Here is a 54,045-nt window from a genome sequence, read left to right as displayed (position 1 = left end):
CCAGAGCCGATGGTACTGCGGTAACACGTGGGAGAGTAGGTCGGTGCCAAATCTTAAAGTAACCCTGTAGTTAATACTACAGGGTTTTCTTGTTTATAGCTATTCCTATGCTATTTGTTTAAAAATTTAATCACTAACACTTGATTAAGCCTTAGATTATTTCTTAATAAAGTATTTCTGTAACCATCTTTGTGCAATAATTTTGGTATATTTGATACAAATTTAAATAACATAAACGAATGAATTTATTCGCGGAAAAGAGAAGGGAAGTAATGTTACATATAGAAAGCTATATGCTTGATATGATGGAAACATACCTGAAACCGATTGATACAAATTGGCAGCCATCTGATTTTTTGCCTGATTCTACTAGTGAGACATTTTACCAGGATATAAAGTTTTTGCGTGAGAATGCGAAGGATCTTTCTTATGATCTTGTAGCTGTTCTAATAGGTGATACAATTACTGAAGAGGCATTACCGACTTATGAGTCTTGGCTTTGTATGGTTGATGGAATAACTAGAAATGAACAAGGTGGATGGATGAAATGGGTACGTCACTGGACTGCGGAAGAAAACAGACATGGTGATTTATTAAATAGATACCTATACTTATCGGGACGTGTTGATATGCGCCAGATGGAGATATCTACTCAGTATTTAATTGCTGATGGATTTGATATAGGAACAGGACACGATCCATATAGAAACTTTATATACACTAGCTTTCAGGAATTAGCTACTAATATTTCTCACAGAAGGGTAGCCTCTCTAGCTAAAAAAGATGGAGATACGTTGCTTTCTAAAATGTGTGGAGTAATTGCTTCTGATGAAGCGCGCCATGCTAAAGCCTATAAAGATTTCATGTCTAAAATATTTGAGGTAGATCCGAATGAAGCAATGATAGCTTTTGAGGACATGATGAGAAAGAAAATTGTAATGCCTGCTCATTTTTTACGTGAAATGGGTATGAAGATAGGTCAAACATTCGGCCATTTTACTGATGCTGCACAACGCCTAGGTGTTTATACTGCGATTGATTATGTTGAGATTATGCAACAGTTAATTGAAGAATGGAAGTTGGACAGTATGCGCGACTTAAATGAAGCTGGCGAAAAGGCTCGTGATTATATCATGGCTTTACCTAACAGACTAATACGTGTAGCAGAAAGAATGAGTAATCCTACAATGGAATATAAATTTAGCTGGATACATTCTTAAATAAAGAAGCTTTAATTAATACTAAAAAGGCGTGAGTTGTATAGCTCACGCCTTTTTAGTATTAAGCATTTTTGAGATTTAACCCCATACGGAATGTTTGTTACATATTCCGTCTATATTGGCCACCCACTTCATAAAGGGAATTAGAAATTTGCCCTAATGAACATATTTTACATACTTCCATAAGTTCATTGAATATATTCTCGCCTGCTATGGCAACTTTTTGTAGTTTCTTTAAGGCGAGAGTGGACTGTTCTATATTTCTATCCTGAAAGGCTTTTAGTGCTGTAATTTGAAATTGCTTTTCATCTTCTGTTGCTCGTATTACCTCTCCAGGGATAATAGTAGGTGAGCCATTCTTATTCAAAAAGGTATTTACACCAACTATAGGATACTCTCCGGTATGTTTTAACGTTTCGTAATAGAGGCTTTCTTCTTGTATCTTACCTCGCTGGTACATAGTTTCCATGGCTCCTAGTACACCTCCTCTATCATTGATGCGTTTAAACTCTAACAGTACGGCTTCTTCAACTAAATCGGTTAAATCTTCGATAATAAAGGCTCCTTGTAATGGGTTCTCATTTTTTGCTAAACCTAGTTCACGATTAATAATCAGCTGAATTGCCATCGCTCTGCGTACAGATTCTTCTGTTGGAGTAGTTATGGCTTCATCGTAGGCATTTGTATGAAGAGAATTACAGTTGTCGTAAATAGCGTATAGCGCCTGTAAGGTTGTGCGTATGTCATTAAAGTCTATTTCCTGAGCGTGTAATGAACGGCCTGAGGTTTGGATATGATATTTCAGTTTTTGTGATCTATCGTTTCCTTTGTATTTGTTTTTGATTGCTTTGGCCCATATGCGTCTTGCAACTCGGCCAATAACTGAATATTCAGGATCGATACCATTAGAGAAAAAGAAAGACAGATTAGGAGCAAAATCATCAATGTTCATTCCTCTGCTTAGGTAATACTCAACAAAAGTAAAACCGTTACTTAAGGTAAAGGCTAGCTGAGATATTGGATTTGCTCCTGCCTCTGCAATGTGATATCCGGAAATTGATACTGAATAAAAGTTACGTACTTTTTCTGTGATGAAATAGTTTTGAATATCGCCCATCATTCTTAATGCAAATTCTGTAGAGAAAATGCAGGTATTCTGTGCTTGGTCTTCCTTTAGAATATCAGCTTGAACTGTGCCGCGGACTGTACTTATTGCATAGGCCTTGATTTTCTCGTATATATCTGATGGTAATACCTGATCTCCGGTAACCCCAAGCAGCATTAAGCCTAATCCATTATTACCTTCAGGTAAAGATCCATTGTATGATGGTTTTTGCAGACCTCTGGACTGGTAGATAGAATTGATTTTATCTTCTACATCTTTTTGTAACCCATTTTCAACGATGTATTTCTCGCATTGCTGATCTATTGCGGCATTCATGAAAAAGCCTAACAACATAGGAGCAGGGCCATTTATTGTCATGGATACTGAAGTTGATGGGGCACAAAGATCAAAGCCTGAGTACAGTTTTTTAGCATCATCAAGCGTCGCAATACTTACTCCCGAGTTACCTATTTTGCCGTAAATATCAGGCCGAATGTGTGGGTCTTCTCCATAAAGGGTTACAGAGTCAAAGGCGGTTGATAGGCGGTGTGCTGGCTGACCAAGTGAAACGTAGTGAAATCTTTTATTTGTTCTTTCAGGTCCGCCTTCTCCAGCAAACATTCGGGTAGGATCTTCGCCTTCTCGTTTTAAAGGAAAAACACCGGCAGCATAAGGGAATTCACCTGGAACATTTTCTGTTAACAACCAAAAAAGAATATCTCCCCAATCTTTATAGCGGGGAAGAGATACCTTTGGAATTTGCAATTTAGAGAGAGATTCGTAAAAGAGAGGTTGTTTAATTTCCTTGTCTCTTACTTTGTATACAAAGAATTCTTGTTTGTACTTGCTTTTAGTTTCTGGCCATTGGCGGAGTAGTTTTTTACATTCTCCGTCCAGTTGTTCTTCTAAATGTTGATAAATCTCTTTTAACTGATTTTTTAACGTTTCTTCGGTTGAAAGATCAATAACACCTTGTAATTGATACAACTTTCTGGCTATTGTAGTTTGTTTATCTACCCATTCGTTGTAAGTCTGACTAGATTCAGCTATCTCTGCAAGGTATCGTATTCTATCCGGTCGAATTATATAGATCTTTTCAGATTCGCCTCCTATGAGCTCCATTTGGGCTTTAAAATCGATTCCTGTCTTCTCTCTTATCTTATTCATAAGAGCAGTAAACAGATTGTTCATGCCTGGGTCATTGAACTGCGATGCCATTGTGCCATACACAGGAATACTCTCGTCATCGGCATTGAAAAGATTATGATTACGTTTAAATTGTTTTCGCACATCACGTAAGGCATCTAAGGCGCCACGTTTATCGAATTTATTGATGGCAACAAGATCTGCAAAGTCGAGCATATCTATTTTTTCCAGCTGCGTAGCGGCACCAAATTCTGGGGTCATCACATATAATGAAACATCACAGTGCTCAGTTATTTCTGTATCTGATTGTCCAATACCGGATGTTTCAACTATGATTAAATCATAGCCTGCCGCTTTACATATATCTATGCTTTCCTGAACGTTTTTTGATAAGGCTAAATTGGCTTGTCGGGTGGCCAAAGAGCGCATGTATACCCTGGGATTATTGATCGCATTCATTCTGATCCTATCTCCGAGTAAAGCCCCTCCAGTTTTGCGTTTGGATGGGTCGACAGAGATAATTGCCAATGTTTTGTCTTTTACCTCTATTAAGAAGCGTCTTACCAATTCATCCACTAAGGATGATTTTCCAGAACCACCTGTTCCTGTAATACCAAGAACCGGAGCATTGTTACTGCTGGTAAGTTTTTTTAGTTCATTTACAAAGGACTGAGCCGCCTCAGGATCATTTTCTGCAACTGTTATTGCAGCCGCAATACTTTTGATATCTTTTTTAGGGATAGCTTTTAACTCACCATTTAATGAGGTTGTGGTGATGAAATCTGTTTGTTCAAGCATATTGTTAATCATGCCTTGCAAGCCCATTTTTCGGCCATCATCTGGCGAGTATATTCTTGTTATACCATAAGCCTGAAGTTCTGCAATTTCAGAAGGTAAGATTACACCTCCACCTCCTCCGAATATCTTGACATGAGTTGCACCACGTTCCTGCAGCAAATCATACATGTACTTAAAATATTCAATATGCCCACCCTGGTAAGAGGTCATTGCAATTCCCTGAACATCTTCTTGTATGGCACAGTTTACAACTTCTTCTACCGAACGGTTATGGCCTAAATGTATTACCTCTGCGCCGGAAGATTGAAGGATTCTTCTCATAATGTTGATTGTAGCATCATGTCCATCAAATAATGCAGCAGCAGTTACAAAACGAATTTTATGTTTGGGCTTATAGATTTCAATTTGTTCCATACCTTGTTTTATAATTGGTAAACAAAGGTAACAAAAACTGAGCGTGAGGAGGTTATATTAAAAGCAAGAAGGCCACTCAAATACATTAATGAGTGGCCTTCTTGCTTCTACGGAGAATTTTATTGATGCGTTAGTTCTGTTATAGGTTCACCTATGCAGCCACTAGGCATTTGAATATGGAGCATTGCAGCTAAGGTAGCAGCTATGTCTGTCATATAATGAGTTTTATTGGTTTTTCCCGGTTTTACATTCCAGCCCATAAATACACATGGAATATGTGAATCATAGGGGAACCATGCACCGTGGGTTGTTCCTGTTTTACCACCTTCAAAGTAGTTTGATTTAAGTATGTAATAAACATCTCCACTTCTGCGTGCATTGTATCCGTTGGTAATGGCTTTCTTTATTGGTTCTGGTAGGGTTGAACTAGCCAATTTGCTAAGGTCTACAGCATCCATAATACCATCTTGCTCTTTTAACGTTTCAATAGTCAGTGATTTTATTGCATCAAAGTCAGCATTAGCATCTTTAATTGCCTGATGATTGAAATAGAACTGGCTATTGGTAGAAGTGATAATTGCTTTTTTAACTTTGAATTTTTCTTCAATAGTAGTGTTTAAGCTTTTAATTACCGGAGAGTCATTGAATAATCCGCCCGGTAGTTTATTCTCAGCCATAAAGCCCGGAACATGCGCCGCGCCATGATCAGCCGACAAAAAGATAAGGTAATTTCCTTTACCAATTTTAGTATCCAGGTAGTTAAAGAACTGCTCAAGATCTTGGTCTAATCTAAGGTAAGTATCTTCAGCCTCTATTGAATTTGGCCCATATTGATGTCCAACATAGTCTGTTGCAGAACAACTAACTGCAAGAAAGTCAGTTGAGCCACTCTGACCTAACTTCTCTGCGTTAATAGCAAGTTTAGCCAATTCTAAAGTCATTGTATTTCCGTAAGGAGAACTTTTGATCATATCGTAGTTCTTGCCCGCGTACAACTTGAATGGATGAGGGAAAGTAGGAGTTTGCTCTCCTCTTGATTTCCCTTCATATTCTTTGTCGTCAGCAGTACTTTGGTTATAAGTTTCGATTGGATACAATGTATTCCAGTTCTTATCAAAGTACTTGTCAGCCATTTTCAACTTGTTATAATCTGTTAGCCATGTAGGTAGTTGAGTCATATAATGTGTACTGGTAATCCAGTCACCGGTACCACCATCATACCAATATGCTGCATTTGCAGAATGACCAGCAGGTAAAATTGACCCACGATCTTTTAATGAGATACCGATTACTTTACTTTTAAAATTTGTTGCCAGGCGAAGCTCATCAGTAATTGTTGTGGTAAGCATATTTTTTGGAGACATTAAGCCTGCTCTTGTATCGCTACCTACAGTTTTAACCGTAGTATCTTCAGCACAATAAACACCACGTTTTAATTGCGGGTCATACCAATCGTTTCCAATTATACCATTAATGGCGGGAACTGATCCGGTATATATACTTGAGTGGCCACATGCGGTATAGGTAGGAGTGTAGGGAATAAAAGTATTTTCAGCAGAGAACCCTTCGTTTACCATTCGCTTAAATCCACCTTCTGAATATCTGTTATAGTAACGGTATAGGTAATCCCATCTCATTTGATCTACAACTAATCCTATTACTAATTTTGGTCTGTTTAACGTAGTTGAAGATGTTTTCTTTGCAGGTGCTGGCTTTTTTTGAGCCATAGAACCTGTAGAGAACAGGGCGAGAACGGTAAATAAAAGGATAAATCTTTTCATCATTATATACTTCATTAAGTTTTGTTAGGAAATTTTAAAGTTAGTTACTTCACAATAAGTATTCTTTAATATTATGTAAAGTTTTTATGGTACTTCTGCTACCACAAAAGTGCTTCCTCCTATAAAGATCAGATCTTGTGGCTTGGCATCTTTTTTGGCTGCATTTATGGCCAGTTCAACAGTTGAAAATGTGCTTCCTTTCAGGTCATATTTCGCCGCTTCATCGGCAAGTTCTTGCGCTGGTAAAGCTCTTTCGAGTTGAGGCTGACAAAAGTAATAGCGCGCATTTACTGGAAGGAGATTTAATACTCCACTGATGTCTTTATCCTTAACCATCCCTATCACTATATGTAGATTATCATGAGGAGTATTGTTGATGTTTTGCATTACTTCTGTTATGCCGGCAATATTATGGCCGGTATCACAAACTACCAGAGGGTGTTCGCCTAGTATTTGCCAACGACCCATTAAACCAGTTAAACCTTTTACATTTTTTAGAGCAGAGTACAGCGCATCATTATCTATTTTAAAACCTAATGCTCTTAATTTCTCGACTGCTTGAATAACGGTTAGAATATTTTTTAACTGATAGGTTCCCGTAAGATCCAATAAGAGATCCTCGATAATTGACTTTCCATTCTCCAATATGGATATGCTTAAATACTCATTGCTTTTTGTCGACTTTGTAAGTTGAATTTGCTGATCAGCAAAAGTTATTGGACTATTTGTTTCTTTTGCCTTTTGAATAAAAACCTGATCAGTTTCTGGATGGCTTTCACCAACTACAACTGGAATGCCGGGTTTTATAATTCCTGCCTTTTCTCCTGCAATTTCCTTTAAAGTATTACCCAGGATATTGGTATGATCCAGACTTATGTTAGTGATAACCGAAAGTTCAGGAGTTATGATGTTAGTTGAATCTAACCGGCCACCTAAACCAACTTCTATTATGGCTATATCAACATTTTGTTTAGCAAAATATGAAAATGCCATGGCTACAGTTACTTCAAAAAAAGAAGGGCTGATTTCTTCAATAATATCCTGTTGCTCACCAACAAAGTCTATTACGAATTCTTTAGAAACCATTTCGCCGTTGATTCTGATGCGCTCTCTGAAATCTTTTAAGTGAGGGGAGGTATATAGTCCGGTTTTGTATCCGGCCTGTTGAAAAATAGCGGCGAGCATATGGGAAGTTGAACCCTTCCCATTTGTGCCGCCGATATGTATCGTCTTAAATTTATTTTGTGGATTATCTAGCCTTTCGCACATAGCGATGGTATTGTGTAAGTCCTTTTTAAAGGCCACAGCACCAACCCTTGTGAACATAGGTAGTTTGCGGTATAAATAATCAATGGTTTGCTCGTAATTCATTTCTGATGCCTATTAACATCACAAAAGTATTAAAGCTACCGGATTATTTAACTTTAAAGTTGAAAACAACTACACCGATTTGAACATCGGGAGCAGTTTCTGATGGTGCTAAACGAGCACCAAGCAATGCCTCTTTACATTTTTGCCATAACTCTCTGTCATTTAGGGTTGTTCCTTTAACTCCAGGAGTAGCATCTATAACAAGGCCGGCTTTATTTATTTTTATACGTACAGCAATTTTACCTGTTTTCTGGCCATCATCCTGAGGCGTAACCAGGTTAGTAAACTTTCTTAAGGCAATAGGGGTTTCTCCAAAACCAGAGCCACCTTCGCCATAGTTATTGGCAAGTGGATCTCCATTTACGCTTCCTTGATTCCCCGGTGTATCACCTGTTCCATCACCTGCACCAGTTCCTTTGCTCGATTTTCCTTTATACAAGGCATTTACATTTACAGCCGGTTTTGAAGGCTTGGTCTCTGCATTAGTTGCAGTAGGGGTAGCTTCTTTTTTAGTTGCTTTGCTTTTTACAACTACAGCATCCTCAGAGTTTTGGGTAACAATCTCCTTTTCGCTTGTTTGCGGAGTAGGAGTTTCTTTAGTTACTTCTTGTGGTGTTACTTTATCTGGTTTACGGTTATTTGCATTCGGATCGGCAGATGGCTCTTCTATGCTGGTGTAATCTGAACCCATACCTGTAGGAGAAGTTCCATAGTTAACAACCATACCGCCCATACCTGCCTCTTCAGGCTCAAAACTTCCAATAACTATAAAGAAGCTTAAAGCAAGCAATGCAGCCATGATACCGGTAGATATTGCCAGTGCCTTGGGATAATTGTTTTCTTCTTTAGGATAAGTCATTATTTCTTAGGTTCTACAGCGAGTACAACTTTTAGTTTTAATTTGTTACCTACATCATAGATAGACATTACATTTTCGATGGAAACTTTTCTTTCAGCATAAACAACTATGGTTAAATCCGGCGATGTCTTTTGCATGGTTTCAACTACAGCTAGAATATTTTCAGGCTTAGTAGGTTGCTTGTCTACAAAATAATTTAATTTATCATCTATAGATATAGTAACGGTTTTTTGAGAATTAGATTGTTGTCCTGCTTCTGAACGTGGTAATAATAGCTTAACTACCTGTGGATTAACTACGGCTGACGCCAATAGGAAAAACAAAAGCAGGAAGAACATAATATCGTTCAGCGCAGAGGTGTGTACCTCTACTGTTCCTTTATTTCTTTTGCGTAAATTCATTATTTTCCTGGCTCCTCTAATAGATCAATAAATTCAATAGCATCAGTTTCCATTCTTAAGATGATGCGTTCAACCATCATATTTAAGATATGATATAGTACATAAGCAATGATACCGATAATTAGTCCTGTAGCAGAAGTGATCATTTTAGTATAAAGACCTCCAGAGATTGTTCCAATTTCAATAGCTCCTTTAATGGAAACATCATGGAAAATAGTAATAACCCCAATAATTGTTCCTACGAAACCTAACATGGGAGCAATACCAGCTATAATTCCTAATATGCCAATATTCTTTTCTAGTTTAGAAACTTCCAGCTTTCCATTGTTTTCAATAGCAGCTTCAATATCTTTAATTGGGCGACCAATACGTTTTAGTCCTTTCTCTAACATTCTTGCTAAAGGAGAGTTATTATTGCGACATAAAGTTATTGCATTTTCTAATCTTCCATCATGGATGTATTGTTTAATCTGAAGCATTAAGTTTGATTCAGTTTTGGAAGCTTTTCTTATTGTCAGGTATCTTTCAACAAAGATTACTAATCCAAGAAATGCCAAAAAAGCCAGAGGCAACATTACCCATCCGCCTTTAAATAAAAGGTCGATAAAGTGAAGTTCAGGTGGGGCAGTGGTAAGAGCTTGGTTTAAATTATTAGCAGAATCAATAATCTTGTTAGCGGTATCAGTTGCACCTTGTAGTAAAACGATCATATTTATTGTGGTTTGTGTGTGTTTTTATTTTGATATATATATATTCCCGGGTCTTTTAATTTTGTAACGAGCAATTTGCGTCCTTCTTTTGCACTTTCCTCATCTTTAAATGTTGCAATGCTAATTTTTAATCTTCTTTTACCCGGCATAGTTGGGATAACTTTAGCCGTTATACCTATAGCCTTCATTTGGGCAATAAATCTGTCGGCCTCTTTTTCATTGATTACAGATGCGCCAACAACTTCCCAGGTAACTGGCCCTTCAATAGGGGCAACGCTAGTTGCAGTAGTAGCGGGTGCTACTGAAGGTTTAGCCGTAGCCACAGCCAGACTATCTTTTTTTAATGAATCGGCAGTTTGAATTGCTTTTTCATTACTTATTCTTAAGCTATCAGCAAGTGCGATCGAGTCGGTCCTAAGTTTATCATTATTTTTGATCAGATCAGAATTGTCATGAAGAACATTATCCTGAAGAGTATCTGTTTGAATAGTCTCAGACTTATTAAGCACAGAATTAAACAACTCTGGTTTTATTAAATATGTAGCCACCCCAGCCGCAAGGAGTATAGCAAAAGCAATAGTGATTTTTACATAAAGAGGAAGGCCTTGGTTTTGCTCTTCAACCCCAATTGATTCAATTATTTGCTTATCTAATGGACTTGGAGTGTTAAAGAAAGGCGGAGTTACAACCTTTGGTGTTATGGGTTCTTCAACCGCATCCAAATTATCACTAATACCCTCCGGGGTTTCAATGGCAATTGGTTCAACAGGTTTTTGAGTTACTTTAACTTCAGATATTTCTTCGTAAACAGGTTGATCATCATGTGCAGGCTTTTCTTTGTGATGAACAATTTCTAGCTCTTCAGATCCATCACCCAAGTCAGCATTATTGTCTTCAAGACTTAGTTGCTCCTCGGTAATTATAGGCTCTTGTTCAAACGAAGGTATTTGCTCCTCCGCTTGTTCTTCTGCCTCAACATCACTAACTATTTCGGCTTCCTGAATACTATCATTGGTAGTGGCAACTGGTTCTTCTTTTATAAGAGGTAATCCGTAAAAATCAAAACCAAAGTTCAATTGATCTTTAGGATTGAAAATTAAACTTCCAGGGATACCGGTTATAGTCCCCATTTCTCCAAAATCAGCATGTTGTTTTTCGGAAAGCTGTTTTAAAGTTTCTGACGCAAACTGATCAGTATAATAGGTTGCTGCCTCTGTTGATATGTTCCTTTTTTTACTGATATAGTTAACAAGAGATTGTGTTTCTCTAACCTCATCGGTAAAGTCTAGTATATAGCTTGGAGGCAGAAATGAGTGTGTTTCAGTATCATACCTTCCTGGCGATTTCTTTTTATAAAATGTACCCAGTCCAGAAATTCCCACTTCTTTCCGGGTTTTTATAAGTTCAGTAAGGTATGATAAGATATCCATTCTGGTAAAAATAAATTTTAATTCCGTATCAACCAATTATTAATTAAAAACCTATTAGAATGAGTAGCTTATACCACCGAAAACATTAAGCCCAATCACTTCATAATGTAGGTATCTGCTATACGATGAGTTTAGTAAATTATTTGCTCTTGCAAAGGCAGAAAACTTATTGTTTATCTTGTAAGATACTCCGGCTCCTAAATCAACAAATCCTTTTACAGTAACTACTCTTTCATTAGCAGGGTCTGGAGTATAATATGGATTAGCAGGTGCGGCAGTATAAATTTTCGCTTTGCTATCATCTTGTATAGCTACAGAAGCGTTAAGGGTTACTTTCTTATTAATCACATATGAAAGATCTGAACTTAAACGCATCTGAGGTTTAAACCAACTTTGTGTTTCAGCAGCTGGTTTATAATCTTCAAAATTTAATTTACCAGTCCATTTTAATGCGTCACTTACCTGTACAGAAAGTTCTCCTTCTAATCCAATAAGTTTCATTGTTCCGAAATCGTAGATGACATCAAATTTATTGAAACTTGAAAAATTGTTTACGAACAATGGCATATCTTCAATGCTTTTGTGGTAAACTCTGGCTTTGTATCCAAATCCAGGACCACCTGTTCCCTTAATACCTCCACTAATGCTCAGTTTTTCAATAGAGTTTCTGATGGTAATATTGTTGTTCAGGAATGGGTTGTCGTCTGTAAATTGTTTTAATGAGTTACGATTTACATCACCTTTTACTTCACCGAATATTTGTAGATAATCAGGTATTAATGTAAAATCTGCAGTTACAGCAGGGAAGATTCTGGTAGATGAAAATGCTCCAAATTCCTGTACAAAGTTAATTCCGGCAGTTATTTTTACTCCACTGGCTTGTAATCTTATATAAGGATTCAGTTTTAGGAGGTTATTGCCTACACTTACTAATTCATCTTTAGTACTTCCAAATTCAGTTGAAGCCGCAAGGCCTAAATTAAACTTGCTAATCCTTTTATTTACATATCCATTTAAAACAACTGAGTTTTCTTTGGCATTAAATTTATCACTCCAGATATATCCGTTAAGTTTTAAAGCATAGCTAAGTGCATCAGGATCTTCAGTGTATTTATTAACAAGCTCACCTTCTGCTTCAAAGAAATTAAGTGTTTGCTTCTCAGGGTTAGGATTTAGGGTAGGGTTGTCCTTATCAATTCCATAGAAATATAATCCATTTCTTTGGAAGTTAACACGACCACTTAGCGTAACAACATCGCCTATACTGCGACCAAAAACGCTTAGCTTTTGTTGACTAGATTGCTGCTTATTTAGTTTTCCCGATTGGCTAAAGTGTTGGAAATATCCACCAGCTTGCATTGCCTCGTCACGACCGATATTGATATAAGCCTCACCAAAAATAGTCTTTGCAGATCCAAATCCGCCTTTAACATAGTTATTTATTAGTTCATCTTGTTTTGCAGCAACAACTTCCTGAGCCTGTAATTTATTAATGTCAGAGTTTAATTCTAACTTTCTATCCGTAAGGCTATAGTTAAATTTGGCTTTGTATGTTTTTATGTCGTTTAAGTCTGGACTTCTTCTCAACTTTACAGCTTCTGCTAAGATGGGTTTGTAAGGTCTTACAACTTCAATTTCTTCGGTAACAGCTTTTTCATCCGTTTTCTTTTCAGTGGTTTTTGTATCCTGAGCCTTTAACCCTAAGGATGCAGCTGTGATAAAGAAAAGGGTACTATATATTAATTTGGTTAATCTCATGTTGCTTAATCTTATTTAATTTTTTGTAATTTCTCTTTAGCAGTTGGAACGATATCATCCTTGCCATCATAGTTGTCTATAATACTTAAGAGAGTGCTTTTAGCTTGTAACTTATCTTTAAGAGCTACATAATTATCTGACAATAAAAGGAACGATTTAGCTACCCAATAGTCATAAGAAGCCATGTTATTAATCAGATCAAAGCATGTTTTAGTTGAAGTTTTGTAATCACCCTTTGTGTATTGAATGGCTGCGATATTGTATTTAGATTCGGCAGCCGCCAGAGTTTTAGTTTTACTAACCACATTATTAAAGGCTTTTACTGCACTGGTAGTATCTGCTTTTAGCAAATATGCTTTACCGGCATATAGATCAGCACTGTTTTTTTCTTCTTCAGAACCCTTTTCAGACTCTTTAATCAGCTTAACATACTTAATCATATCATCCGGCATATTTAAAGCGCTGTAAGCTTTTAGTAGATTGTTTAAGGCGTAATTGTAATGCACCTTGTAATCAGCCGTTGTTTCTAATCTTTTTAGGTAAACGATTGCTTCGTTGTATTTTTTCTGATCTAAAAACAACTGAGAGATACTCACTAATGATCGTTCAGTATAATCACTTGTCCAGTCATTAAGGATGTATTCATAATCAGCAACAGCTTCTAAAGGACGACCAAGTTTAACTAAAGACTCAGCTCTTACAAACTTAGCCTCTTTGTCATGTATCGCTTTTGGATACTTGTCGAAATATGCATTAACCGCTTCAAAAGCACCTTTAAAATCACCTTTTAAATAAAGGTTGTTAGCGCCTTGGAAAACAATATTGTCTTGTTCAGATTCAGAGAAGTTTCCTAGCGGTGTTGAGTTAGCATAGGCAATGAAACCTTGAGAATCGCCACGATCAACGTAGATATTCTTAATAGATTCAAGTGCTTGTTTAGCCTCTTCGCTACTAGCGTAATCTCTGATTACTTTTTTGAACGATTCTAATGCCTCATTATCTTTATCCTGATTGTATTGTACAAGACCAATAGTAACCAATGCTCTTGGAACATAACTACTATTTGGGTATTGGCTTACCAAGCTAATAAGGTCAGTGCTTGATTTATCGAAGTTTCCGATATTGAAATAAGTATATGCAGTTTCAAAACCTGCATCATCAGCATAATTAGAATTAGGGAACTGTTTAAGTAGATCCTGCATGGTTCCAATTTTAGCTTCATTTTGGTTTTCCAAGCCTTGGATCATACCACGTTGAAACAGTGCGTAATCCTCGCCTGTAGACCTTGCGTTAATGATCTTGTTGTAATTTACAAGCGCATTACCGTAGCTTTTATTAACAAAATAGGAGTCAGCTAGTCTTATAATTGCATCATTAACTGTTTTTTGATCTTTATCATTACCTCCTAAAAAGCGTTCAAAATAGGTAGCAGCTTTTCCGTAGCTTTCGTTCTCAAATGCAGCATATGCAAGTGCATAATTTGCAAAATTATAAACGCCCGTTTTATCAGCACCCGGCATTCCAAGGAATGTTTCGAAGTGTTTAACTGCCTCGCCAAATTTTCTTAATTCATAAGAAGCTTCAGCTTTCCAGTAAGTGCTTAATGCATGGATTTCCTTATCTTCAGGGAACTTCTCAGAACGTAAAAACATAGATAATGCATTAGGAAATGCACGTTCATTATAAAACTCTAGTCCTCTAAAATAGGTTACCTTTTGATAAGCTTCCTGAGCTTCTGGAGATTTATTTTGTATTGGCTCAAGTATATCGATAGCTGCCTGATAGTTTTTACTGGTCAATAGAATTTCGCCCAATAAGGTTTTGGCTTCGTTTATTTTACGTGAGGTTGGGAACTGCTTTAAAAAGTTCTGAGTTGCCTCAAGTGCTTGCTGATTAAAGTCAAGTTCATAGCTTAATCTCGCATAATTAATCCATGACTCTTCCTGAATTACTTTATCAAAATCAAGTCTTGATGCTCTGAAGAAAGCACTTCTTGCTTTTTCCTTGTTTTTTAGGACAATGAAAGAGCGACCCAAAGTGTACATCCCGCTTTGAAGATAGATGTCGTCTGTATCAAGTTTCTCCAATATAGTAACAGACTCAGGATATCTCTTCAATTGAAATAATGAGTAACCATACTGATAAATGAACAGGTTGTTTTTAACGTTCGATTTATCTTTTGCATAAAACTCTTTAAAATACTTTTCAGCATTTACAAAATCGGATTTTGCAAAATATGAAGCAGCAATAAGACTTAACATTTCAGCCTCATACTGTTGCTTAGAAGATTTAAGGATAGGTAAAGCATATTCCAATACATCATCATATCTTTCATCAAGATAGTACATTGAGGTAATGTAATATGGGTAACTAGACTCATATGTTGGAGAGCCTTTTAGCTTTTCAAAATTACTCAACGCAGTTTTGTATTCCTTGTTCAGGTAGTTGATGTATGCAAAATAGTAAGTAGCACTTTCCTGAAATGGAGATTTCTCTTTTTTAACAAGCTCAAATAATGGCTCTGCTTTTTCAATATCGTTTTGTACAAAATAAGCGTAACCCTGTTTAAACTGATATTCTAAACGCTGTTTACCAGAAAGGGTAGAAGGATCTGTTTTTTCAAACCATTCTAATGCTTTCTTATAGTTTTTCTGATCAAAATAAGATTTACCTACATGGAAATAGGCAAGTTTTGTATTAGAGTTAAGTGGATAATCTTTTATGAAATTTTGGAACAAACTTTCAGCATCACTATTACCTAATTCTAATGCACAAACGGCAGCGTAGAATTTTGCATTTTCTTTTAGTAAAGAAAGTTCAGAATTACTCTCTTGTTGTGTACCTGGTTTTTGTCTAAGTTGTTCAACTAGTTTGAATTGCTGAGCTGCAGCAACGTATTTTTCATTGTCAAGCAGTTCAAGGCCTGTTTGGTAGTTTTTATTGAGGTTAACTAGTAGGCTCGACTGCCCATAACTTGCAGTAAAACCGCCTGCTAGTAACAGCGGAATAAAAAAGTATTTTTTTTGCATCTGATTTCAAATATGGTTGGTACTAATATAGATATAGTATTGTGTCTTCTTTACATAAGAAATTAACATGTGTTGATAACACAGGTTTAACGAACAGAAAAAGGAAATGGTATAAAAAAGCTGTTAAAGAAAGTTAATCTCTTTGAGAAGCAAGTAGATAAAGTACTGCCATCCTAACTGCAACCCCATTTTCAACCTGTTCTAAAATGATTGATTGTTTGCTGTCAGCAACATCACTGGTAATCTCCACACCACGGTTAATTGGGCCTGGATGCATCACAATGATTTCTTTATCTAGATTATCCAGAATCTGCTTATTTAAGCCATACATCATAGCGTATTCTCTTAAAGAAGGGAAGTACTTAATGTCTTGTCTTTCCAATTGAATGCGCAGCATGTTTGCTACGTCACACCAATTAAGGGCTTTAATTAGATCATGTTCAACTTTTACACCAAGGCTATGGATATGCTTAGGAATTAGAGTGGTTGGTCCACAAACCATTACCTCAGCACCTAGTTTTTGCAGGCATAAGATATTAGAAATAGCAACTCTTGAATGAAGAATATCTCCAACGATTACCACTTTTTTACCAGCTACATCACCTAGTTTCTGACGAATAGAAAAAGCATCAAGTAAAGCCTGGGTTGGATGCTCATGTGCACCATCTCCGGCATTCACGATTTGTGCTTTGATATGTTTACTTAGAAATTGTCCTGCGCCTGCATATGGATGTCTCATCACTACCATATCCACTTTCATAGCCAGGATATTGTTAACAGTATCTATTAAAGTTTCACCTTTACTTACAGAGGAAGAAGAGGCTGCAAAATTAACAACATCTGCAGAAAGTCTCTTTTCTGCTAGTTCAAATGAAAGTTTGGTTCTTGTTGAGTTTTCGAAGAAAATATTGGCAATAGTGATATCTCTTAAAGATGGGACCTTTTTAATCGGTCTATTAATTACATCTTTAAAATTATCTGCAGTTTCAAAAATCAATTCAATATCATTCCGGTTAATATCTTTGATACCTAAAAGATGTCGGGTTGATAATTTCTCTACTGCCATATTATTTATTGCTTTCTGATAATAAGATAACTTTGTCTTCTCCTTCGGTTTCTTTCCAACTTACCTTAACTCTTTGAGAATTTAGGCTGTCAACCTGTTGACCAATATAATCTGGTTCGATAGGTAGTTGTCTGGAAAAACGCCTGTCAATTAACACCATTAGCTCAACCTTTTCAGGTCTGCCATAAGCCAACAATGCATCCATAGCAGCCCTAATAGTCCTGCCTGTCCACAATACGTCATCTATAAGGATAACATTTTGGCCTTCAATTATAAAATCTATGGTATTGCTGTTCGCTGAAACTATTCCGTCCTTTCTCCTAAAGTCATCTCTAAAAAAAGTAATGTCTAAATTGCCTTTTTTAATATTGGTTTTCTTAAGGATTTGGGAAAGCTCTTGTTGTACCCTGTCGGCAAAGTAACTACCTCTTGGTTGTATACCTATTAAAACAGTATTAGAAAAATCGATGTGATTCTCAATTAATTGGTGACAAAGTCGCTTAATTGTGATCTGGAATTTTTGTCCGTCTAGCAGGGTTCTCTTTTGCATTGACTAATGATTAAGCAAATATAAAAAAATGGAATTGAATTCAATGGTTGTTTTTGATAAAATTATAGAAAGAAGTCTGAATTACTTATTGATCAGCTAAGTATTTTTTACTGTAATTTATCTTTAATAGGTTGTAACGCTTAAACTGAGTATTTAGCCTTTTCTTAAAATCGACATAATTACGTTTATTTTTCGGGCTCCATAAAACTTCACTAAGCGCATCTAATCTAGGGAAAAGCATGTATTCAGCTTTCGCTGGGTTAGCAATATATTCCGACCACAGGTTTCCCTGTGCACCCCAAATGTATTGAGCTTCTTTGGCAGTAAGTTCTGCGGGTACAGGTTCATAATCATATACAGTTTTCAGTGGTAAAAACTTCGCAGCCGTTAGTGAGTCATCTTTCATAAACTGGGCATGATTAAAGTACATAGAATTTTCAGGAGTCATAATTACTTTGTGCTGTTGCTTTGCTGCAGCAATCCCACCTTTCTCTCCACGCCAGCTCATTACAATGGCATTAGGGGCAAGGCCACCATCTAGAATTTCATCCCATCCGATAATAGTTTTTCCCTTGCTGTTTACAAACTTTTCCATTCTATGTATAAAATAGCTTTGCAAACCATTTTCATTTTTCAATCCTTTTTCTTTAATCAGTTTTTGAGCAAATGCAGATTGTTTCCACCAGATTTTTGAACATTCATCGCCTCCAATATGTATGTATGGAGAAGGAAATAGGTCCATTACCTCAGTCAGTACTTCTTCCAGAAAGGCAAATGTTTTTTCTGTTGGTTGCAATACATTATTAAATTTATTGAAGATTCCCCATGTTTGAGCAACTTGAGTTGGGATGCGTGGCGTAGTTCCAAATTCAGGATAAGCCGCCAAAACTGCCATACTATGTCCGGGCATTTCAATTTCAGGAATAATGGTAATGTATCTGTCCGCTGCATATTTTATTACCTCCTTAACTTCCTCTTGTGTATAATATCCCCCGTATCTTATATTATCATTGCCTGTCCCCGGATAAAGACCGATAATAGTTCCATTACGCCATGCACTAATTTCTGTAAGTTTAGGATGTTTTTTTATCTCTATCCGCCAGCCATGATCATCAGTAAGGTGCCAATGGAAGTAGTTTAATTTATGGAGTGCCAGATAGTCAATGTATTTCTTAATAAAGTTGACATCAAAAAAATGTCTGCTAACATCAAGATGCATTCCTCTGTAGGCGAAACGAGGATAATCAATAATCTCGACGGTGGAAATATCTAGTTTTTCAGTATTAACAGGTGATAATGGCCAGAGCTGTATAATAGTTTGTACAGCGTAGAAAATGCCCTGAGGGGAAGGAGAGCCTGCGTTTATTGTAGTTGAAAGGACAGAAACAATGTACTTGTCTGGATTGGGATATAGTTCACGGTCTATAACTAAATTTATCGATCGCCGGGGACCAATTTTCATTAGTTCGGTAACTATGGGAAGTCTTAAGTTGTAATATTTATAGATGTAATCTGATAAGAACTGCGCAGAAGGCTTTGCTTCAATGGTATTAATAAAGATGACTATATTCTTATTGATACTGAATTTCTCATTAGGGGATGACCCCGGATTCATCTCAACAGGAGCGGGTATTATGCCCTGAGCATTTAGTTTAAAGGTGAGAATTATAAGTAAAAATAAGCATAGAATTATTCTCATAGTAGGGGGTGTAATGTGTGTTGCTCAAAAGTAACAAATAAGTGCCCAAATATTAATGCAAAAAAAGCCCCTCAAAATTTGAGGGGCTCTTAAATTATATAAAGTTAAATGGAACTAGCCTTTTTTAGCTTTGTTCTCTTCACCTTCCATTTGTTGTTTTAATTGTGCAAGCACGCCTAAATCACCTAATGTAGATTTTTCAACTGAATCTTTAACTTTTTTCACTGCACTGCTAGATGCTTTAGCTTCTTTTTTCTTAGTAGCTCTTTCTTCAGCAACAGCTTCAGCTTTAGCCTCTTCCCAGATACGGGCGTGAGAAACAACGATACGTTTAGCATCTTTGTTAAACTCGATGATTTTGAAATCATTAGTTTCTTCAGCTTTGATAGTAGTACCATCTTCTTTAGCCATGTGCTTAGTAGGTACGAAACCTTCAACACCATATGGTAAAGCAATAACAGCACCTTTATCAGTTACTTTAACAACAGTTCCTTGGTGGATTGAATCTACAGTAAAGATAGTTTCGAAAGTATCCCAAGGGTTTTCTTCTAATTGTTTGTGACCTAAGCTTAATTTGCGGCTTTCAACATCTAATTCAAGAACAACTACGTCTAATGTATCACCTACTTTAGTGAATTCGTTAGGGTGGTTAACTTTTTTAGACCAAGAAAGATCAGAGATGTGGATTAAACCATCAATACCTTCTTCGATTTCAACAAATACACCGAAGTTAGTCATGTTTTTAACTACAGCAGTATGTTTGCTTCCGATAGGATATCTTTCAGCAACATTTTGCCAAGGATCTTGAGTTAATTGTTTAATACCTAAGCTCATTTTACGCTCGTCTCTATCTAAAGTTAAAACTTCAGCTTCGATTTCGTCGCTAACTTTCAGGAATTCCTGAGGGCTGCGTAAGTTTTGAGACCAAGACATTTCTGATACGTGAATTAAACCTTCAACACCAGGAATGATTTCAAGGAAAGCACCGTAATCAGCAACAGTAACAATTTTACCTTTAACTTTAGAACCAACAGCTAAGTTAGCATCTAAAGATTCCCAAGGGTGAGGTGTTAATTGTTTTAATCCTAATGCGATACGTTTTTTCTCGTCATCAAAGTCAAGAACTACAACATTGATTTTTTCGTCTAAGCTCAATACTTCTTTTGGATGCTCTATGCGGCCCCAAGAAATATCAGTGATGTGAAGTAAACCATCAACGCCACCTAAATCGATGAATACACCGAAGTCAGTGATGTTTTTAACTGTTCCTTCAAGAACCTGACCTTTTTCAAGTTTAGATACAATCTCAACTTTTTGGCTTTCTAAGTCGTCTTCAATTAAGATTTTATGAGATACAACTACGTTTTTAAACTCGTGGTTGATCTTAACAACTTTGAATTCCATTGTTTTACCCACGTATACATCGTAATCGCGGATAGGTTTGATGTCAATTTGAGAACCTGGTAAGAAAGCCTCAACACCCATAATGTCAACGATAAGACCACCTTTAGTACGGCTTTTAACAAATCCGTTGATGATTCTGTCATTGTCAAGGGCTTCATTGATAGTTTCCCATGATCTCTGAGTTTTAGCTCTTTTACGAGACAAGATTAATTGGCCGTTAGCATCTTCAGGGGCTTCCACGAAAACGTCAACTTTATCGCCAACTTTCAAATCAGGTGTATCACGGAATTCAGAAGTAGATACTAAACCGTCTGATTTAAATCCAACGTTCAATACCACGTCTTTGTTGTTAATCGAAACAACAGTACCGCTAATGATTTCACCTTGAGTGATTTGATTGAAAGTATCGGTATACATGTCTTCAAACTTTTTACGGTCTTCATCAGAGTATTTTCCGAAAACTTTATCATCAGCATCCCAGTCAAAATCTTGATCAGGTGTTGCTAACGATGATTTGATCTGTTCGATCGACACTGAATCAGCTTCTGATTCAATGGTTTCTTTTTCAGCAAGACGAGCGTCTGCGCCTTGAAGTTCAGCTGTTTTAGCCTCTAGTTCTTTTTCTGCTACTTGTTTTTTAGCCATTAAAATTAAATCTCCTTTTCCCGTTAGGGACGGCAAAGATAATAATTAATATTTTTAAAGAAAAGATTTTTTTGATAAATGTTGTTGATTTAGAACAGATTGTGATGGTATTATCACGGTATTTAAATTTAACGATATATATATAAGGGTCGGTCCTAGTAGTAATTTAGTTACAAATAAGTATTTAGAAGTAGTCTAAATAATTGTAAATTTATTTTACTTTTGCAGAAAATACCATCAATTCTTACAGTAAATGAAACAAGGGAAAACTAAAACAGCCTGGCAAAAAACACGTAAATTCTTTAACGACATTCACCTTTGGCTAGGTTTAGCCAGTGGTATCATTGTAATCCTTATTTGTCTAAGTGGTACTATATATGTATTCAATACTGAACTTAAAGAAATGGCTTCACCTGAATTATATAAGGTAGATGCCAAAGGAGCTAAACCAATCCAAATAGAGGCATTGATGGCAAGAGTTAAAGCGAGTACCGGTGGTAAGGTTACCTCAGTTAAAATACCGGCTGATCCTAACAAGACGTATCAGTTCATGGTTAAGATGAAAGATAAAGATGGAGAAGGAAAAAAAGAAGGAGGAGATAGGAAAAAAGGAGCAGCAGAATTATCAGGAGCTCCTTCAAAAGATAAAAATAAAGGTGGTAAAGGAAAAGAAGGACCAGGAGAAGGAAAGCGCCCATCAGCCTTTGCGGTAAATCAATATACAGGAGAAGTGCTTGGTAATGTTTCTGAAACAAAAACTGCAACAGGAGAATTCATGAAAACTATGTTTAGTTTGCACAGATGGCTACTATTAGATAAAATAGAGAAACCATTGTTCGGTGAGTTAGAAAACCGCAAACTAGGTAGCTATATTTCAGGTACGGCTACAATCCTTTTCACATTAGGAGTAATAACAGGAATTGTAATCTGGTTTCCTCAAAAGATGAAAGCCTGGAGACAGGGTTTAAAAGTGAAATGGAGTGGGAGTTGGAAAAGAACCAATCACGATTTGCATAATAGTTTGGGTTTTTACGCCTGTATATTTTTATTCTTGATGGGTATTACCGGACCTCAATGGTCGTTTCCTTGGTATAGAGAAGCGTTAAGAAAAACATTGGGTACTTATCAGCCTGAAGGATTTGAGCCTCCTGCAGATCCGGTCTCAAAAATCAACGCTGAGAATGCTAAGTCATTAAGTATAGCTAAATATATAGATAAAGCTCAAGAAGTACTTCCTTATGCTGGTGATTATTTGGTTTCGTTGCCAAAAGATTCTCTTTCTGCAATTGCCATTACCAAGAATCGTACAGGCTTTTTTGCTCCTTCAGCAGGGGATAAGTTATTGCTTGATCAATATACTGCCGGAGTTTTAAAAGTAGATGTGTTTAAGGATAAGCCTTTTAATGAGAGGGTTTCAGGATCAATTAAAGCATTGCACCTAGGTGATGTTTATGGTATGTTTACCAAAATAATCTATTTCTTTGCATGCTTAGTTGCTACCACATTGCCGGTTACCGGTACATTAATATGGCTTAATAAACTGAAAAAGAAACGCAAGCCTAAAAAGGTAAATCCTGTTCAAGCTATGCAACCCGCACTTTAAATTTATCACGATAATCTTTAGGTGGCATTCCTGAATTCTTTTTGAATAGCTGCCTAAAGGTTTTAAGATCATTATATCCCGAGTTTAGCATAACTTCCATAATACTTTGGTTTGTTTGCTCAAGCAGTTTTTTTGCTGCCTCTATCCTGGTTTTCTGCAGGTATTCAATTAATGTATTTCCCGTTGCATGTTTAAACCTACGTATAATGTTGCGTCTGCTTGATGGGATTTGTTTCAATATATCTTCAATGGTTATTGGCTCGCTGTAGGTATTTTCCATACTGAGTTGTATTTTCGACACCAATTCATCTCCATGATCACGTATAGGTGTAAATGAACCGAAATGGCTTTGCTGATCGCGATTCATATCAATTGAAAATATTTTAGCCACACGTACAGCTACATCCCTGTTACAATAGTTATGAATTAAACGCAGTAACAGATGGAAACTACTTGTTGCTCCTCCGCTTGTATAAATTCTTGTATCGTGGGTAACTACCGCATCAGGTTTAAATGTTACATCAGGAAAATAAGAAGCAAATGCTGTACTGGCATTAATGTGTGTAGTAGCTTGTTTGCCATTTAGTAAGCCGCTTGCAGCAAGTAGGAAGGCTCCTGTACAAAAACTAGCAATCTCAGCACCCTTTTTGTATTGTTGCTGCAACCAAGGCAAAAATTCTACATTCTCATTTAAGAATAAGCTCATTTCGCCTGTATCAAAAGCGGGTATTAGCACAATGTCTTGCTTATCGGTTGCAGTTAAAAGTTTGGGAATATACTTCTCAAATGTGGCTACTTCATTGGTGTAATCTCCTATATAGAACAGATTGAGATCAAAAATAGCATCCTTGCCATTAGATTTATAGTAACTATTTACAGTATCGAAAACATCTAAAATAGCAGCTATACTAAGTAGTCGATATTTTTTAGTTAACAGCAGTGCAACTTGTACCATGATCTTGCATTTAGATATGCAAATTAGGAAAAAATGTACAAAGAGTTTAAAGTTAAAGATTTGTTCATGTATTGCTAGTTCAGACCAAAACTGGTAAACATATGTTTACCAGTTTTGGTCTGAACTAGCCGCTACTATGTGATTGATTTTTTACTTTTCTTTTTACGTCCACGCCAAATAAGGAAGCCGGTTATAGGTAAACTCGCGCCAACAAGGCTAGCTGCAAAAGCCATTATCTTTCCTGGTAATCCGGCTATTGCACCAATATGAATATCATAATTCATTCTCATCATCTTATCTGCAAAGCTGGCATTAGCGAGTTTTCCGTATACATGATTAACCTCTATTTCTTTTAGTGTATATTGGTCGTAGTACAAGAAATCTGCCTGCCAGTAAGTATCTGTATCCGGATTTATTGCAATTTCGATTGCCGATTTTTTGTTTTCAGGAACATGTACCTCCAAACCCCCAGTATATCCGGGCATTTTGTTTAATGTTCTAGCCCATAAAATATCAATAGCAGGCTTACGCCCAATGGCGGAATTAACTAATGTACTATCGGAGAAGCTTTCCTCAAATTGGTTCAGCGTTTTACCTCCGGAGGCTATCCAGAAGCTTGATTTAGCAAACCATTGAAAGCCCATAACCAAGCCTGTAAAAGCGATAAAAATAAGAATCCATGTCATGTAAAAGCCGAACACGTTGTGCAGATCGTAGTTTACCCTTTTCCATTTGGCATTCCATTTAATAGTAAATCTTTTGGCGCTGGCGGCTTTGTTTTTTGGCCACCATAAAATCAATCCGGAAATTAATAAAAAGAAGAACATTAAAGTAGCACTGGCTAGAAGTGGCTGACCAATGTTTGGGGGAAGCCATAGATAGTAGTGACCCATGATCATTATTCTGAAGAAATCATCGTCCATGTTTTTAACCTTTAGCACCTCTCCGGTGTAAGGATTAAGAAAAACAATCCAATAATATTCAGGGTTTTCGGCAAAATACACTACTCGTGTGGAAGCACCTTTTTCATAACTAACACTATGTGCATGTTTGCCTGGAACAGTCTTGTCAGCAATCAGTTTTAATTTAGAGGGCTCAATAAAAGGGTTGTTTTGGATCTCTACGAAACGATAAGGTTGGGTAACGTTTTCTATTTCACGTTCAAAGGCCAATATGCAACCGGTTATGCCTAAAAAACATACAAATAGCCCTGACGTTAATCCGAGCCATAAGTGTATTTGTCCTATCCAGTATTTAAACCGGTATTTCTTAGTCGTACTCATTTAAAATTTGTAGGCAATACTTAATCGATAATTTCTCGGAGATTCTGCCTGCCAGGAGAAGACTGCTTGGTCATAAGTTGGCGCATTCCAGTAATTGGTATAATAGGCTCCTGAATACAAATATTTATCTAGAAGATTAAAAACGTTTCCGGTAATTCTTATGCTTCTATTTTCCCAGAAAAGGCCTGCATCCAATTTAAAATAATCAGGTAGATTCTGTTTTGAATTGTCACCACTGTAAGTACCCATAGCTCTGCCCGCCAGATAGGTAAAACCGGAAGAAATACCTGTGCCCTTAAGTGCTCCTCTTTGTAGCGTATAACTTAACCAAGCATTTGAGATATGTTTAGAAAATCCTGGAACTACCTGGCCAACAGCCATACTTGTTACACCATCAGCTACTTTGGTTACTTTACCATCTGTATATGCATAATTTGCTATCAATTTCAGCCCAGCGAAGATTTCACCTTTTAAATCAAATTCTATACCCTGAGCTCTTTTCTCACCAACTACGACACTAAAGTTTTCGCCGGCTTTATTGAAGGGATCTGCTGTAAGTTCATTCTGTTTTAGAATTCGGTACACTGATAAAGTGGTATTCCATTTTCCATTAAACCAATCCTTCTTTATACCAACTTCATAATTTGTGCCAGTGATAGGATCAATGCTTCCTCCGTTGCGTAAAAAGCCACTTTGAGGTGTAAATGCTTCATCATATACAGCATATACCGAAGTGTTTTTGTCTACAGAAATACTTAAACCCACACGTGGAGTGAAATGTTTCGCTTTGTCTGGACTTCCGCCCCAGACTGATTGACTTACATAGGTATACCTGCCGGCAAGTGTTAAGCGAATTTTGTTATCCATAAAACCAAGTTCGTCCTGTAAATAACCGCTAAGATATTTTTGATCCATTAAACCTCCTGCAGCAATAGCCCTATCTTGCAAACTGGTTTGTCTGTCGAAGTTTGGGTAGCCATTAGATGGAAAGCCATAGTTAGGATTCTTTAAATCAAAAGGGGAAGAGGGGAGGTCTAAATTATGCGATTGACCCCAATCTGCCATGTAGTTTTTTTTACCTCCATCAAAGCCAGCTAAAATATTATGATTTATCCCACCTGTTTTTACTTTTCCGTTTATAAAGAATTGGGCTAGTTTCATACTACTTTCGGCATCCCAAATACCTACATTTCTAATTATGGTACTGTTGGCATAAACTGCTGATGGCCAAGAACTATATCCGTTTTGCAGGTATTTAGAATAAGCTACCTGTGCCGTTGCTTTCCAGTTATCACTGAAGTTATGTTGTAAATTAATGAAAGCGCTATGATCGTTAATTCTGGTAGGGGGTATTCCTGGTTGCGTAAGTGTGAAATCCCGTGGTAAACTAGCATAACCTTCTGGAGAGAAAATATAAAAAGAACCTACTTCAGTCATCTTGGCATTTTGTAATGCATATTCTGCTGTTAGTTTTGTTTTATCAGATATCTGGTAGCTTAATGAGGGGGCAAAAGTATAGCGATCATTTTTCTCAAATGGTCTGAATGAACCCTTAGTTTGTGCAGCAGCATTCAATCGGAAAAGCAACTTTCCGTCATCAGTTAATTTTCTGTCAAAATCTACACTAGTTCTGTACAGGTCGAAGCTCCCTGCTGTAAAAGAAACTTCACCACGATTGTTGCCTGTTGGTTTTTTAGTAACAACATTATACATGCCACTTGGATCACCATTGCCGATCATAAAACCAGCCGGACCTTTAACAAATTCAATATGATCTACCATGCTCATATCCTCTGTAAGCGGTCCCCAATACGATGAAACAAAGTTAAAGCCATTTCGCATTGCTTGAATTTGGGAGCCTCTCATTGTGATATTAGTATACATATCCCCCCAATGTTCTAGTCTCGCAGCACCACTAACGTTTCTAAGTACACCATCACTCATACTAATTATCTGTTGATCAGCCAATGCTAATCCGCTAACAATTTGAATATTTTGAGGAATTTCTAATAAAGGTTGGTTTAATCTTAAAGAAGATGAAGGCTGATCTACTTTGTATTTTTTAGCATTTGTAGATATGTTTACTTCTTCTAGTGTACTAAGGTCTTCTCTCAACACAAAATCAACTTTAGTATTTCCAGATTCTGTAACGTCTACCGTTTTTTCTTGAGGACTTAAGCCAACAGCGGATACTCTTATCGTGTATTTTCCAATATTTACTTTTTTGATTTCATAGTCGCCGTTCTCATTTGTGGTGGCCCCAAAAGGTTTTCCAATTAGTTTAACGGATACAAATGCTGCATTGTGCCCATCTGATGTGATGATCTTTCCACTAATATCACCGACTTGTTGGGCAATAGTATTAACGGAGAGAAATAGAAGCGTTATAAGTAAGTTAACTACTTTAAAATTATTCATTTATTCTTTTGTTTGTTTATTTGGATTAATTCTAATTAATAGCAAAGTAAGCGTCTAATATTTTATAATCAAAATTTATTTAGAATTATTCTAATCTGTATGGTTTCGATAATTTGATAGTTTTGATGAAAAGTCTGTTAAAAGCGGGTTCTTTATAAGTAAAACAGGGAAAAATTATTGTCGGTTCTGCATTTATTGGGGAACAGATAAACAATGTTATTGAGTATACTGCATGTTTATACATAGCTTTAATCAAAGAATAGGAAATAACCGCTGAATTACTATATTGCAGGATTAATAGGGAATTAAACTAATGGAAAAAAAGGTTTCAATTAAAGATATCGCCAAATTATTAGGCATCTCAATCAGTACAGTTTCTTTTGTTGTAAATGGTAAAGCTAAGGAGAAGAGGATTAGCGAACCTTTAACTAAGAAGGTTTTAGAACTTGTTGAGGAATTGGGCTATAAACCTGATGCCTTGGCTAAAAGCTTTCGCACAGGAAAAACCAATATTATTGGCTTTTTAGTTGACGATATTTCAGAACCATTTTTCTCTGGTATTGCAAGGTTTATTGATGAAAAAGCTTCGCAAAATGGTTATAAAATCATTTATAGTAGCACAAGAAATAACAAGACAAAGGCGCAGGAATTATTGCAAATTTTTCAGGATAGGCATGTTGATGGATATATTATTGCCCTTCCGAATGGTTTGGAAGACGAAGTTAAGTCTTTGACCATGAGTAGAAAACCCGTGGTTTTGTTTGATAGATATTTTCCCGATATTAAAGCTGACTATGTAATTATCAATAACCATGAAGGTACATTTAATGCTGTTAAACATTTAAAAGATAAAGGATATAGAAACATAGGATTTATAACAATCGATACAATTGAACAGCAAATGCTAGATAGATTGAGCGGTTATGAAGATGCCATTAAATCTGAGGGTTTAAAATCGCATGTTAAAAAATTAACTTATGGCCCTTCATCAGAATTAATTCAAGACGTTTCTGCATTCTTAAAAGAGGAAAAGGGTCTTGATGCTATTATATGTGCTACCAATTATATTACAATGGCTGGGTTAAGGGCTATTCAACAGCTTGGTTTGAAAATTCCCGATGATATTGCGCTATTGTCATTTGATGATTTTGAATTGCTAGAGTTTTCTGCACCTCCAATTACCGCTGTAGCTCAGCCCCTTGAAGAGATTGCAGAAAATATAATGAATCTTTTATTAAAAAGACTAAATAGCTCCAAGAGCGATGAAGAGCAGTTTGAGGTTGTATTACCTACTGTTTTAAATGTGAGAAGCTCTACTGTCGTGAAACTTTAAACACAAATTTTATTTTCATCCAAGAATTATATTTGGCTAATACTATAATTAGGTTGGTATAGCCAATAAGATTTGGTTTATCTTCTTAATATATGAGAGTTTACTGAACTTTATTCTGAGCCCTTTTTTCAAAAAACTGCTTCCGACTTTTGCGGTACCAATATAAACCGCAATGGCTAATAAAAAGTATAATTTTGGGGCAGGCCCATGTATTTTACTAGATATTGTTTTAAATGGGGCTTCTGATGCTGTTAAAGATTATAATAGAACTGGGATAAGTATTCTGGAGATTTCACATCGGTCATCAGAATTTGAAAATGTAATACATGAATGCCAGAGTCTTGTTCGAGAACTTTTAGGTGTACCAGACAATTATAGTATCTTATTTTTGCAAGGAGGGGCAAGTACTCAGTTCTCTATGGTACCCATGTGCCTAATGCAGCAGCTTAAAAGAGCCTCTTACCTAGATACAGGATGTTTTTCTTTAAAAGCTATAGCTGAAGCTAAATTATTTGGACCTGTCCATATTGTTGCTAGTTCTAAGGATAGCGATTACGACCATATTTCTTATGATTATTATATTCCTGGTGACTCGGTCTATTTTCATTGTACTTCAAATAACACTATTGAAGGAACAGAAATTTTTACATTTCCTGAAACAAATGTGCCAGTGGTGTGTGATATGTCTTCTGATATTTTTAGTAGACAAATTAATGTTGCTGATTTTGACCTGATTTATGCAGGTGCTCAAAAAAATATGGGCCCAGCTGGACTAACACTCGTTATTGTTAAAAAAAACGCTTCTGCAGCGCATGGAGAATTTAATTCCTTCAATGTCCGATTACCGCATTTATGAAGCGCATAATTCAATGTTTAATACTCCTCCTGTATTTTCTATTTATGTAGCGATGCTGAATTTACGCTGGTTAAAGGGAATTGGTGGAGTAAAACAAGCAGAGCAAAATAATATAGCCAAAGCAAACCTACTTTATGATGCAATTGATAACAGTGACTATTTCTATGGATTGGCAGATAAACCTGATAGATCCAGAATGAACATGACTTTTAAAATGTACAATAGAGAACGGGAGACTGAGTTTTTGAATTTCACCGAAAGCAGGGGGGTACTAGGGATTCATTGTTATCGTTCCATCGGTGGCTTTAGGGCTTCCCTATACAATGCCATGGAAATTTCAGGTGTGGAGGTTTTGGTGGAATGTATGACCGACTTTATGAGTAAGGATCAGTTTAAGAGCTTTAAATTTAAATCAAATACAATATGAGACGACTAATGATCACCCAGTCTATTTTAAACAGGGATTCAGGAGAGCTATCGTTATATCTGAATGATATAAATAAAATTCCTTTGATTGGCCTGGATGAGGAAGGGGAGCTTGCGAAAAAAATTAGAGAAAATACTGAAGGAGCCAGAGATAAATTGATTAGGGCAAATCTTCGTTTTGTGGTTTCCATAGCAAAGACGTTTCAAGGCAAAGGACTTCCACTAACCGATTTAATTAGTGCTGGAAATATAGGACTTGTATATGCTGCTGAAAGATTTGATGAAACCAGAGGCTTTAGATTTATTTCCTATGCCGTTTGGTGGATTCGCCAAAATATCTGGAAATATTTACAGGAAAGTAACCGCATAGTAAGACTGCCCGGGAATAAAATATTAAACCTGTTGAATATTAATAAGGCCAGTAATGCCATTGAGCAAAAGAATGAAAGATTACCAACTTATCAGGAACTTAGTGAAGAAACAGGACTTTCGGCAGAGAAAATAGCCGATTGTATTTTAAGTTCTCAGAAGACCTATTCTTTAGATATGGTGACGAATGATGAAACAGGTTACACTTTAATTGACACTATAGCTGATGAGAATTCGCCCACTGCTGATGCCTCTTTAATGCTTGAATCTTTTAATATTGATTTAGATAAAACCCTTAAGATATTACCTTTTAGACAAGAGATGATATTAAAAATGTTTTTTGGAATAGGGCAAACTGCGCGAACTTTGGATGATATATCAGTACTTTTTAATCGCAGTAAGGAGCGAGTGCGACAATTAAAGGATGAGGCATTGATAATTTTACGAGTTTATCTAAAGGGCAATCCTGATCTTAGGTTTTAAATAGAAAAAAACCGCCTGTTAATAAAACAGACGGTTAGACAAAACTATTGAACCTAATTATTTGCCTTATTTTTTATTTTCAGCTGGTTTTGGAGCAACAACTGTAGTGGTTTTTTTAACTGTAGCTTTTTTATGTGAAACTGTTTTGTGAGCTACTGGTTTTTGGGCAGCTGCAGTTGTTGGAGTAGCTGGTTTTTGAGCAGCAGGAGTTTGTGCAAATGCGCCAAAAGTTGTTGCAACTAATGCTAACGCTAAGATTGTTCTTTTCATGTCTAAAATTATTTTGTGTTAATTGTTAGATCAAAGTTGCAAAGTAAACATGAAGATTTAATGAAGATGGAAGGTCGCTAAAAAGGGAAGGTAATCTCAACAGTAGTACCCTTGTCTTTTTCTGATTTGATGCCCACAACAATCTGATGAAAAGCCGCAATACTTTTGGCTATAGCCAGACCGAGTCCATAGCTATCCTCCTTTTTAGACTGAAATTTTTCGAAACGGATAAAAGCATTTTCAACTTCCTCAGAACTCATTCCCTGGCCAGTATCGGCAATGTAAAGATGAAAGCCATCGGGTTTATTACTACCGTAGATGTTTATCCGACCAGACTGAACATTATATTTAATGGCATTGCTAACTAAATTACTTATCAAAGTATGGAGTAATGAACGGTTACCCGTAAAAGTATAATCTTCAGGAAGATTAATGCTTAGTACCAACTTCTTCATAAGTAATCGATGCTCTAATTCTTCATACACTTCGGTTACTGTTTCTTTTATTGAAATCTTATCCGGTTTGTTAAACTGATTGTTTTCAACCTTAGAGATTAAAAGCAAACTATTTATGATAGATTTTAAACGACTTAATGTTTTTAAACATGCAAATAATTTATTCTCACCTTCCTGAGTTAATTTCTCATCATTGAGCAAATTCTCTAATCGGGTGCTTAAAATAGAGATGGGTGTAAGTAATTCATGAGATACATTGGCTATAAATTCCTTTTCCGTGAGAAAAAGAGTAGCAATCTTATTCATTAAAATACTGATGCTTTTATCCAATATTTTGAAATCCTCAGTTGAGGTTTTTACAGGTTTATAGTTGAAGTTGATCGGATCATTTACACGGTTTAATTTTTGATCAATTATCTGATAAAAAGGTGCTAATAAAAATTGTGTGAAAGCAAGGTCGGTTATTAAAGTTAGGATAACAGCTGCCAGTAATATGACAAATGTAAAGACCGAAATAGTATGCTCCAATTGAGATACTGCAGCCATAGTTTCACCTAATTCAAGTTGGTATCTCTTCCCTTCAAACATCAGATCAGTAGTTAATATCTGATACTCCTGCTCAATATCTTCAATACTGCGAACTTCTTGACTAAAATGGTTTTTAAGAGGTTTGTTATTTTTTTTAACCTCTTTTAGAATAATGTATTCTTCCTTAAGTAAGTTGTAATCAGTAAAGGTTCTTTGCTGGGTAAGTAAATCATTAATCTCAACAGTGGAAAGGTTTGAAATAAATTTGGCTTTCTTTTGAACTAACCGTTGCTGAAGGTGCTTTATCGAAATGTGATTTATGGATACCAGGATCAATAGACCTAGAAAGGTGATAATTGCTACCTTGGTTAGTGTGTTATATAAAGCAAGTTTAAATTGTAATTTCATAATTGAATTGCTTGAATGAAATTACAAGTTGATTCTGTAGCCAATACTTCTCACGGTTTCAAACCATTCTATTTGAGCAAATGCAGATAGTTTTTTACGTAGGTTTTTAACATGTACGTCAACAAAGTTTGAGTCTGAATTGATTTCAAGAATATCTCCCCAAACATGTTCTGTCAAGTTTACTCTAGAAATTACCCTGTTTTTGTTTAATACCAGATAGTTGAAAATTTCAAATTCCTTATTTGTCAAATTAACTTTTTCTCCATTGAAACAAACTTTATGATTTTTGATGTCTAAAGTAAACTTGTGGACATTTATCTCGTTCATTTCAAGTTTATGCTTGCGTCTGATAATGGCATGCATTCTCGCTAATAGCTCTGTTAAAGAGAAGGGTTTTGCCAAATAGTCATCGGCGCCAGCCTCTAAACCTTTAATTCGGTCATCAACATCACCTCGGGCAGTTAATATGATCACAGCATCGTCACGGCCACCAATTTGTTTTAATTGATGTAATAGTTCAAAACCATCGCCACCTGGTAAGCCTAAATCGAGTAGAATAAAATCGTAAGAGTTTACAAAAATCTTTTCTTCAGCCGTGGACTTTTTCCAGGCGTGTTCAATTGTGTATCCTTCCTTACCCAGAAATTCAGCCATTTCCAGTGCTAGTGTCTTTTCGTCTTCAACAATCAGTATTTTCATCAGAATCTAAACGCTAAAAACCTGCATGAGTATATTATTCTAAAATAATAAACCCATGCAGGTTTCTGTAATATTAATCAATTTGATTGCTATTTCCAACCGCCACCTAGGGCCCTGTATAAATTAACAATTGATTGAAGTTTTTGAAGTCTGTCATTTGTACTATTTAACTGTGCTGCCAATAAACTCTGTTCAGAAGTTAGAACATCGGTATAGTTAGTTGCAGAGCTATAACGGAGTAATTCTTTTGTGTAATCTACAGCTTTAGTAAGCGATGCAATTTGCTTTGCTCTTGTTGTTTCTTTTTCAGATGCTGTTTGGTATGCAAATAAAGCATTCGAAACTTCTTGTCCACTAGTTAACAACGTTTGCTGAAAGCCGTAAAACGCTTGTTGTTGTTGAGCCTGGGCAGTTTTTAACCTTGCTTTATTTTGCCCTTTATTAAAAATTGGCTGTGTAATACCTCCAATTAAGTTGTAAAATATAGACTGATCAAAGAAGTTTTTAAGATCAAGAGTTGATAATCCTCCGTTGGCAGTTAAAGTTAGAGCAGGGTAGAAGTATGTTTTTGCCGTGTTTGTATTTTCAAATGCAGCTCTGAATGCAAATTCTGCGGACTGCACATCTGGTCTGTTTTGCAACAGTTGTGAAGATACACCGGCTTGCAAATTATTAAACGGTTGTTGCTCATCTAAAGTAGTACGGGTAATGCTGCCAGGTCCTTTTCCTAAAAGAATACTAAGTGCATTTTCTGTTTCTTTTATCCCTTTTTTAAGATCCGGAATGGTTACTTGCGCTGCATATAAGTTTGCCTCACTTTGTACAACAGCAGCACCATTAACTATTGCCCCTTCTTTTAAAGATTTCATAGTCTCAACATCTGTTTCCCTTATTTTTACAGTTTGCTCAGTAATAGCTAGTTGCTTATCCAATGCAAGTAAGTTGTAATAAGTATTGGCAATGTTGGCTATAAGTTGCGTTTGCACGGCCCTTTTTGCAGCATCTGTTTGTAGTAGCGAAGCATATGCCGATCTTTTAGCACTGCTAAGTTTACCCCAGATATCCGCTTCCCAACTTGTACTCAATTGAGCCTTGTATGTTTGAGTCTCGGTATTGATATTTATTCCGGGAGGGAAGTTTAAAGCAGCTCTTGATTGTTTAGTATCTGTTACAGATAGATCAGTACTTAAGCTTGGTAAAAAAGCTGCTTTACTTAGTCTTAGTGCAGCTTCAGCAATTTTAATACGCTCTATCGCCTGCTTTAAATCAAGGTTTTCATCCAGGCCTTGTTGAATTAAAGTTTGTAAAGTAGCATCAGCGAATAAAGTTTTCCAAGGTAAATTGGCAATAGTAGCTGTATCGGTACCAGTGTTGTCACGGTAAAGATCATTACTGTTTAACGCCGGGCGTTCGTATTTTTTAGTTACGCAGGCAGTTAAACAGAGTGTAGCAAAACCGATGATTATATAAGATTTATATCTAAAGTTCATGTGATTAATTTTAGTGTTCACGGGTATCTATTGCCGGGAAATCAAGTTCTCCTTGTTCTTTAACAATACCCTCCTCAAAAGGAGATTTGTTGCTTACCTTTTCTTGTAGAGTCTGGAAAATGATAAATAATGCAGGGATAACAAATATTCCAAATATCGTTCCTATAAGCATACCACCGACAGCACCTGTACCAATAGATTTATTACCTGCAGCACCAACTCCTGTTGATAGCATTAAAGGTAATAACCCAAGGATAAAGGCAAACGAAGTCATTAAAATAGGTCGTAGACGTGCAGTTGCTCCGTTAATAGCGGAATTTACAATGCTCATCCCTTTTCTTCTCCTGTCTACTGCAAACTCGACAATCAAAATTGCATTTTTTGCGAGTAGCCCCACAAGCATGATTAGGGTAATTTGAGTATAAATATTGTTGTCGATTCCGAAGATCTTATCAAAAATAAATACACCTGCCAATCCAATAGGAAGAGAGATTAGAACTGCTAGTGGTAATATGTAACTCTCGTATTGAGCACAAAGCAAGAAGTAAACAAACACAACGCAAAGCAGGAATATAAAAATGGTTTGACTACCGCTCGACATCTCCTCGCGAGATAAACCTGAGAATTCGTAACCATAACCAACCGGCAAGTGTATTGCAGCTTCTTCTTGTACTGCTTTCAATGCATCACCAGAGCTGTATCCATTATTTGGATTTCCGGTTACTGCAATAGAGGTAAACAAGTTAAAACGGGAAATTGCCTGAGGGCCGTAAACCTTTGTTAAGGTTATGAACTCACTTACAGGTGCCATTTTTCCACTCGCATTTCTTACATATATGTTATTTAAACTAGCCTGGTTTGCTCTGTATTGAGCATCAGCCTGGAACATTACGCGGTATTGCTTTCCGTATTTATTAAAGTTTGATGCATAAACACCACCATAATAACCTTGTAAAACACTTAAAACATCAGTAACAGTTAGCCCCGCTTGTTTTACAGTGGCAACATTCACATCAATTTGGTATTGTGGGAAGTTTGGATTAAAAGATGTAGACGCATATTGAATTTCAGGTCGTTTACTAAGCGCAGCTAAAAACTCGTTCCCTACAGCATTAAACTTATTAATATCTCCACCTGTTTTATCTTGTAATTGGAACTCAAAACCACCACTTGTACCAAAACCCTGTATTGTCGGTGGAGCAAAGAAAATAACTTTGGCACCTTTGATACCTGCAGTTTTACCAAATAATTCACCGATAATCTGTTTCACATCACGGGTTCTTTCATTCCATGGTTTAAGTCGTGAAATTACCATGCCATAAGAACTACCTGATCCACTGATCATACTTCTACCAACTACTCTAATTGAGTTTTTAACCTCTGGAATAGAATGTACAATACTATCAATTTGTGCAATAACCTCATTAGTGCGCTCTTGCGATGTAGAAGCTGGCAACGAAATATCAGACATAATGGTGCCCAAATCCTCATTAGGAACAAATCCTTTTGGAGTGGTATTCATTGTCCAAACTAAAACAACGGTGAAAACAGCTATTCCTAAACCAGCAATCCATTTCCTCCTTGCAAGAAATTTAACAGATCTCTTGTATCTGTTGGTCATCATGTCAAATGATGTATTAAATCCTACATAGAATTTTTGCAGGAAGCTTTTCTTCTTATCATGATCTTCTTCATGCGGTTTTAAGAACAGCGCACAAAGAGCTGGACTTAATGTTAATGCATTAATTGCTGATAGTATGATGGCAATAGCTAGTGTTAAACCAAATTGCTTATAGAATACACCCGAAGAGCCCTGAATAAAACTTACAGGAATAAATACAGCAGCCATAACCAAGGTAATGGATATAATTGCACCTGTAATATCTTCCATGGCATCGATGGTAGCTTTCTTTGCTGATTTATAGCCATGGTCGAGCTTGGCGTGCACGGCTTCAACTACCACAATCGCATCATCAACAACAATACCAATGGCTAGTACGAGAGCAAATAGCGTTAACAAGTTTATAGTAAAACCAAAAAGGTTTAAGAAAAAGAATGTACCAATAATAGCTACCGGAACACTAATTGCAGGAATTAAAGTTGAACGGAAATCCTGAAGGAATATAAATACAACTAAAAATACAAGTATAAATGCTTCAACCAGCGTATGTATTACTTTTTCAATTGATGCATCAAGGAAATCATTAACGTTTACAAGTGGTGCATAATGAACACCTTTAGGGAAATTAACTGATGCGTCATCCAAAACCTTTATTGCACCTTCAATAACATCTTTTGCATTAGATCCAGCGGTTTGATTTATGGCGATACCTAATGCAGGTTTACCATCAAAACGTACAGAACTGGCATAACTTTGAGCTCCCAATTCAATTCGGGCAATATCTTTAAGTCGTAGAACCTGGCCATTAGCCGCAGTTCTGATAATGATATTACTAAACTCGCTTTCATTTTTTAAGCGTCCTGAATATTTTAGAGTGTATTGGAAAGATTGGTTACCCTGCTCTCCAAACTGGCCTGGCGCTGCCTCAACGTTTTGTTCTGCAAGGGCTACGTTAATGTCATTTGGTACTAAACCATAAGTTGCCATTATCTCTGGTTTGAGCCAGATACGCATGGTATAATCCATTAAACCAAAAGCAGTGGCATCACCAACTCCATTGATACGCTTAATTTGAGGGATCAAATTGATATTGGAGTAGTTTTGAAGGAAAGTTTGGTCATAGGATGGATTATCACTATAAATACCAAATATCAAAACGTTACTTGCTTGCTTCTTTGCTGTAATTACTCCGGAGCGTGTAACTTCTGCTGGTAACAAACTAGTTGCCCTTGATACACGATTCTGAACGTTTACTGCTGCAAGATCCGGATTTGTACCCAGTTTAAAGTTTACAGTAATTGTAGCAGTACCATCATTACTAGCTGTTGAGGTCATGTAAGTCATATCCTCAACACCGTTAATTTGTTCTTCTAGTGGAACAACAACACTGTTCATTACAACGTCAGCATTAGCGCCCTGATAGGAAGCAGATACCTGGACAGTTGGTGGGGCAATTTCTGGATATTGAGATACAGGTAAAGTAATTAAACCCAGTACCCCTAATATTACAATTATAATTGATATAACTGTTGATAGAACAGGTCTCTCTATAAATTTCTTAAACATATATTCTGTTTCAACCGACTATTGTCGGATTGGATAAACTGTTATTTATTTTTTAAGATCAGCGAATACTGAATCTGCACTTTTCTCTTCCGGTTTAATCTCCCCACCATCTTTTAATGATTGGAAACCTTCGAGGACAATCTTATCTCCGGCGTTAAGACCTTTGGTTACTACATAGAAATTACCTTTTGCAATTTCCATGATCTCGATTTCAGTGTTTTTGATGATTCCTTTTGCATCAACAACAAATACAAACTTTTTACCTTGCAAATCTGTAGTAGATTTTTGAGGGATAAGAATTACATTCTCCAGATGTTGAGGGATTCGTACTGATGCGCTAGCACCGCTTCTCAGAAGTTTACTCGGGTTTGAAAATGTAGCTCTCAAGCTTGCTGATCCTGTGTTAGTGTTTATTAAGCCATTAATTGACTCAATTTTTCCATTCTCAGCATATGCGCTTCCATCTGCTAATACTAATGATACAGCCGGAATATTTTTCATCTGAGCTTCAAGAGTTGCACCTTTAAAGTTTCTTGAAAAATCTAAAAGCTGCTTCTCATTTAAAGAGAAATAGGCATAAACCTTTGAAATGTTTGATACTGTAGTTAGTGGTTGAGCACTAGTGCCGCTTACCAAACTACCAGTTTTAAAAGGAATACTGCCAATTACACCATCAACAGGGCTAGTAATTGTAGTGTAACCAAGGTTTACTTTCGCATTAACCAGTTCTGCTTTAGCTTGTGCCAATGCCGCTTTTCTACTTTGAAGAGTAAGTTGCGCTGCGTCGAGGTCATACTTGCTAATGATGTCCTTTTCTACTAGCGGTTTTGTTTTGTTTACTTGCAATTCGGCAGCATTTACATCCGCTTCAGCACTGCTGATTGCTGCGGCTGCAGTTCTAACCAATTGTTCATATTGTGGAGCATTAATACTAAAAAGCTGTTGGCCTTTCTTTACTACTGCACCTTCATCAACGTAAATTTTTTCAATAAAGCCATCAACTTTTGGTCTGATGTCTACATTTTGGATGCCTTCAATTGTAGCAGGATAATCTGTTTCAAGAGTGGTAGATTGAGCTGCTAATGCAACAACAGGGTAGGCCTGTACCTGATTTGCAGCTCCGGCATCCTTTTTCTTATCATTACTTCCACAAGAACTAATGATAAATAAAATTGGTAATAAAAAGTAAATAGATTGGATCTTTGTTTTCATTGTTGTAGCAGTTTTTTAGGATATTAACTATCGGGTTGCGAAATTATTGATACTTTAAAATAGATAAAACATCAAAATGTAATGTTTAAGCTACCTGAGCTTTTGTAACTAAAGCTTTGCAGAAAAGTAATGAAGTGATTAATTATTTGGCTAGGGTCAAAAAAATCAGACGGGTAAATGCTGATGGGCCTGCTCAAGGGCAAAATTTAGTTGCTCTTCCTGCGTCAATTCAGTATTATCCAGAATAATGGCATCCTCAGCCCGGGTTAGTGGGCTCTCAGCACGAGTAGTATCAGCATAGTCCCTGTGTGCAAGATTTTCAAAAACATCTTCAAGTGAAGTTGTAGTGTCGCCCTTACTTTGTAATTCTTTGAAACGGCGTTCGGCCCTGATTTTAGGGTCAGCAGTCATAAAGAACTTTACCTGTGCATCAGCAAATACTGTGGTGCCTATATCTCGGCCATCCATTACAATATTCTTAGATTTTCCCATGCGTTGTTGCTGTTTTACCATTTCTTTACGCACAAGCTTATTCGCAGAAACCTCACTCACTCTTTCAGAAACAGGCATTTGTCTAACTTCCTCAGAAACTTCTTCTCCATTTAAAGTGATGTGAGATTCGTAATCCCTAGAGTGGAAGTTTAATTCGATGTGCTGAAGAGCATCTTGTACTGCTTCAGGGTTACTAATGTCAACTTGATTGCGAATAAAGAATAATGTAACAGCTCGGTACATAGAACCACTGTCAATATAGATAAAACCTAGTTTTTTTGCCAAAGCCTTTGCAAGAGTACTTTTTCCACAAGAAGAATAGCCGTCAATTGCTATAACCAGGTTTTTTCTCATATGCAACAAAGGTAATATTTTGAAGAATGATTTTCTATCAAAATTTCCAATAAATTAAAATGGTGGTAGCAGAAATATTTACTTTTGCCATATGATACCCAATAAAGAAGATATTGTTAAGGTTGTACTATTTAAAACTTCCCGAAGTGGAGGTAAGGGTGGGCAAAACGTAAACAAGGTTTCAAGTAAGGTCGAATTAATTTTAAATATCAATTCGGTTCCTTTCTTAAATGATGACGAAAAAGCGCTTTTAAATGAGAGATTGGCACATAGATTAGATCAGGAAGGTAACCTCCATATTGTTTCGCAAGAAGATCGTAGTCAGTTGATGAATAAAGAGCGAACTATTATTAAGTTAATTGCATTGCTGAAATCAGCACTTCATATTCAGAAAGATAGAAAACCCACTAAGATCCCTAAATCAGTAATCAGAAAAAGATTAGCCGATAAACAAATAAAGGCGACTAAAAAAGAAAACAGAAGGCGTCCGCAGTTTGACTAATTTCTAATTAAACCGGTAAAACATGCTAATCGATCCGAATTGGTGTGCTTTAGCTGAACTTTTGATTTCTTTTGTTTTAAATAGCATTCCAAAATCAAATGTAAAACGTTGAGAACTGTAATTGAATCCTACCTGTTGAGCAAAAACAATGGGTTTTACGCCAAATGTAACCGGACTATCGTTGTTAAACATGCTTCCTTGAACTGTGGCATCATATGCAACAAAGTTTAATTGTGGCTTGGCATAAAAGAAAATCTCTCTTTTTACTAATGCCTTTGTTTTTGCATTATTCCCAATTACAGCATTTGTATAGGCTGAATTGAACAACTGGTTAATACCTCCTGCCCTAAATAGAATTCCAGCACCGGCACCACTAAATGTAGTACCTACGTTTGCATAACCATCAAATGAAAAATCTATTGCATTACTTGATGCACGGTGTAATAGCTTAGTATATTGAGCGGATAGATTTACCGCCATTTCGTTCTTAATTTGATATTGCCAACCATCAAGTTCATAAAAGCCCACTGTATTATGTAATAGTTCCTGACCATCTTCAGCTAATGAATTAGGGCCTGTGGTACCTATTTCTACACTTGTTTTCAACACGCTCTCATTACTGTGAAACCAACTTAAGGCCCCACCAACATATAAATATCCTGCAAATGGTCTGTCTTGTTTTGCAGGGTCTGGTGCATAGCCTGAAATAGGGTTGTACATTTTTTGTCCGACAGATATCTCATAGATTTTCTTTTCTAATCCGGTTTTTAGTTTACTCTGATCCATCGCTCTGCGATAATCAATAAATAAACCATTAGTGTAATAACGATCTGAGCCTTGAGCAAGGTAAGAGTCATTGTCACTTTTAAAGCCAAACTCATTTTTATAGGTTTGAGCAGAAGCACCGAATGTTAATATAGAAAGGATTGAAAATAGGAGAATGGATTTGCTGTTCATTTGTTGGTTGTATAAAAAAAAACTCCGGTATAAATTACCGGAGTCTAATATAGTACTTAATGACTAAAATGTATATCCTAAACTAAGTCCGCCATAATATGGTAGAAAAAAGTCTTTACTAAAGACAGGACTCAAGCCTGCTCTAAATGAAAAGCCACCATCCGCGGGTTGTACCCTATAAAAGAAACTTAGTGTTCCAATTACATTACTTTCATTTTTATTGAACAAAACTTCACTATTACCGCTTGTTGAGATAAAAGTTGCACCTAAGCCCATTTCAAAAAACTTATTCCCTTTTCCCATCAAATAATTTAGGGAAAGTGGTACCGTTGTTATTTTATCTCCATCCTGAGAGTAGTAACCTATACCAGCTCTTCCACCTAGTCCGTCTCTATTGTTGGTGAAACGAGAATCATAATTTGCGGTAAATGTTAGGCCTTGTCCGCCTAATTCAATAAAAATGTTTTGTGCTCGCTTTACTGCAGGATCACTTTCCTGTGCAAAAACACTACCGAATCCTATTGTTAAAAACAGGATGGTCAGTAGTAGGGTATTTCTCTTCATCTTAAATAGTTTGTTTGACCGCAATATTAAACAAAAAATGATTAGTTGGCAATTGGGCTTGGTTTAACACTAAGATTTTGAGGGTTTTTAACCTTTTCCTTAGTTAATGCAATATCAATTACTTCTTTCATTTCAGATACATAATGAAAGTTAAGGTCTTTAATATAGCTCTCTTTAATCTCCAGTATATCTTTCTTGTTTGATTTGCACAGAATAACATCTTTAATGTTTGCTCTTTTTGCCGCAAGTATCTTTTCCTTTATTCCTCCAACAGGTAAAACTTTGCCACGTAATGTAATCTCCCCGGTCATAGCCAGATTAGGTTTTACTTTACGTTGAGTAAATGCAGAGGTTAACGCTGTTAACATCGTTATACCAGCTGATGGCCCATCTTTAGGAGTTGCTCCTGCAGGAACGTGAACATGGATATCCCACTGGTCAAACAATAAATGATCGATGTCGAATAACTCAGCATGGGCTCTTAAGTAAGCTAATGCTATAATGGCAGACTCTTTCATTACTTCACCAAGATTACCGGTTAGCGTTAGTTTTCCTTTTCCAGGACTTAAACTTGCCTCTATAAACAAAATATCGCCACCAACCTGAGTCCAAGCTAATCCTGTCACTACACCTGCAACTTCATTGCCTTCGTATAAGTCCTTATCGTAAATTGGAGCACCAAGTATGCGCTCAACATCTTCAGTACTTAAATTAGGTTCATAAGCTTCATCCATGGCAATTTTTGTTGCCACACCACGTACAAGGGAACCGATTTTTTTCTCTAAACCACGAACTCCTGACTCACGGGTATAATCTTCAATTACCTTTTCAATTAAATTACTCTTTAAAGTAATATCTTTTGATTTAATGCCATGTTGTTCTTTCTGTTTTGGAAGTAAATACTTCTTGGCAATTTCTATTTTTTCTTCAATAGTATAACCATTCACCTCAATGATCTCCATACGATCCAATAAGGCTGGCTGTATAGAACTTAAAGAGTTAGCAGTTGCAATAAAAAGTACGTTCGACAGGTCATAGTCTGCCTCAACGTAATGATCATTAAATGCATTGTTTTGCTCAGGATCCAATACTTCTAAAAGTGCAGATGAAGGATCCCCTCTAAAGTCAGATCCTACTTTATCAATCTCATCTAAAACAAATACGGGATTAGCTGCACCTGCTTTTTTAATAGATTGTATTATTCTGCCGGGCATTGCACCGATATAGGTTTTTCTATGTCCGCGAATTTCTGCTTCATCACGTATGCCACCTAGAGCCATACGAACATATTTCCTGTTTAAAGCCTTTGCAATTGATTTTCCTAACGATGTTTTACCAACTCCCGGAGGGCCAACTAAGCAAATGATAGGAGCTTTCATATCACGTTTAAGCTTTAGTACAGCTAAATACTCAATGATTCTCTGTTTTACTTTTTCCAGGCCAAAATGATCTTTGTCTAAAATGCGTTGTGCACGTTTTAGGTCAAAATTATCCTTGGTGAAATCATTCCAAGGTAAATCCAGAAGCAGTTCAAGATAGTTAATCTGAACAGAATAATCTGGCGCAGCAGGGTTCATTCTACCTAATTTCTCAAGCTCTTTATTGAAATGACTTTCAATTTGCGAAGCCCATTTTTTCTTTTTAGCACGTACTTGCAGCGCTTCATACTCCAGATCTGAAGAATTACCACCCAGTTCTTCCTGTATGGTTTTTAATTGCTGATTCAGGAAATAATCTCTTTGCTGTTTATCAAGGTCTGTTCTTACCTTAGATTGGATCTGGTTTTTAAGCTCCAACATTTGAAGCTCTAGTGTTAACAGTTCCATTACCATCATCGCACGTTCACGCAGGTTGGTCATTTCAAGCATTTTTTGCTTGTCAGCCACATCTGCATTCATGTTAGATGATATGAAGTTAATCAGGAAAGAAGTACTCTCAATGTTTTTTAATGCAATTCCGGCCTCGCTTGGGATGTTCGGAGACAGTTGTATAATCTGGCTCGACATCTCTTTAATAGAAGCAACAAGGGCTTTAAACTCTTTATCACTTTTATGCTTAGCCTCTGTAAACTTATTGATAGTTACCTTAATATAAGGTTCAGATTGAACCTCTTCAATTAATCTAAAGCGTTGTTTACCCTGGATAATTACAGTCGTATTCCCATCAGGCATTTGAAGCATTTTAATAATGTGGGCAACTGTACCTACACTATTTAATTGTTCAAAGGTCGGGTCTTCTATTGAAACATCTCGTTGCGAAACAACTCCAATAATCCGATCTCCTTTATAAGCTTCTTTTATTAATTTAATTGATTTATCTCTTCCTACAGTAATAGGGATAACCACACCTGGAAATAAAACTGTGTTTCTAAGTGGGAGTATTGGCAGGATCTCTGGTGTTTCTTCATTGTTCATCTCATCTTCGTCTTGTTGAGACATCAATGGAAAGAACTCCGTATCCTCATTTATGATAGGTAGTGCATTGCTAAAATCAAACTGATCTTGTTTACTCATTAAATAGTCCTTCTTAAAATTTAAAAAAACGACAATCTGACAGCATGTCGCTTGCGGAATTATTAATTATATTGAATAGCCATAATTTCAACTCCTGTGCCAAAACTTAGATAAGTTGTTTTCTATGTTAAAAAGTCAGGTAAAAAATAATAATTTGGTGAGTTATCATAATTTTACTTATTTAACGTTAACTATAACATATTTGTAAATGGTATGATAGTTGCCTATTGTAAATTCTGAGGTCCCTGGGGAAAAAATGTTTTAAAATTTGTTAGGGTATTGAATAAAACTAAATATATTTATTTTTTAATAAAATTTAATGAACTATTTCAAGCAAACAATTCTGGTATTACTCGTTATTTCAGCCAACAGCAGTATTGCGCAAAACAATAACTACGACAAGTTAGGTATGCAAGCATGGCTTAAAGGCGATTATAAGGGAGCCGTAGCTCAGTTAGAAAAAGCCGATACAAAAGACCCTAATAATTCTAATGTTCTAAAAATGTTGGGTTACTCGTACTATCAGTGTGGTGATTTTGAAAATGCAATAAATACATATAGTCGTTTTATAACTTTAAAACCTTCAGACTATTCTGCATACTATTATAGAGGTAAAGCGAGATTAAATGTTGCAAATGACCCTAAGGAATCATTAAATCAGATGAGAGAGAGCTTTTATCTTGCTGCGATCAAAGATTTCTCAAAAGCTATAGAGATAAATGGGGAAGAAGATCCTCAGTTGTTACAGAATAGAGGACTTGCCTTTAAAGATTATGGGATTTATAAATCTTATAAGATCAAAAAATCAGTAGAGAAAAAGGCTTGTGTTGCTTTGTTTAATAATTCAGTTGCAGATTTTCAAAAGATATTATTGGTGCAACCACAACGTAAAGACATTATATCTCTGATAGATTATGTAAAAGCTCAGGTAACTAGTTTGAAATAATAGCAGTATAACTTAATAAAAAAGAGGGTGTATCATAAGTAATGATCACCCTCTTTTTTATTAAGCTCGTCATTGCTTTTTAACGTTTTGCCGGGATGTTCGTCATTCTGAATTTATTTCAGAATCCCTCAAGAGAAAAAAAGTTTTGCTTGTGCGAGATTCTGAAATAAATTCAGAATGACGACAGCTTATGATAAGTGCTCTTTTTTATTATTTGAAAGTCCCTGTAACTGTATAAGTCTTTTCAGATAGCAACTTAATATTCTGCATCTTCTTTATCTGGTACAAGCTATCGGGGTAGTAGGTTAAAGTGTCAACGGAGGCGTATAAGGAATTTGTATTCTTTATTAGAAATTTAAATCCAGACACCTTGTCTTTTTTATAGAAAACCAATAGCTCCTTTACAGGTACTTTTTCATTATTTGAGGTATAACGTTCAAGGTCTTCTGATTTTTTCAGTTGAAATAAACCTTTCCATGAAGCTCTGTTAATATCAGCGTCAGAAAAAAGCATTAATTCCTTTTTCCAGTCTGCGATTTTCATGGATTTGCTTTCTCCCTCGCCGTTTACATTTACAGCTTTGTTGATTAAAGGATTTGTTTTTGTAAGCCTTGCAGCTTCTTTTTCAAAATAACCTTTAACATCAAAATAAGTAAGATCATTCTTTTGTTTTTTATCAGCTGAATCACTACAACTGATAAAAAACAAAAGAATGCAAAATAATAAGATTGTGTTTCTCATTATACTAAACTGTTTCCAGTCATGATTTCTGGTTTTTGGATACCTAAAATTTGTAAAATAGTAGGGGCGATGTCACCTAGTTTACCATCTGCAACAGATTTAAAATCTTTATCGATTAAAATACAAGGAACAAGGTTGGTTGTATGAGCAGTGTTAACGGATCCATCACCATTTACCATATACTCAGAGTTACCATGATCGGCTAGTATAATAAACGAATATCCATTTTCAATTCCTTTATTCACTACAATTTCGGCACAACTATCGGCTGTTTCAACAGCCTTAACAACGGCATCAAATACGCCGGTGTGGCCTACCATATCAGGATTAGCAAAGTTTAAGCAAACAAAATCAGGCCAGCCAGTCTCCAATTCTTTACAAATTGCTTCTGTAATACCTGCAGCACTCATTTCAGGCTGTAAATCATAAGTTGCTACTTTTGGAGATGGAATAAGGATTCGTTTTTCATTTTCGAACTCTTGTTCTCTACCGCCTGAAAAGAAGAAAGTTACGTGAGGATACTTTTCTGTCTCAGCAATTCTGATTTGGTTTTTATGATTTTTTTCTAATACTTCGCCAAGAGTTTGAGAAAGATCATCTTTAGTAAACATAACTTTTACATTGTTGAAGCTTTCATCATAAGTTGTCATCGTTACATAGTACAATGGTAATTTATGCATTCCAAAATCTGGGTAATCAGCCTGACTTAAAACAGAAGTAATTTCTCTTCCTCGGTCTGTTCTGTAATTGAAACAGATTACCACATCATCAGGTTGTATAGTTGCAACCGGCGAACCATCAGTATTTGTAACTACTACAGGTTTAATAAATTCATCTGTTATACCATCTTTATATGATTGCTCTATCGCTAAAGCCGGGTCACTTGCAGATTCACCTATTCCTTTTGTCATCAGGTCATATGCAAGCTTAACTCTTTCCCATCTAGAATCCCTGTCCATTGCGTAATAGCGACCAATTAAGCTGGCTATTTTCGCCGAAGAAGTTTCTAAGTGGTGGTTAAGGTCTTTTATAAAGTTTAGTCCTGAATTAGGATCTGTATCTCTACCATCTAAAAAAGCATGTACAAACACATCTTTCAGCCCTTGCTCGGTAGCAGCATCACATAATGCCTTTAAATGATTAATATGAGCGTGAACACCACCATCTGAAACAAGACCTATAAAATGAACTTTCTTATTGTTGTTTTTAGCATAATTAAAAGCATCTAGTAAAATCTCATTCTGATGTAATGTTCTGTCGCTTATTGCTTTGTTGATTCTTCCCAGTTCCTGATACACTACGCGTCCGGCACCTAAGTTCATGTGTCCAACTTCCGAGTTTCCCATTTGTCCGGCTGGTAAACCAACAGCTTCTCCCGAAGCCTCAAGCTTTGAGTTTGGGTAATTTTCTAATAGAGAATCAAAGAATGGGGTATTAGCGGCATAAGCAGCATCAGATTCGTCTTTTTTTCCATAACCCCAGCCATCAAGGATAAGTAATACTAGTTTCTTATTATTCATTATTGTCTACTTTTCGTTTATTAACAAAGATAAGTCTATTGTATCTTTTTTTAGAACCTAATTAAAATTCATATTAATATTTGTCTGTTTTTACAAGAACATGTCAATGTATTTTACTCGTATGTATAAAGTGGCGTTTGTATTATAAGTCATTTTTGTACTATAAATGGCATAGTTTATGTGCATTAATAAGTATTAGCTATTTAGAGATTATGAAGCCCCTACTTTCATTACTTATATTTTTTGTGCACTTTTCCTCTTTTGCTGCTAAACAAGGCGATATTATTGACGGCCTATCGGCCCATTTTAAAGCCGGTAATTCAAAAGAAATAGCCGCAAATTTTTCTCCATCTGTCGATTTAATTATAATTGATGATGAAGATGTATATTCAAAAGCACAAGCCGAACAGATATTAAGAAGTTTTTTTACAAAATATATACCACTAAAATCAGCTGTAATTCATAGGTTAAATACCAATCCTAATTACAGATACGGAGCGCTTTCTCTTGTAACAAAGAACGGAACTTTCAGGGTTTCCATAACAATGAAAAAGGCTGGCAATGCTTTTTTTATTACTGAATTGAGAATTGAGACTGAGAAATAGTTGTAAAATGCTATTTTTGGGTTTAAATTTAAGTTTTGGATAAGCAAATCATAGATCAATTTATAAAGAACGCAATTGCTGAAGATTTAGGAGATGGAGATCATACCTCATTATCTACCATACCGGCAAATGCTCAGGGGAAAGCAAAACTGCTAATTAAAGAAGATGGGATAGTTGCCGGAGTAGAGTTGGCATTGCAAATCTTCAGTCATATTGACCCTAGATTAGAAATAGAAGTATTTATCAATGACGGTGCTGCGGTAAAGTACGGAGATATTGTTTTAACGGTATCAGGTAGTACACATTCTATCTTACTTGCTGAACGTTTGGTTTTAAACTGTATGCAGCGCATGAGTGGTATTGCAACAAAAACCAATCAAGTAGTAGCTCTTTTAGGTAATTATAAAACAAAGCTTTTAGATACAAGGAAAACTACCCCCGGATTAAGATATTTAGAGAAATGGGCAGTTAGAATTGGTGGCGGAGTAAATCATCGTATCGGTTTATATGATATGATTTTAATAAAAGACAATCATGTTGACTATGCTGGAGGTATTACAAATGCCATTAATTCTGCAAATCAATATCTAAAAGACAAAAATAAAGATCTTGATATAGAGATTGAGGTTAGGAATCTATCAGAGTTGAACGAGGTACTTCAAAGTGGCAATGTAAATAGAATTATGCTGGATAATTTTACTTTTGATAACCTTAAACAGGCTGTTAAATTAATTGACGGTAAGTATATTACAGAAGCCTCTGGCGGAATTACTGAAGAAAATGTTGCTGAATATGCTGCCTGTGGAGTAGATTTTATTTCTATGGGAGCATTAACCCATTCTGTTAAGAGTTTAGACATGAGTTTAAAAGCCTTTTAGGTTATGATTTCCATCTATTCTATTTCGGCAGTTCTTTTAGCCTACCTGTTTGGTTCTATACCAACAGCAGTTTGGCTTGGTCAGGCATTTTACGGCGTAGACGTAAGGGAATATGGAAGTGGTAATGCAGGTGCAACCAACACATTCAGGGTACTGGGTAAAAAAGCAGGTATCGCTGTAATGACAATTGATATTGCAAAAGGTTACACTGCAACTAAGCTTGCATACTTTATAGGTCTGTCCGTTACCGGCCCTCAAAATTCTTCTCAATTTATTAATTATGAACTCGCCTTGGGTGTTACGGCGGTTATGGGGCATTTGTTTCCAATATTCGCCGGATTCAGGGGAGGTAAAGGTGTAGCAACTCTTTTTGGAATGATTTTGGCAGTTAACTTTACGGCAGCAATGTTTTGTGTTCTTGTATTTGTAGTAGTATTACTGGCAACTAAATATGTTTCTTTAAGTTCTATCTGTGCAGGGTTTACCTTTCCTTTGAGTATCGTATTTATCATACATTCATCGGTAAAGTCAGAGGTTTTGTATGGTATGTGCGTTTGTATACTTATTCTGGTTACTCACCAAAAGAACCTGGAACGACTACTCAAAGGCAAAGAATCCAAAGTATATCTGTTTAAAAAAAGACAAATTAACTAACCTTAACCTAATGAAAAAGATATTAATAATAGGGGTAACCGCAATTGGGCTGGCCTTTTCCTCATGCTCTACCGTTCCGTTAACAGGTAGGAGCAGGTTAAATTTAGTGAGCGACGATCAGGTATTACCAATGGCTTTTCAGGCATATAATGAATTCCTTACTGAAAATAAAACAGCCGTTTTACCAACAACCAATGCCCAGGCCCAGCGCGTTAAGCGTATTGGAAATAGCCTTATACTATCCGTAAAAAGCTATATGAATAATAATGGCTATGCAGATTTAATTAAGGACTATAAATGGGAAGTAAATGTTGTAGAAAATAAAGAAATGAATGCCTGGTGTATGCCTGGAGGTAAAATTGTAGTTTATACAGGATTATTGCCGGTTACACAAGATGATGCAGGTTTAGCAACAGTAATGGGGCACGAGATTGCTCACGCTATTGCAGGCCACTCAGCGGAACGCATGTCGCAGCAAATGGTTACTCAGGGAATAGGAGCTGCCGGAAATGTAGCGTTATCAAAAAATTCAAAAACGCAGTCGATATTCAATACTTTGTATGGAGTGGGTACACCTTTAGTGATGCTTAACTATTCTCGTAATCAAGAGCTTGAAGCCGATAGGATGGGGCTTATATTTATGGCAATGGCAGGATACAATCCTCAAAGTGCAATTGCTTTCTGGCAAAGAATGGCTGCGGCCGCTCAAGGTAGCCAGAAACCACCTGAATTTTTAAGTACTCACCCTAGTGACGCAACCAGGATAGCTCAGATACAAAGAATCATTCCTGAAGCTCAGAAATATTTTAAATCTACAACAGGGAAACCAATAAAATAAATTTGATTATGCTCCTCTTTTGAGCGTGTAGCATTAAAAAAATAATCAGAAGTGGTAGTGATAAATTTCACTATCACTTTTTTTATGGAATTTTTTTGGGTTCGAAAGCTGCGTCGTACTTTCTACCTATGTTGTTCGGCATTTGTTCGGCCCTGGTCGAACGAGGTCCGAACAAGGTGCGTTTAAAGGTGGTGTTAGAGACGACTATATTTTAGGTCGATGACTGCGCCTTTTTACGACGCATAACTCATATAATAAGAATTTAAATAGGTTGCATTTCCAATTTAATTACAATCTCAATTCGTTCTTATTGATTTCAAGAATTAAATATATGAAAAATATAAGTGCGTAGCAAATGTACTCGTTTAGTTTTCAAGCGTTTGCATTATCGCTGATGCTTTAAGCATGCACTCTTCATATTCACTTGCAGCGTTTGATGCATATGTTATCGCTCCACCAACCTGAAAAGAAAGGTATCTTGAAGATGATTGATATAATATACTTCTGATGATCACATTAAAATCGAAATCTCCCTCAGGAGTGATATACCCAAATGTTCCTGAATAGGCACCACGACTACTAAATTCATACGCCTCAATTAATTCCATAGCTTTAATTTTAGGCGCTCCGGTCATTGAGCCCATTGGGAAAGCATTTCTTATTGCATCTATAAAATGTACCTCATGATCTAACTGACAAGTAACAGTTGATATCATTTGATAGACCTGAGGGAAACCATATATGCCAAAAAGTTCTTCGACAAGGACGCTACCTTTTACAGCACTTTTGGTTAAGTCGTTTCTCACAAGGTCAACAATCATTACGTTTTCAGCTTGTTCTTTAGCATCATTTTGTAAATGGAGCCTTATAAGCTCATCTTCTTTAGCGTTGTTGCTTCTTTTCGCTGTTCCTTTAATTGGTTGTGTAATTAGTTTATTTCCTCTTTTACAAAGAAATCTCTCAGGACTTGCCGATAATATGTACTGATCATTTATCTTAAAAAAACCAGAGAATGGAGTGGGGGATACCTTTTTTAATTTGTTATAAATATTTAGCGGATCTATGTGAGCATGTTCAGCAAAAAACTCCTGACAGAAATTTACCTCATATATATCGCCCCTTACAATATGTTCCTGTAGTTGTTCAACAGTTTTGATGTAAAGTTCTCTTGATATTTTACTTTCAATTTTAATAGCAGAGTGGCGGGCTGTATTTTTGATGCTGAGTGCTTCAATGTGATTTAATACGGTTTCTTCTCCAAGAATTATTTGAATCTCTCCATCAACCACTGCAATTAAATACTGAGGGACAAAGAAAAACAGATCTGGAAAATTAAGGCCGTCAGCATTATTAGAACTTAGTTTTTCAACTTCGTTTTTGAGGTCATAACTCAATAGTCCGAACATCCAGTTTTTCTGGATATTATAGAAGATTTTTAGCGCATCAAAAGCGGAACCGTACTTAAGATTGATTGAGTCTTTAACACCAACTGCCAATAGAAAATCAAATTTTCCATAAGCATCGGGATAACTATTTGATTCATAACAACAGCAAACATCAAATGTGTTAGCCCATTGTAGTGCTTTTTGTTTAAACGAACCTAAATCCTGTACTTTCATTTTATTAGTGCAAATGTATAGATTCTGGATCAGAATAGCACAAATGAAAAAAGCGACTATTAGTCGCTTTTTTCATTTGTATTTCAGAGAAATTAGTTTAAAATAAGTGTTTGAACTCTATCTGGTCCAACAGAAAGATATTTCACTGGAACTTCAAGTTCTTTTTCTAAGAAAGCGATGTAGTCACTAAGTTGCGAAGGAATTTCTTCAACTTTACTTACTTTAGTTACATCAGTTTTCCAACCTTCAATAGCTTTTAAAACTGGAGTAGGTTTTACTGTGATAATATCATACGGCATATAATCAATGGTTTCTCCGTTGTGCTCATAATGTGTGCAAGCATAAATGGTATCAAAACCATCTAATACGTCAGCTTTCATCATAATTAACTCAGTAACACCATTAAGCATAATTGCATATTTAAGTGCCGGAAGATCTATCCATCCACAACGACGGGCACGACCAGTTGTTGCACCAAATTCGTGACCAACCTGACGTAAAGTTTCTCCAACCTCATCATCAAGTTCAGTAGGGAACGGGCCACCACCAACTCTTGTGCAATAAGCTTTAAAAATACCGTAAACGCTTCCAACTTTATTAGGAGCAATACCTAAACCAGTACAAGCACCAGCGGTAGTAGTGTTAGAAGAAGTTACAAAAGGATAAGATCCAAAGTCAACATCTAACAAAGTACCTTGTGCACCTTCAGCAAGAACAGTTTTTCCTTCTTTTAAATATCCGTTAACAAAATGCTCACTGTCAACATGAGGAATGTTTTTAATGAATTCAATTGCTTCAAAGAAAGCGGCTTCTTTTTCAGTAAGGTCGTATTCGAAATTATAATGAGAAAGCATCTCTTTATGTTTCTCAACCAATTTATTGTAACGCTCTTTAAAGTCAGGAAGAGTAGTATCACCAACTCTCAAGCCATTACGGCCTGTTTTATCCATATAAGTTGGGCCAATTCCTTTTAAAGTTGAACCAATTTTATCCTTACCCATTTTTTGCTCATTTGCTGCATCCAACAATTGGTGAGTAGGTAAAATTAAGTGTGCCTTACGCGCAATAACAAGTTTGCCTTTTGCTACCGGATCATGACCGGCTTTTTGTAAGTTATCTAATTCTCTTTTTAAAATGATAGGGTCTATAACCACACCATTTCCGATTAGATTCATTGTTTTTTCGTTAAAAATACCTGATGGTATGGTATTTAAAACAAATTTTTTACCATCAAACTCTAAAGTATGTCCAGCGTTCGGACCGCCTTGGAAACGAGCTATCAAATCATATTGTGGACTTAATACATCAACAATTTTACCCTTGCCTTCGTCGCCCCATTGCAGGCCAAGAAGCACGTCTACTTGCGTCATTATTTAAATTTAAAAATGGAAATATAATAATTGAATTTTAACTTGCATGTTTAATACTGGCATTCTGAGTTTCCATTGATGCCTTAGCAGAGCAATCGAAGCAAACGCCATAAAGGTTTAAAGAGTGGTGT

The 54,045-nt window shown here is 36.3% G+C and carries 43 protein-coding genes (1 of these 43 cut by a window edge); 12 read left to right on the top strand and 31 right to left on the bottom strand.

Annotated features, from left to right (window positions below; translation table 11 throughout):
* Positions 1-239 precede the first annotated feature (239 nt).
* Positions 240-1,220: an acyl-ACP desaturase gene (locus HQN83_RS21945; protein WP_173093376.1), complete on the top strand. Its 981-nt coding sequence runs from the start codon at positions 240-242 to the stop codon at positions 1,218-1,220.
* 100 nt (positions 1,221-1,320) lie between these two features.
* Here HQN83_RS21945 and HQN83_RS21940 read toward each other — a convergent pair whose 3' ends face one another.
* The 13 genes from HQN83_RS21940 to rpsA form a co-directional block, all read right to left on the bottom strand.
* Positions 1,321-4,683, bottom strand: coding sequence for a methylmalonyl-CoA mutase family protein (locus tag HQN83_RS21940; protein ID WP_173093374.1), 3,363 nt, complete (start codon positions 4,681-4,683; stop codon positions 1,321-1,323).
* Positions 4,684-4,802: 119 nt separating this feature from the next.
* Positions 4,803-6,464: an alkaline phosphatase PafA gene (gene pafA, locus HQN83_RS21935; protein WP_173093380.1), complete on the bottom strand. Its 1,662-nt coding sequence runs from the start codon at positions 6,462-6,464 to the stop codon at positions 4,803-4,805.
* An 84-nt stretch (positions 6,465-6,548) separates the two neighbouring features.
* Positions 6,549-7,835 (bottom strand): bifunctional folylpolyglutamate synthase/dihydrofolate synthase, encoded by a 1,287-nt coding sequence (locus HQN83_RS21930; protein ID WP_173093372.1) that lies wholly within the window; start codon positions 7,833-7,835, stop codon positions 6,549-6,551.
* Positions 7,836-7,878: 43 nt separating this feature from the next.
* Entirely contained in the window at positions 7,879-8,694 is an 816-nt protein-coding gene (locus HQN83_RS21925; protein ID WP_173093370.1) for an energy transducer TonB, read from the bottom strand.
* The gene (locus HQN83_RS21920; protein WP_173093368.1) at positions 8,694-9,095 is read right to left on the bottom strand and encodes an ExbD/TolR family protein; all 402 of its coding nucleotides are present in this window, start codon (positions 9,093-9,095) and stop codon (positions 8,694-8,696) included. Before HQN83_RS21920 ends, HQN83_RS21925 begins: the two co-directional genes overlap by 1 nt.
* Complete coding sequence (locus tag HQN83_RS21915) at positions 9,095-9,805, bottom strand: MotA/TolQ/ExbB proton channel family protein (RefSeq protein WP_108206839.1); 711 nt, start codon at positions 9,803-9,805, stop codon at positions 9,095-9,097. The genes HQN83_RS21920 and HQN83_RS21915 overlap by 1 nt, the downstream gene beginning before the upstream one ends.
* A gap of 2 nt (positions 9,806-9,807) precedes the next feature.
* Entirely contained in the window at positions 9,808-11,235 is a 1,428-nt protein-coding gene (locus HQN83_RS21910; protein WP_173093366.1) for a hypothetical protein, read from the bottom strand.
* Between the two features lie 54 nt (positions 11,236-11,289).
* Positions 11,290-12,993: a TonB-dependent receptor gene (locus tag HQN83_RS21905; RefSeq protein ID WP_173093364.1), complete on the bottom strand. Its 1,704-nt coding sequence runs from the start codon at positions 12,991-12,993 to the stop codon at positions 11,290-11,292.
* A gap of 11 nt (positions 12,994-13,004) precedes the next feature.
* Positions 13,005-16,022 carry a tetratricopeptide repeat protein gene (locus HQN83_RS21900; RefSeq protein WP_173093362.1) on the bottom strand — a complete coding sequence of 1,006 codons (3,018 nt, stop codon included), beginning with the start codon at positions 16,020-16,022 and terminating at the stop codon, positions 13,005-13,007.
* Positions 16,023-16,155: 133 nt separating this feature from the next.
* Positions 16,156-17,088, bottom strand: coding sequence for an aspartate carbamoyltransferase catalytic subunit (locus tag HQN83_RS21895; RefSeq protein WP_108206835.1), 933 nt, complete (start codon positions 17,086-17,088; stop codon positions 16,156-16,158).
* Position 17,089: 1 nt separating this feature from the next.
* Positions 17,090-17,638 (bottom strand): bifunctional pyr operon transcriptional regulator/uracil phosphoribosyltransferase PyrR, encoded by a 549-nt coding sequence (pyrR, locus tag HQN83_RS21890; RefSeq protein ID WP_068891580.1) that lies wholly within the window; start codon positions 17,636-17,638, stop codon positions 17,090-17,092.
* An 85-nt stretch (positions 17,639-17,723) separates the two neighbouring features.
* Positions 17,724-19,337: a beta-N-acetylhexosaminidase gene (locus HQN83_RS21885; RefSeq protein WP_173093360.1), complete on the bottom strand. Its 1,614-nt coding sequence runs from the start codon at positions 19,335-19,337 to the stop codon at positions 17,724-17,726.
* A gap of 114 nt (positions 19,338-19,451) precedes the next feature.
* The gene (gene rpsA / locus HQN83_RS21880; protein ID WP_108206833.1) at positions 19,452-21,386 is read right to left on the bottom strand and encodes a 30S ribosomal protein S1; all 1,935 of its coding nucleotides are present in this window, start codon (positions 21,384-21,386) and stop codon (positions 19,452-19,454) included.
* A 253-nt stretch (positions 21,387-21,639) separates the two neighbouring features.
* Here rpsA and HQN83_RS21875 point away from each other — a divergent pair, with 253 nt between their 5' ends.
* Positions 21,640-22,989: a PepSY-associated TM helix domain-containing protein gene (locus HQN83_RS21875; RefSeq protein WP_173093358.1), complete on the top strand. Its 1,350-nt coding sequence runs from the start codon at positions 21,640-21,642 to the stop codon at positions 22,987-22,989.
* Here HQN83_RS21875 and HQN83_RS21870 read toward each other — a convergent pair.
* From HQN83_RS21870 to HQN83_RS21860, 3 genes are all read right to left on the bottom strand, one after another.
* Positions 22,970-23,944 carry a GlxA family transcriptional regulator gene (locus HQN83_RS21870; protein WP_173093356.1) on the bottom strand — a complete coding sequence of 325 codons (975 nt, stop codon included), beginning with the start codon at positions 23,942-23,944 and terminating at the stop codon, positions 22,970-22,972. The genes HQN83_RS21875 and HQN83_RS21870 overlap by 20 nt on opposite strands.
* A gap of 134 nt (positions 23,945-24,078) precedes the next feature.
* Positions 24,079-25,227 carry a PepSY-associated TM helix domain-containing protein gene (locus HQN83_RS21865; protein ID WP_173093354.1) on the bottom strand — a complete coding sequence of 383 codons (1,149 nt, stop codon included), beginning with the start codon at positions 25,225-25,227 and terminating at the stop codon, positions 24,079-24,081.
* Positions 25,228-27,645: a TonB-dependent receptor gene (locus tag HQN83_RS21860; RefSeq protein WP_173093352.1), complete on the bottom strand. Its 2,418-nt coding sequence runs from the start codon at positions 27,643-27,645 to the stop codon at positions 25,228-25,230. It abuts the gene before it with no gap.
* Between the two features lie 313 nt (positions 27,646-27,958).
* Between HQN83_RS21860 and HQN83_RS21855 the strand changes: the two genes are divergently transcribed.
* The 4 genes from HQN83_RS21855 to HQN83_RS21845 all read left to right on the top strand — a co-directional run bounded on the left by HQN83_RS21855 (position 27,959) and on the right by HQN83_RS21845 (position 31,112).
* Positions 27,959-28,978, top strand: coding sequence for a LacI family DNA-binding transcriptional regulator (locus HQN83_RS21855; RefSeq protein ID WP_173093351.1), 1,020 nt, complete (start codon positions 27,959-27,961; stop codon positions 28,976-28,978).
* Positions 28,979-29,150: 172 nt separating this feature from the next.
* Positions 29,151-29,834 carry a 3-phosphoserine/phosphohydroxythreonine transaminase gene (gene serC, locus HQN83_RS25470; protein WP_317172531.1) on the top strand — a complete coding sequence of 228 codons (684 nt, stop codon included), beginning with the start codon at positions 29,151-29,153 and terminating at the stop codon, positions 29,832-29,834.
* Positions 29,791-30,261 carry an aminotransferase class V-fold PLP-dependent enzyme gene (locus tag HQN83_RS25465; RefSeq protein WP_317172530.1) on the top strand — a complete coding sequence of 157 codons (471 nt, stop codon included), beginning with the start codon at positions 29,791-29,793 and terminating at the stop codon, positions 30,259-30,261. The genes serC and HQN83_RS25465 overlap by 44 nt, the downstream gene beginning before the upstream one ends.
* On the top strand, positions 30,258-31,112 hold the full coding sequence (locus HQN83_RS21845; RefSeq protein ID WP_173093349.1) for a sigma-70 family RNA polymerase sigma factor: 855 nt from the start codon (positions 30,258-30,260) through the stop codon (positions 31,110-31,112). Before HQN83_RS25465 ends, HQN83_RS21845 begins: the two co-directional genes overlap by 4 nt.
* Before the next feature lie 66 nt (positions 31,113-31,178).
* On the opposite strand, the gene HQN83_RS21840 is transcribed toward HQN83_RS21845, so the two are convergent.
* From HQN83_RS21840 to cmk, 7 genes are all read right to left on the bottom strand, one after another.
* Positions 31,179-31,382, bottom strand: coding sequence for a hypothetical protein (locus HQN83_RS21840; protein WP_173093348.1), 204 nt, complete (start codon positions 31,380-31,382; stop codon positions 31,179-31,181).
* A 77-nt stretch (positions 31,383-31,459) separates the two neighbouring features.
* The gene (locus HQN83_RS21835; RefSeq protein ID WP_173093347.1) at positions 31,460-32,773 is read right to left on the bottom strand and encodes a sensor histidine kinase; all 1,314 of its coding nucleotides are present in this window, start codon (positions 32,771-32,773) and stop codon (positions 31,460-31,462) included.
* A 21-nt stretch (positions 32,774-32,794) separates the two neighbouring features.
* Positions 32,795-33,472, bottom strand: coding sequence for a response regulator transcription factor (locus HQN83_RS21830; RefSeq protein WP_173093346.1), 678 nt, complete (start codon positions 33,470-33,472; stop codon positions 32,795-32,797).
* A gap of 89 nt (positions 33,473-33,561) precedes the next feature.
* On the bottom strand, positions 33,562-34,962 hold the full coding sequence (locus tag HQN83_RS21825) for an efflux transporter outer membrane subunit (RefSeq protein ID WP_173093345.1): 1,401 nt from the start codon (positions 34,960-34,962) through the stop codon (positions 33,562-33,564).
* A 10-nt stretch (positions 34,963-34,972) separates the two neighbouring features.
* Positions 34,973-38,149 (bottom strand): efflux RND transporter permease subunit, encoded by a 3,177-nt coding sequence (locus HQN83_RS21820; protein ID WP_173093344.1) that lies wholly within the window; start codon positions 38,147-38,149, stop codon positions 34,973-34,975.
* A gap of 45 nt (positions 38,150-38,194) precedes the next feature.
* A complete protein-coding gene (locus HQN83_RS21815) occupies positions 38,195-39,361 on the bottom strand; it encodes an efflux RND transporter periplasmic adaptor subunit (protein WP_173093343.1) in 1,167 nt (388 codons plus the stop codon).
* Between the two features lie 165 nt (positions 39,362-39,526).
* Positions 39,527-40,207, bottom strand: a complete 681-nt coding sequence (gene cmk / locus HQN83_RS21810) for a (d)CMP kinase (protein WP_173093341.1) — start codon at positions 40,205-40,207, stop codon at positions 39,527-39,529.
* Between the two features lie 91 nt (positions 40,208-40,298).
* Here cmk and arfB point away from each other — a divergent pair, with 91 nt between their 5' ends.
* Positions 40,299-40,709 (top strand): alternative ribosome rescue aminoacyl-tRNA hydrolase ArfB, encoded by a 411-nt coding sequence (arfB, locus tag HQN83_RS21805; RefSeq protein ID WP_173093339.1) that lies wholly within the window; start codon positions 40,299-40,301, stop codon positions 40,707-40,709.
* A gap of 3 nt (positions 40,710-40,712) precedes the next feature.
* On the opposite strand, the gene HQN83_RS21800 is transcribed toward arfB, so the two are convergent.
* The 3 genes from HQN83_RS21800 to lon all read right to left on the bottom strand — a co-directional run bounded on the left by HQN83_RS21800 (position 40,713) and on the right by lon (position 44,743).
* Positions 40,713-41,666: a lipid A deacylase LpxR family protein gene (locus HQN83_RS21800; protein ID WP_173093337.1), complete on the bottom strand. Its 954-nt coding sequence runs from the start codon at positions 41,664-41,666 to the stop codon at positions 40,713-40,715.
* Positions 41,667-41,729: 63 nt separating this feature from the next.
* On the bottom strand, positions 41,730-42,230 hold the full coding sequence (locus tag HQN83_RS21795; protein WP_173093335.1) for a hypothetical protein: 501 nt from the start codon (positions 42,228-42,230) through the stop codon (positions 41,730-41,732).
* A gap of 41 nt (positions 42,231-42,271) precedes the next feature.
* Complete coding sequence (gene lon, locus HQN83_RS21790) at positions 42,272-44,743, bottom strand: endopeptidase La (protein WP_173093333.1); 2,472 nt, start codon at positions 44,741-44,743, stop codon at positions 42,272-42,274.
* Between the two features lie 319 nt (positions 44,744-45,062).
* On the opposite strand from lon, the gene HQN83_RS21785 reads away from it, so the two are divergent.
* On the top strand, positions 45,063-45,689 hold the full coding sequence (locus tag HQN83_RS21785; protein ID WP_173093331.1) for a tetratricopeptide repeat protein: 627 nt from the start codon (positions 45,063-45,065) through the stop codon (positions 45,687-45,689).
* 210 nt (positions 45,690-45,899) lie between these two features.
* Here the strand turns inward: HQN83_RS21785 and HQN83_RS21780 are convergent, their stop codons facing one another.
* Positions 45,900-46,430, bottom strand: a complete 531-nt coding sequence (locus HQN83_RS21780; RefSeq protein ID WP_173093329.1) for a hypothetical protein — start codon at positions 46,428-46,430, stop codon at positions 45,900-45,902.
* Positions 46,430-47,950 (bottom strand): 2,3-bisphosphoglycerate-independent phosphoglycerate mutase, encoded by a 1,521-nt coding sequence (gpmI, locus tag HQN83_RS21775; protein ID WP_173093327.1) that lies wholly within the window; start codon positions 47,948-47,950, stop codon positions 46,430-46,432. Before gpmI ends, HQN83_RS21780 begins: the two co-directional genes overlap by 1 nt.
* Before the next feature lie 212 nt (positions 47,951-48,162).
* Here gpmI and HQN83_RS21770 point away from each other — a divergent pair, with 212 nt between their 5' ends.
* From HQN83_RS21770 to HQN83_RS21755, 4 genes are read left to right on the top strand one after another with little or no spacing between them, the layout of a single operon-like run.
* Positions 48,163-48,555 (top strand): DUF4783 domain-containing protein, encoded by a 393-nt coding sequence (locus HQN83_RS21770; RefSeq protein ID WP_173093325.1) that lies wholly within the window; start codon positions 48,163-48,165, stop codon positions 48,553-48,555.
* A 35-nt stretch (positions 48,556-48,590) separates the two neighbouring features.
* Complete coding sequence (nadC, locus tag HQN83_RS21765) at positions 48,591-49,433, top strand: carboxylating nicotinate-nucleotide diphosphorylase (protein WP_173093323.1); 843 nt, start codon at positions 48,591-48,593, stop codon at positions 49,431-49,433.
* 3 nt (positions 49,434-49,436) lie between these two features.
* Positions 49,437-50,087, top strand: a complete 651-nt coding sequence (gene plsY / locus HQN83_RS21760; protein WP_173093321.1) for a glycerol-3-phosphate 1-O-acyltransferase PlsY — start codon at positions 49,437-49,439, stop codon at positions 50,085-50,087.
* Between the two features lie 10 nt (positions 50,088-50,097).
* Positions 50,098-50,925 carry a M48 family metallopeptidase gene (locus HQN83_RS21755; RefSeq protein WP_173093319.1) on the top strand — a complete coding sequence of 276 codons (828 nt, stop codon included), beginning with the start codon at positions 50,098-50,100 and terminating at the stop codon, positions 50,923-50,925.
* Positions 50,926-51,290: 365 nt separating this feature from the next.
* Here HQN83_RS21755 and HQN83_RS21750 read toward each other — a convergent pair whose 3' ends face one another.
* The 3 genes from HQN83_RS21750 to HQN83_RS21740 all read right to left on the bottom strand — a co-directional run.
* Entirely contained in the window at positions 51,291-52,544 is a 1,254-nt protein-coding gene (locus tag HQN83_RS21750) for an anthranilate synthase component I family protein (RefSeq protein ID WP_173093317.1), read from the bottom strand.
* Positions 52,545-52,636: 92 nt separating this feature from the next.
* Positions 52,637-53,914: an adenylosuccinate synthase gene (locus tag HQN83_RS21745; protein WP_173093315.1), complete on the bottom strand. Its 1,278-nt coding sequence runs from the start codon at positions 53,912-53,914 to the stop codon at positions 52,637-52,639.
* A 37-nt stretch (positions 53,915-53,951) separates the two neighbouring features.
* Positions 53,952-54,045 carry the end of a Fur family transcriptional regulator gene (locus HQN83_RS21740; protein ID WP_173093313.1) on the bottom strand. 398 nt of this gene lie beyond the right edge of the window, so the window shows 94 of its 492 coding nt (coding positions 399-492); the start codon falls outside the window, past its right edge — the gene reads right to left on this strand; it ends in the stop codon at positions 53,952-53,954.

The sequence above is a fragment of the Pedobacter foliorum genome, assembly GCF_013266735.1.
Taxonomy (GTDB): Bacteria; Bacteroidota; Bacteroidia; order Sphingobacteriales; family Sphingobacteriaceae; genus Pedobacter; species Pedobacter foliorum.
The sequence above is the reverse complement of the archived record's forward strand: the minus strand, read 5'-3'. Positions and strand labels throughout refer to the sequence as shown.

Excerpts from the sequence above, each read along its gene's own strand:
- HQN83_RS21945 (WP_173093376.1), top strand. The coding sequence starts at position 240 with ATGAATTTATTCGCGGAAAAGAGAAGGGAAGTAATGTTACATATAGAA.
- HQN83_RS21940 (WP_173093374.1), bottom strand. The coding sequence starts at position 4,683 with ATGGAACAAATTGAAATCTATAAGCCCAAACATAAAATTCGTTTTGTA.
- pafA (WP_173093380.1), bottom strand. The coding sequence starts at position 6,464 with ATGAAAAGATTTATCCTTTTATTTACCGTTCTCGCCCTGTTCTCTACA.
- HQN83_RS21930 (WP_173093372.1), bottom strand. The coding sequence starts at position 7,835 with ATGAATTACGAGCAAACCATTGATTATTTATACCGCAAACTACCTATG.
- HQN83_RS21925 (WP_173093370.1), bottom strand. The coding sequence starts at position 8,694 with ATGACTTATCCTAAAGAAGAAAACAATTATCCCAAGGCACTGGCAATA.
- HQN83_RS21920 (WP_173093368.1), bottom strand. The coding sequence starts at position 9,095 with ATGAATTTACGCAAAAGAAATAAAGGAACAGTAGAGGTACACACCTCT.
- HQN83_RS21915 (WP_108206839.1), bottom strand. The coding sequence starts at position 9,805 with ATGATCGTTTTACTACAAGGTGCAACTGATACCGCTAACAAGATTATT.
- HQN83_RS21910 (WP_173093366.1), bottom strand. The coding sequence starts at position 11,235 with ATGGATATCTTATCATACCTTACTGAACTTATAAAAACCCGGAAAGAA.
- HQN83_RS21905 (WP_173093364.1), bottom strand. The coding sequence starts at position 12,993 with ATGAGATTAACCAAATTAATATATAGTACCCTTTTCTTTATCACAGCT.
- HQN83_RS21900 (WP_173093362.1), bottom strand. The coding sequence starts at position 16,022 with ATGCAAAAAAAATACTTTTTTATTCCGCTGTTACTAGCAGGCGGTTTT.
- HQN83_RS21895 (WP_108206835.1), bottom strand. The coding sequence starts at position 17,088 with ATGGCAGTAGAGAAATTATCAACCCGACATCTTTTAGGTATCAAAGAT.
- pyrR (WP_068891580.1), bottom strand. The coding sequence starts at position 17,638 with ATGCAAAAGAGAACCCTGCTAGACGGACAAAAATTCCAGATCACAATT.
- HQN83_RS21885 (WP_173093360.1), bottom strand. The coding sequence starts at position 19,337 with ATGAGAATAATTCTATGCTTATTTTTACTTATAATTCTCACCTTTAAA.
- rpsA (WP_108206833.1), bottom strand. The coding sequence starts at position 21,386 with ATGGCTAAAAAACAAGTAGCAGAAAAAGAACTAGAGGCTAAAACAGCT.
- HQN83_RS21875 (WP_173093358.1), top strand. The coding sequence starts at position 21,640 with ATGAAACAAGGGAAAACTAAAACAGCCTGGCAAAAAACACGTAAATTC.
- HQN83_RS21870 (WP_173093356.1), bottom strand. The coding sequence starts at position 23,944 with ATGGTACAAGTTGCACTGCTGTTAACTAAAAAATATCGACTACTTAGT.
- HQN83_RS21865 (WP_173093354.1), bottom strand. The coding sequence starts at position 25,227 with ATGAGTACGACTAAGAAATACCGGTTTAAATACTGGATAGGACAAATA.
- HQN83_RS21860 (WP_173093352.1), bottom strand. The coding sequence starts at position 27,645 with ATGAATAATTTTAAAGTAGTTAACTTACTTATAACGCTTCTATTTCTC.
- HQN83_RS21855 (WP_173093351.1), top strand. The coding sequence starts at position 27,959 with ATGGAAAAAAAGGTTTCAATTAAAGATATCGCCAAATTATTAGGCATC.
- serC (WP_317172531.1), top strand. The coding sequence starts at position 29,151 with ATGGCTAATAAAAAGTATAATTTTGGGGCAGGCCCATGTATTTTACTA.
- HQN83_RS25465 (WP_317172530.1), top strand. The coding sequence starts at position 29,791 with ATGGAGAATTTAATTCCTTCAATGTCCGATTACCGCATTTATGAAGCG.
- HQN83_RS21845 (WP_173093349.1), top strand. The coding sequence starts at position 30,258 with ATGAGACGACTAATGATCACCCAGTCTATTTTAAACAGGGATTCAGGA.
- HQN83_RS21840 (WP_173093348.1), bottom strand. The coding sequence starts at position 31,382 with ATGAAAAGAACAATCTTAGCGTTAGCATTAGTTGCAACAACTTTTGGC.
- HQN83_RS21835 (WP_173093347.1), bottom strand. The coding sequence starts at position 32,773 with ATGAAATTACAATTTAAACTTGCTTTATATAACACACTAACCAAGGTA.
- HQN83_RS21830 (WP_173093346.1), bottom strand. The coding sequence starts at position 33,472 with ATGAAAATACTGATTGTTGAAGACGAAAAGACACTAGCACTGGAAATG.
- HQN83_RS21825 (WP_173093345.1), bottom strand. The coding sequence starts at position 34,962 with ATGAACTTTAGATATAAATCTTATATAATCATCGGTTTTGCTACACTC.
- HQN83_RS21820 (WP_173093344.1), bottom strand. The coding sequence starts at position 38,149 with ATGTTTAAGAAATTTATAGAGAGACCTGTTCTATCAACAGTTATATCA.
- HQN83_RS21815 (WP_173093343.1), bottom strand. The coding sequence starts at position 39,361 with ATGAAAACAAAGATCCAATCTATTTACTTTTTATTACCAATTTTATTT.
- cmk (WP_173093341.1), bottom strand. The coding sequence starts at position 40,207 with ATGAGAAAAAACCTGGTTATAGCAATTGACGGCTATTCTTCTTGTGGA.
- arfB (WP_173093339.1), top strand. The coding sequence starts at position 40,299 with ATGATACCCAATAAAGAAGATATTGTTAAGGTTGTACTATTTAAAACT.
- HQN83_RS21800 (WP_173093337.1), bottom strand. The coding sequence starts at position 41,666 with ATGAACAGCAAATCCATTCTCCTATTTTCAATCCTTTCTATATTAACA.
- HQN83_RS21795 (WP_173093335.1), bottom strand. The coding sequence starts at position 42,230 with ATGAAGAGAAATACCCTACTACTGACCATCCTGTTTTTAACAATAGGA.
- lon (WP_173093333.1), bottom strand. The coding sequence starts at position 44,743 with ATGAGTAAACAAGATCAGTTTGATTTTAGCAATGCACTACCTATCATA.
- HQN83_RS21785 (WP_173093331.1), top strand. The coding sequence starts at position 45,063 with ATGAACTATTTCAAGCAAACAATTCTGGTATTACTCGTTATTTCAGCC.
- HQN83_RS21780 (WP_173093329.1), bottom strand. The coding sequence starts at position 46,430 with ATGAGAAACACAATCTTATTATTTTGCATTCTTTTGTTTTTTATCAGT.
- gpmI (WP_173093327.1), bottom strand. The coding sequence starts at position 47,950 with ATGAATAATAAGAAACTAGTATTACTTATCCTTGATGGCTGGGGTTAT.
- HQN83_RS21770 (WP_173093325.1), top strand. The coding sequence starts at position 48,163 with ATGAAGCCCCTACTTTCATTACTTATATTTTTTGTGCACTTTTCCTCT.
- plsY (WP_173093321.1), top strand. The coding sequence starts at position 49,437 with ATGATTTCCATCTATTCTATTTCGGCAGTTCTTTTAGCCTACCTGTTT.
- HQN83_RS21755 (WP_173093319.1), top strand. The coding sequence starts at position 50,098 with ATGAAAAAGATATTAATAATAGGGGTAACCGCAATTGGGCTGGCCTTT.
- HQN83_RS21750 (WP_173093317.1), bottom strand. The coding sequence starts at position 52,544 with ATGAAAGTACAGGATTTAGGTTCGTTTAAACAAAAAGCACTACAATGG.
- HQN83_RS21745 (WP_173093315.1), bottom strand. The coding sequence starts at position 53,914 with ATGACGCAAGTAGACGTGCTTCTTGGCCTGCAATGGGGCGACGAAGGC.